Raw genomic sequence first — 45,523 nt, 5'->3', positions numbered from 1 at the left:
CAACTCAGGAGCCACCTTCAGAATCGATTTCTGCCCAATTCGCAATGCCTTACAGAGAACGCTCACATGCGATTCCCCTGCCCTGGAGGGGGAGGGTCGCTGCGCATGCAGCGAAGCGGAATGCGTAGCGGGGTGGGGTGACAGTCTCTCCGCCGCGAACACTGCCCGAGTGGAGAGATCACCCCACCCCGCTCGCGCTACGCGCGATAGCCCTGCCCTCCAGGGGAGGGTAAGAGAGGTCGCGCCACCTTTTTTCGAAACGATGGAGGAAGAAGAGAACGCTCAGCTCGCCGCTTCCAGCCGCATTTCCGTCAGCAGCCGCATCGCGGCATCGGCATCCATCGGCTCCCCGAAGGCAAAGCCCTGCGCGTATTCGCAGCCCATCTGGTAGAGCTCGACCGCGTCGGAATCGGTCTCGGCGCCTTCGGCCACCACGTCCATGCCGAGGTCATGCGCGAGCGCGATGATCGATTTCAGGATCACCGGGCGCGTGCCGCGGTTGGTGGTGCGCACGAAGGACTGGTCGATCTTGATGGTGTCGAACGGGAAGCGCTGGAGATAGGCCAGCGAGGAATGGCCGGTGCCGAAATCGTCGAGCGACAGCCCGGTGCCGAGCTCGCGGATGCGCGTCAGCATCTGCGCCGCATGCTCCGGATTCTCCATCACCAGCGATTCCGTCAATTCCAGCTTCAGCGTGCCGCGCGCGACCGAGGAGCGCGACAGCACGGTACGGATGTCGTGGATCAGATCGTGGCGCAGCAGCTGCCGCGACGACACGTTGACGGAGGCGAAGATCGGCTCGCGCGAGCGCATCGCGCGCTGCCACACCGCGAGCTGCTTTGCGGTCTGGTCGAGCACGAACATGCCGAGGTCGACGATCAGCCCGGTCTCTTCCGCGATGGTGATGAATTCCGAAGGCGCCATGCGCCCGAGCTTCGGGTGGTCCCAGCGCGCCAACGCCTCGAAGCCGGCGATCGAACGATCCTCCAGCCGCACGATCGGCTGGTACAGGATCGTGATCTCCTGCCGCTCGATGGCGCGGCGCAATTCGCTCTCCAGCGTCAGCCGGTCGGTCTTCCGCGCACGCATTGCCGGCTTGTAGACGTCGATGCGGTCGCCGCCGATGCGCTTGGAGTGATACATCGCGAGCTCGGCGTCCTTGATGATCTCGTCCGTCAATTGGGTCTGCGGATCAGACAAAGCGAGGCCGATCGAGGCCGTGAGGAAGATCTCGCGATCGTTGAAGGCGATCGGGGCGCGGATGGTCTTGCGGATGGTCTCGGCGAAGGCGGTGATGCGGGCGGGGTCCTGCTCCGAGAGCAGGATCAGGCCGAACTGGTCGCCGGCCATCCGTGCCAGCGTGTCTTGCGGCTTCAGGATGCGGGTGAGGCGGCGGGCGAGCGTCAGCAGGATGGAATCGCCGACCGCGATGCCGACGGAATCGTTGACCTGCTTGAAGCGGTCGAGGTCGATCACCATCAGCGTCGGTCGCAGCGTCGGCATGGTCTTGGCGAAATGCGCCACCGCACCCAGCCGGTCCATGAACAGTTTTCGGTTGGGCAGGCCGGTGAGGTTGTCATGCACGGAATCGTGCAGCAGGCGCTCTTCGGCGTTGCGCAGCTCGGTGACGTCGGTGAGCGTGCCGACCACGCGCGAGACCTCGCCGTCGGAGCCGACCACCGGGCGCGCCTTCAGCGCGAACCACATGAAGTGGCCGTCCGGCGTACGCAGGCGGAAATCCTGCACCAGGCGGCCGCGGCGCTGGTCGAGCACGCTGTCCAGCGCGGCGCGGAAGCGATCCTGATCGAGCGGGTGCAGCACTTCGAGCCACGAGGCAGCGGGGCCTTCCAGCGTGCCGCGCTTGAGGCCGAGCAGGGCCTCGGTCTCGGGACTGGTGAAGACCTTGTCGGCGGAGACGTCCCAGTCCCAGATCAGATCGCCGGAGCCGGCCAGCGCCAGCGCCCTCCGTTCGATGTCGGAGACGACACCGGTCGAGGCGCCGCCGCCGGCGAAGGCGTGCTGCATCACCGTGAAGCCGATCAGCATCACGATCAGCACGAGGCCGCCGAGCAGGGCCGGGCCGACGATGTCGTTGGTAACGGAGCCGGCGACCGTCATACCGGCCGCCACGACCCAGACCACCAGGAGGAACCAGGTCGGGATCAGCAGCACCGCGCGGTCGAAGCCGTGGGTGGAGAGATAGACGATCAGCGCGAAGCCGGCGAAGGCGATCAGCACCAGCGAGATACGCGCGATGCCGGAGGCGACCGCCGGATCGAATAACGCAAGCGCCACCAGCGATCCCAGGAAGGCGAGCCAGCCCACCGTGATGTGCGAATAGCGCACATGCCAGCGACTGAGGTTGAGATAGGCAAACAGGAACACCAGCAGCGTCGCCGCCAGGATCGCTTCGCCCGCTGCGCGCCAGATGCGCTCGGCGTTGTTCGACATGTCGAGCACCTTGCCCCAGAAGCCGAAATCGACGCCGATATAGACCAGCACCGCCCATGCTAGCGCCGCGGCGGCCGGGAACATGATGCTGCCCTTCACCACGAACAGAATGGTCAGCACTAAGGCGAGCAAGCCGGAGATGCCGATCACGATGCCCTGGTAGAGCGTGAACGAGTTGACCTTGTCCTTGTAAGCTTCCGGCTCCCACAGATAGAGCTGCGGCAGCTTGTCGGTGCGCAGCTCGGCAACGAAGGTGATGACGGCGCCGGGGTCGAGCGTGATGCGGAAGACATCGGCGGTCGGACTTTCCTGCCGCTCGGGCCGGTCACCGGTCGAAGGCGTGATGGTGGCGATGCGCGACAGACCGAGGTCGGGCCAGAGCAGCCCTGACGAGACGATGCGGTAATGCGGAGCGACGATCAGGCGGTCGAGCTGGTCGTCGGTGTTGTTGGCGAGGGCGAACACCACCCAGTTCTGGCCGCCTTCGCGGGCGCGCACCTCGATGCGGCGGACGATGCCGTCGGTGCCGGGCGCGGTCGAAACCTGGATGCGATCAGCATCGCTGCGCTGATGCTCGAGCACACCGGTGAGATCGATCGCGGGCGCGTCACTGCGAACGCTGACAGCGTCGAGCGCGCGTGCAGGGGACGCGGCAACGAGCATCATGAGGCCCAGCGCGATGGGCGCGAGGCACCTGATCAGACGCAAGGTCAGTTCTCCGCGTTCGACGCAAACTTCGAGTGCAAGGCGATTTCAGACCGGACAGAATTGGTTCGGTGCGTCGCGATAGATGCCACGAAAGCGAGGAAAATCAAAGGGTTTCCGCCTTGCCCTGTGGGCCGGCGGCCTACACCTCCAACACAATTTTGCCAATATGTGCGCTCGTCTCCATGCGCCGGTGCGCATCGGCTGCCTTTTCCAGCGGGAAAGTGCTGTCCATCAGCGGCTTGATGCGCCCTTCACGCAAAAGCGGCATCACTTTCGCCTCGATCGCGGCCACCATCGCCGCCTTGTCCGCATTACTACGGGGGCGCAGCGTCGAGCCGGTATGGGTGAGGCGCTTCACCATCACCTTGGCAACGTTGACGTTGACCTTGGGGCCGTTGAGGGTCGCGATCTGGACGATGCGGCCGTCAACTGCGGCGGCGTCATAGTTGCGATCGACATAATCGCCGGCGACCATGTCGAGGATCAGGTTGACGCCGGCCTTGTTGGTCTCTTCCTTGATCACGGCGACGAAGTCTTCAGTTTTGTAATTGATGGCGCGGTCGGCACCCAGCTTGAGGCAGGCATCGATCTTGTCCTGCGACCCCACGGTGACGAACACTTTTGCGCCGAACGCTTTGGCGAGCTGGATCGCCATGGTGCCGATGCCGGAGGAGCCGCCATGGATCAGCAGCGTCTCGCCGGCCTTGAGGCCGCCGCGTTCGAACACGTTGTGCCAGACCGTCATCAGAGTTTCCGGCAGTGCGCCGGCTTCCTTGATCGACAGCGACGGCGGCACGCTCATGGCATGGGCGTCCTGCGCGATGCAGTACTGCGCATAACCACCGCCGGCGACGAGCGACATCACCTTGTCACCAACCTTGTGCCGCTTGGCATTGCTGCCGACCGCCACCACTTCGCCCGCGATCTCCAGGCCCGGCAAGTCGCTGGCGCCGGGCGGCGGCGGATAGGCGCCGGAGCGCTGCGCGACGTCGGGCCGGTTGACGCCGGCGGCCTCGACCTTGACCAGGATCTCGTCAGGACCGGGCTGCGGCACGGCCCGTTGTTCCGGCACCAGCACCTCCGGTCCGCCGGGCTGGGAGATAGCGACCACGGTCATTTGCGCGGGCAGCTTGTCCATGATGTGTCCTTGAGCAAAGGTGCGGAAATGGGAACGAGGCCATTGCTTAGCCAGCGCGCTCCAAGCTGGCAACCGCCTCAGCCGCGAACGCAGGAGGAACGACGATGCCGATGGAAGACGACGACCGGCCGCGCAAGAAGATCAGCCATGAAATCGGACAGGATCTCTCACTCTTGTCGGTCGAGGAACTAACCGAGCGCGTCATCCTGCTCAAGACCGAGATCGCAAGGCTGGAAGAAGCCGCCACCAAGAAGCGCGCCTCGCGCGATGCGGCGAACAGTGTTTTCAAGTCGTAATCTCTTCATCTCTTCGCCGTCATTCCGGGGCGGCGCGTCAGCGCCGAGCCCGGAATCCATAACCCCAGGAAATCGAAGCGGGCACTCTGATAGAGGCGGGCCGCTCCATCCGTCCGCGCTTATGGATTCTCAGATGCGCAATTGCGCATCATAGCTCGCGACTTCGTCGCGTCCGGAATGACGGGTGAGGGCGTTCGTGCGGCACAGCGTCCGGGGCACGAGACCCCACTCAGCCATTGGCCGACATGGCTAACGAACTCTCAAAAAATTAGCTCGTTTACTTCAGATTAAGCTTTCGGGTTTATGACTGGAACTGTCCTCGTTTGGACACCGAGTGGCTCCTGTCCACTCTGTTTGACGCCTCCCTGTTATCAACTTTCAAAGCCGCCGGTCTCCGGCGGCTCTTTTTTTGCCTCCACTCCGCCTTTTTGCGTCTCGTTACGGTTGAATCCCTGGGAAAGACCCGCGGAAACCATATCCGCGCTTGTGGCTGGACTCGGCGTCCTGCCCGGGCAATGATTTGTTCATCATAAGCCGGCGCCAAGCCGGACAGTCAGACAGTTGCGTAAGGGGCGTTAACCATGGAACGTTTGCAAGCCGACGGCGCTCTCGTTCAACTCAGCGAGCGGTTCACCAATTCTGCGGCGTTCGGCGTCCTGTTCCGCGAGGGCATGGACCTCGTCGAGGAAACCGCCGCCTATCTCGACGGCGCCGGGCGCACGGAGGCCAAGGCGCTCGACCGTGCCGTTAGCCTGACTTATGCAACCGAGAGCATGCGTCTCACGACCCGCCTGATGCAGCTCGCCTCGTGGCTGCTGCTGCACCGCGCGGTGAAAGAAGGCGAGATGACGCTGAGCCAGGCCAATCGCGAGAAGACCAAGGTGAAGCTGACCGCCGCCGATCCGGGCCCCGCCGACACCATCGAGAAGCTGCCCGCGCAGCTCCAGGACCTGATCCACCGCTCGATGAGCCTTCAGACCCGCGTGCGCCGCCTCGACACCACCATCCACACCCCGCCCGCCGACCACGTCGCGATCGGCAACCCGCTGGTGCCGCACCTCAACGCGCTGAAGGCTGCGTTCGAGCGGTAGGGGTCTCAGCGTCATTCCGGGGCGATGCGTGAGCATCGTGCCCGGAATCTCGAAATTCCAGGTTCGGCTCTCCGAGCCGCCCCGGAACGACAGCGTGATAGAAAACAAAAACGCCCCCGGTCTCCCAGGGGCGTTTTTCGTCTCCAGCCTGCAGCCGGATCAATCCTTTTTGAGAAAGCCCGAAAACTTCTTCTGGAAGCGCGAGACGCGGCCGCCGCGGTCCATGAGCTGGGCGTTGCCGCCGGTCCAGGCCGGGTGCGATTTCGGGTCGATGTCGAGGTTCAGCGTGTCGCCTTCCTTGCCCCAGGTCGAGCGGGTCAGGTACTCGGTTCCGTCGGTCATAACGACCTTAATCGTATGATAGTTCGGGTGAATTTCGGCTTTCATGGCAATTCCTCGGCGCCCCGGCGCCTTCTTGGGTGGCTAGCGAATGACGGATTTGGCCGGCTCTATACCTCACCACCCCCTGCAAAACAAGCCATCGCGGGCGGTGAACCGGGCTTCCCCTAAGGGACATCCCGGATTTGCCAGTACCCTTGCTCCGGCCTATTGGGAGCAAACGAATGCAATGGGTCGGATCTCATGAGCGCAGTGGAACGGCTTGATGACCAATATGTCGATCAGCCTGAAATGAATTCCCAGGTGAATTCCCAAGTGAATTCCCAACTGAATTCCGCCGACACCTCATCGATCGAGGCCGATCTGATCGAGCAGCCCGCCAAGGGCCGCGCCAAGCTGCGGCCGCTGCTCGCGCTCGCGCCCTATATCAGCCGCTATCGCGGCCGCGCGGCACTGGCCTTCCTCGCGCTGACTGTCGCCGCACTGACCATGCTGCTGGTGCCGGTCGCGGTGCGCCGGATGATCGATTTCGGCCTGACGCCCGAGGGCATCGAGCTGATCAACAGCTACTTCTCGGTGATGCTTGCGGTGGTTGCCGTGCTCGCGCTGGCGAGCGCGGCGCGCTACTACCTCGTGATGACGATCGGCGAGCGCATCGTCGCCGACCTCAGGCGCGACGTGTTCGGGCATCTGCTGTCGCTTTCGCCGACCTTCTTCGACTCCGCGCGCAGCGGCGAGCTGATCTCGCGGCTCACCGCCGACACCACCCAGATCAAATCCGCCGTCGGCGCCTCGGTGTCGATCGCGCTGCGCAATCTGATGATGTTTCTCGGCGCCGCCGCGATGATGGTGATCACCAGCCCGAAATTGTCAGGCTTCGTGCTGTTGGCCATACCTTTGATCGTGCTGCCGCTGGTGGCTTTCGGGCGCTGGGTACGGCGGCTGTCGCGCAATGCGCAGGACACGCTCGCCGATGCCTCCGCCTATGCCGGCGAGCTGATCGGGGCGATCCGCACCGTGCAGGCCTATACCAGCGAGCAGTTCGCCGAGAAGCGCTTCGGCGGCAATGTCGAGCAGGCTTATGAGGCGGCGCGCACCTCGACCCAGGCCCGCGCCGTGCTCACCGCCATCATCATTTTCATCGTGTTCGCAAGCGTTGTCGCGATCCTCTGGATCGGCTCGCATGACGTGCTCACCGGTGCGATCACGCCCGGTCGGCTCGGCCAGTTCGTGCTCTATGCCGTGTTCGCCGCGGCGGGACTCGGCCAGCTCAGCGAGGTTTGGGGCGAAGTGTCGGCGGCATCCGGTGCTGCCGAGCGCCTGTTCGAGATCTTGCATGTAAGACCCGAGATCACCGCGCCCGCCGCGCCTCGCGCCTTGCCAATGCCGGCGCGCGGCGAGGTCGGCTTCGATCGGGTCAGCTTCGCCTATCCTGCGCGGCGCGACGTTAACGTGCTCGATGCGGTGTCGTTCACCGTGCATCCGGGCGAGAAGGTCGCGATCGTCGGTCCGTCCGGCGCCGGCAAGAGCACGATCTTTCATCTGCTGCTGCGCTTCTACGATCCGCGCAGCGGCGCGATCTCGCTCGACGGCGTGCCGGTCAGATCCGCCGACCCGCGCGATGTTCGCGCCCGCATCGCGCTGGTGCCGCAAGACTCGGTGGTGTTTGCGGCAAGCGCTCGCGAGAACATCCGCTTCGGCCGGCCGGATGCGACCGATGCCGAGGTCGAGCGCGCCGCCGAGCTCGCGCATGCCGCCGAGTTCATCCGCCGGCTGCCCGAAGGCTTCGAGACGGCGCTCGGCGAGCGCGGCGTGACGCTCTCCGGCGGCCAGCGCCAGCGCATCGCCATCGCGCGCGCCATCCTGCGCGATGCGCCGCTGCTGCTGCTGGATGAAGCCACCTCCGCGCTCGATGCTGAAAGCGAAACGCTGGTGCAGACCGCGCTGGAAGAGCTGATGCGCCACCGCACCACGCTGGTGATCGCCCATCGCCTCGCCACCGTCTTGTCCTGCGACCGCATCCTGGTGATGGACCAGGGCAGGGTCGTCGAGCAGGGCACGCATGCCGAACTCGTGGCAGCGAACGGGCTTTACGCGAGGCTGGCGCGGTTGCAGTTCGAGGGGGCGTGAGAGCCTGAGCGATCGACGTGAGGCGCAGCGATCGCTGCCCCCACCCACAGTGTCATCGCCCGCGAAAGCGGGCGATCCAGTACGCCGCGGCGTCTCGGTTCAAGTGCTGTCTCTGGAATACTGGATCACACGCCTGCGCGGGTAATGACAGCGGTGAAGGAGCCGTCTTTACCGGCACTTCGGCGAGAGCGCCGGCACGTTCGGCCACGGCCAGTTCTTCCAGCTGCCGTCATTATCGACGCAGGCCGATGGCGCAGGGCTGCTCGCCGGAGAACTCGTTGTGTTGACCTGCGTCGCAAAGCGCTGGTCGACATAGGCCGTCGACACATATCCGGCGACGATGACGGCCAGAAAAACCGAGCAACCCTTGGCCAGATCGCGCAGCTTCATCGATCGTCTTCATCCGCTTGTCATCGCTGCTCTGACTACAACGACTAACGAACGTCGCGGGATCCCGGCGTGACGGGCCTCACGCCCGCCACGCCATCTTCAGCACCGGCCGCCCCGAGGTCGGGTTCACATCGTCGCCGGCATGGGCAAAGCCGTTGCGCTCGTAGAAGCGGATGGCGCGGGCGTTGTCCTTGTTGACGAGCAGCGTAACGCCTGAGGGCGACAGCCGCTTGGCTTCTTCCACCAGCAGCCTGGCTGCATCCGAGCCCCAGTGCGCGGGATCGACCACGAGCTGGTCGAGATAGCCGTCATCGTCGATGGTGACGAAGCCGCTGAGCGCGCCATCCTGCTCGGCGACGACGATAGAGGCTTTCGGCACCAGGTCCTTGCGCCAGCGCTCCCGCCACCAGTCCAGCCGCGCCGCGAAATCGATCTGCGGATAGGCCTGCTGCCAGGTGCGATGCCAGAGGTCGATCGTGGCCGCCTCGTCCTCGGGTCGGTAGGGGCGGAGGCGGAGGGCGCTCACTACCGCTCCGTCAGCTTCAACTCGATGCGGCGGTTGCGCTTATAGGCCTCCTCGGTGTTGCCGGGATCGAGCGGCTGGAATTCGCCGAAGCCGGCGGCGACGAGGCGCTGGGCCGGCACGCCGAGCGAGACCAGGTACTGCACCACCGAAATGGAGCGGGCGGCCGACAGTTCCCAGTTCGACTTGAAGTTCGGGCCATTGACCGGACGCACATCGGTGTGGCCGTCGACGCGCAGCACCCACGGGATCTCGCTCGGGATCTTCTTGTCGAGCTCGATCAGCGCTGCCGCCAAGGTGTCGAGCTCGGCGCGGCCTTCGGGCAGCAAGGTCGCCTGTCCGGTATCGAAGAACACTTCGGACTGGAACACGAAGCGGTCGCCGACGATCCGGATGTCGGGGCGGTTGCCGAGGATGGCGCGCAGGCGCCCGAAGAATTCCGAGCGGTAGCGCGACAATTCCTGCACGCGCTGCGCCAAAGCAACATTCAAGCGAGAACCGAGGTCAGCGATCCGGTTCTGCGATTCCTTGTCGCGCTTCTCGGAGGCATCCAGCGCCTCTTCAAGTGCCGCCAATTGCCGCCTGAGCGCGCTGATCTGCTGGTTCAGCACCTCGATCTGCGCCAGCGCCCGCGCCGAGACCGCTTTCTCGGAGTCCAGTGCCTTGCCGAGCTCGGCGGTCTTGCCTTGCGCGTCGTTGCCGGCATTGGCGAGCCCCTCATAGAGGCCCTTGATGCGGTCGCGCTCGGATTCGGCCGAGGCAAGTCCCGCCTTCAGTTGCGAGACCTGGTCGTCGAGCGTGAGCTTGCCGAGCTTCTCCAGCGACAGGAGCTCGTTGAGCTGCGCGATCTTGGCGTTGAGCTGCTCCAGCGCCTTGTCCTTGCCGGTGACCTCCTGCGACAGGAAGAACTGCACAACCAGGAAGACCGACAGCAGGAACACGATCGACAGCACCAGGGTCGACAAGGCGTCGACGAATCCGGGCCAGTAGTTGAAGGTGCCTTCGCTGCGGCGGGCGCGGGCAAGAGCCATGATCGCCTTTCCGTATTAGCTGCTCAACTCTTCTCGGGCTGGCGGGCGAGGCGCTCGAGCAGGCGCCGGATCTCGCGGTTCTGCTCGCCCTGGCCGTCGGCCCATTCGCGGATCATCTGCTGCTCGGTGCGCATGTGCGAGACCAGCGCCTGGATCGCTTCGGCAAGGCTCGCCATCGCCGCGGTAGTGCCGCGGCTGGCGCTGCCTTCCTCGAACACGGAGCGCAGCCGCTCGACCGCGGCCTGGAGCTCGCCGCTGGCGACGCCACCGCCGCCGGAAGCGACCGCCACTTCGCCATTGCCATATTCGCGCACGGTGCTGGCGAGCCAGTCTTCCAGGTCGGTGTAGAAGCGGTTCTGCGCCTGGCTCGATTGCAGGTCGAGGAAGCCGAGGATCAGCGAGCCGGCGAGGCCAAACAGCGAACTGGAGAACGAGATGCCCATGCCGCCGAGCGGGGCGGCGAGGCCTTCCTTCAAGGTGTCGAACAGCGCGCCGGCATCGCCACCGACCTTGAGGCCGTCGATCACCTTGCCGACCGAGCCGACCGTCTCGATCAGGCCCCAGAAGGTGCCGAGCAGGCCGAGAAAGACGAGCAGGCCGGTCATGTAGCGGGAGATGTCCCGGGCTTCGTCCAGGCGGGTCGCGATCGAATCGAGCAGATGCCGCATCGTGGTCTGGGTGATCGTCATCCGCCCCGAGCGCTCGCCGCCGAGGATCGCCGCCATCGGCGCCAGCAGCTTCGGGTGCCGGGCCGGCGCCAGGCCGGGATCGGCGATGCGGAAATTGTTGACCCAGGAGACTTCGGGATAGAGCCGAATGACCTGACGAAAGGCCAGCACGATGCCGATGAACAGCACCGCCCCGATCAGGGCATTAAGGCCGGGATTGGCGAAGAAGGCTTGGATGATCTGCTTGTAGAGCACCACGCCGACCAGCGTACACAGAACCAGGAAGACCAGCATCCGCACCAGGAAGACGCTGGGCGAGGACAGTTTTGTGTACTCGATATCCATGGTGGAGCGGGAAGTGCCAGACGGCATGGCCGATATCATCCGTTACGAAGCTTGCTTGCGGCGCACACTATGGCACAGCGCCAGCCCAAAAAAAGCGCCGGATGCGCCGATTTCGGGGAGAGCTTGGGGAACCTGGGCCGGAAGCCGCGCTTTGATAGGCAGGTGTCTGCAAGAGCTCGCCATTCGGGGGCCGCATGAGCGTCGTTTCCGCGATCATCGGGACTGCCGAACGTGTGCCGTTACCGGACGTCGTGATTCGTGCCGCGATCCAGCGCCTGTGCTCGCGCACGGCGACGCGCCTGTCCACGCTGGGGGCGGTCGACGATGCCGCCTTCGCCGGGCGGATGATGCTGCGGCCGATCGCCGAGGACGCCGATGCTGCCGGCGGCCGGCACGACCAGGTGCCTGCTTCGTTCTTCGCGCAAGTGCTCGGCCCCAACCGCAAATTTTCCTGCTGTTTCTACAAAACCGACGCGACCTCCTTGCAGGAGGCGGAGGAGGAGGCTCTACGCCAGACCGTCGAGCATGCCGGTCTTGCCGACGGGCAGACCATCCTCGAGCTCGGCTGCGGCTGGGGCTCGCTATCGCTGCGGATCGCGCGGCAGTTTCCGCACGCGAAGGTGACGGCCGTGTCGGCCTCGCAGGCGGAGCGCGCTTATGTCGAGGATGAGGCGCGGCGGCGCGGGCTGTCGAACCTGCGGGTCGTGATCGCCGACATGAACGTGTTCGCGCCCGAGGGGCAGTTCGACCGCATCATCTCGGTCGAGACGTTCGAGCACATGATGAACTGGCGCAAGCTGATGACACGCCTGCGCGCATGGCTCGCGCCCGACGGACGCTTCTTCATGCATGTGGTCACTCATCGCTCCGGCTCCCATCTGTTCAACCCAGCGAATCGCGAGGATTGGATCGCGCAGCACGCCTTCACGGGGCGGATTGATGCCGAGCCATCACCTCGTCAGGCAATTCGACGACATCTTCGCAATCGAGAAGGAATGGTGCTGGAGCGGCGCGCATTACCAACACACCGCGAATGACTGGCTCGCCAATTTCGATGCGCATCGCGACACCATCGAGGCCGCGTTGCGCAAGGTCTATGGCGAGGAGACCGCACTCTGGATGCGGCGCTGGCGCTGGTTTCTCCTCGCGACGTCGGGCCTGTTCGGCTACGCTGATGGAACCGAATGGGGCGTCAGCCACTACCGGATGAAGGCCGCCGAGTAATTGCGATGTTCCGTCGCAGCACGCGGCGGTGGACCCCGACTCACAATCAAGTGACAGGGCAAAAAGCGCCTCAACTCAACACCATACGCTGTGTGACAATGAGCCGCCCGCGCCATGCGTTGCATCGCAGCAGATGCATTCTATTTTGGCGGCATCAGCCGCGTGTAAAAGGCCCAGAACGGGCCTCGCGCGAGCATGATCAGTTTCAACAACATCGGGGCACCCCACTTCATGTCAGGACTTCGTGCGCGATCGGCATGCGTTGCAATGATGCTCGCGGCCTTAGCGCCGCTGCTGGCGGGCTGCGAGGAGTCCAGCTCCGCCGTGTCCGCCGCCCCGCCGGCCGATCCTGACGTCAGCATCGTCGTCGTCAAGCCGCAGCCCCGTGCGGTGGTGCGTGAGCTGCCGGGCCGCATCGCGCCGACCCGCGTCTCCGACGTGCGGCCGCGCGTCTCCGGCATCGTGGTCGAGCGCCTGTTCCGGCAAGGCAGCGAAGTGAAGGCGGGCGATCCGCTCTACCGCATCGATCCGCGCCCATTCGAGGTCGAGGTGATGGCCAACGAGGCCGCGGTCGCCAAGGCCGAGGCTGCTGCGATGCAAGCGCACCAGCAGGCACGCCGCGTCGCTGCGCTCACCAAGGATCGCGCCGCGCCGGAGGCCGAGAACGAAAAGGCAATCGCCGCCGAGCGGCAGGCCCAGGCCGAGGTCGAAGGCCGCAAGGCCGAACTCGCGCGCGCAAAACTCAACCTCGATTACGCCACCGTGCGCGCGCCGATCGACGGCGTCGTCGGTGCGGCGCTGGTCAGCGAGGGCGCGCTCGTCGTGCAGAACGAGACCAATCTCGCCAGCATCCAGCAGCTCGATCCGATTTATGCCGATTTCACCCAGTCGGTGACCGAGCTCAACCAGCTCCGGCGCGCCTTCGAAAGCGGCGATCTCGAGCGTATTGCGGCCGACGCCGCCAAGGTGCGCCTCGTGCTCGATGACAACACCATCTATTCGCTCGACGGCAAGCTGCTGTTTTCCGACGCCAAGGTCGATGCCCATACCGGCCAGGTGACGCTGCGCGGCGAGTTCCCCAATCCCAAGCGCGAGCTCCTGCCGGGCATGTATGTCCGCGTTCGCATCGATCAGGGTCTCGATAGCGACGCGATCGCGGTGCCGCAGCAGGCGATCCAGCGCAATGGCGGCGGCGGCAGCGAGGTCTTCGTCGTCAAGGACGACAACCACATCGCGGTGCAGGCGGTGCGCACCGGCTCGGTGCAGGACGGACTCTGGTTCGTCACCGAAGGCCTGAAGGCCGGAGACAAGGTCGTGGTCGAAGGCTTCCAGAAATTCGCGGCCGGCGACAAGGTCAAACCGCAATCCTGGTCGGAGGCGGACGCGACTGCGGACAACCGGCACGCCCAGAAGCTCACGCGGTAACGCGCCATGCCGAGTTTCTTCATCGACAGGCCGATTTTCGCCTGGGTGGTTGCGCTATTCATCTGCTTGATCGGTGCGATTGCGGTTCCGCTGCTGCCGATCGCGCAATATCCGATCATCGCGCCGCCCTCGATCTCGGTTTCGACCAGCTATCCCGGCGCCTCCCCGGAGAACCTCTACAACAGCGTCACGCGGCTGATCGAGGAGGAGCTCAACGGCGCGGCCAACATCCTCAACTTCGAATCGACCAGCGACTCGCTCGGCCAGGTCGAGATCATCGCGAATTTCCAGCCGGGCACCGATACCAGCGCGGCCTCGGTCGAGGTGCAGAACCGCATCAAGCGCGTCGAGGCGCGCCTGCCGCGCGCCGTGATGCAGCAGGGCATCTTGATCGAGGAAGCCTCCAGCGCGGTGCTTCAGATCATCACACTGAACTCGACCGACGGCAGCCTCGATGAGGTCGGCCTCGGCGACTTCATGATCCGCAACGTGCTCGGTGAGATCCGCCGCATTCCCGGCGTCGGCCGCGCCACGCTCTACTCGACCGAGCGCAGCTTGCGCGTCTGGGTCGATCCGGCCAAGCTCGTCGGTTATGGGCTGACCGCCGACGACGTCAACAAGGCCATCGCCGCGCAGAACGCGCAGGTCGCCTCGGGCAGCATCGGCGCGGAGCCGTCGACGTCGAGCCAGCGCACCTCCGCGCTGGTGCTGGTCAAAGGCCAGCTCTCGTCCCCGGACGAGTTCGGCGCCATCATCCTGCGCGCCAATGCCGACGGGTCGACCGTGCGCCTGCGCGACGTCGCACGTATCGAGGTCGGCGGCCTCAGCTACCAGTTCAACACGCGCCTCGACGGCAAGCCGACCGCCGGCCTGTCGGTGCTGATGTCGCCGACCGGCAACGCGCTGGCAACCGCGAGCGCGGTCGAAGCGAAGATGAAGGAGCTGTCGCGCTTCTTTCCGGCGAACATCACCTACGAGATTCCCTACAACATCACGCCGGTGGTCGAAGCCTCGATCAAGAAGGTGCTGTCGACGCTGGTCGAGGCCGTGGTGCTGGTCTTCGTGGTGATGTTCTTGTTTCTCCAGAACATCCGCTACACCATCATTCCGACCATCGTGGTGCCGGTGGCGTTGCTCGGGGCCTGCTCCACGCTGCTGCTTGCCGGCTACTCCATCAACATGCTTTCGATGTTCGGCATGGTGCTCGCGGTCGGCATCCTCGTCGACGACGCCATCGTCGTGGTCGAGAACGTCGAACGCATCATGGCCGAGGAAGGCCTGCCGCCGAAGGAAGCGACGCGGAAAGCCATGTCGCAGATCACCGGCGCCATCATCGGCATCACGTTGGTGTTGATGGCGGTGTTCGTGCCGATGGCATTCTTCCCGGGCTCGGTCGGCATCATCTATCGCCAGTTCTCGGTGACCATGGTCGCAGCGATCGGCTTCTCCGCCTTCCTGGCGCTGTCGCTGACGCCGGCGCTGTGCGCGACCCTGCTCAAGCCCGTCGAGGCCGGCCACGGTCACGCGAAGAGGGGCGTGTTCGGCTGGTTCAACCGCATGCTCGAAGGCGGCAAGGAGCGCTATTCCCGAACCGTCGGATTCTCGCTGAAGCGGACCGGCCGTCTGATGCTGGTCTACGCCGCGCTGCTGGTCGGCTTGTCCTGGGCCTTCATCAACCTGCCCGGCGGCTTCCTGCCCGTCGACGATCAGGGCTTCGTCACCACCGACGTGCAGACGCCGTCGGATTCGTCCTACGCGCGCACCGAAGCCGTGATCGAAAAGGTGGAAAAATATCTGGCACAGCGGCCGGGCGTCGACAACGTCACCTTCCTCACCGGCTTCAGCTTCTCCGGCCAGGGCATGAACACCGCGCAGGCGTTCATCACCTTGAAGGACTGGTCGGAACGCGGGCCAAAGGACTCCGCCGCCGCGATCGTCAACGACATCAACCGCGACCTGTCGTCTTCCGTTCGCGATGCAAAGATCTCAGCGCTCCAGCCGCCGCCGATCGACAATCTCGGCAATTCCTCGGGCTTCTCGTTCCGTCTCCAGGACCGCGGCCAGAAGGGCTATCAGCAATTGATGCGCGCCGCGGATCAACTGATCGCCGAAGCCAATGCGAGCCCCGTGCTGCAGAAGGTCTATATCGAAGGCCTGCCCGAGGCCGGCGTGGTCAATCTCGTGATCGACCGCGAGAAGGCCGGCGCCTTCGGCGTCACCTTCGAGGACATCAACAACACGATCTCGACCAATCTCGGCTCGAACTACATCAACGACTTCCCGAACCGCGGCCGCATGCAGCGCGTCGTGGTGCAGGCCGACGCCCGCGACCGCATGCGGACCGAGGACATCCTCAACTACAACGTCAAGAACAGCCGCGGCCAGCTGGTGCCGTTCTCCTCGTTCGCCACGGTGGAATGGGCGCGGGGGCCGACGCAGATCGCCGGCTTCAACTACTACCCGGCTGTGCGCATCTCCGGCGAGGCGAAACCCGGCTTCACCTCGGGCGATGCGATCGCCGAGATGGAGCGGCTCGCCGGCAGGTTGCCGCGCGGCTTTGGTTATGAATGGACGGGGCAGTCACTCCAGGAGAAGCTCTCGGGCTCGCAGGCGCCGTTCCTGCTGGCGCTGTCGGTGTTCGTGGTGTTCCTGTGCCTTGCCGCACTCTATGAAAGCTGGACCATTCCGCTCGCGGTGCTGCTCACCGTGCCGCTGGGCATCGTCGGCGCGGTCGTCGCAGCGACGCTGCGGAGCTTGCCCAACGACGTCTACTTCACCGTCGGCCTGATCACCATCATTGGCCTTGCCGCAAAGGACGCGATCCTGATCATCGAGTTCGCGAAAGATCTGCGCAAGGAGGGCAAGCCGCTGGTGGAGGCCACCATCGAGGCTTGCCGCCTGCGCTTCCGCCCGATCCTGATGACCGGCCTCGCCTTCATCTGCGGCGTGCTGCCGATGGCGATCGCCCACGGCGCCGGCGGCGCCAGCCAGCAAGCGCTCGGCTCCGTCGTGATGGGCGGCATGATCGCGGTGGTGATCCTGGCGCTCTTGATGGTGCCGGTGTTCTTCGTCTCGGTGCAGCGCGTGTTGGGCGGGGATCGGGAGCCGGTGGCGGCGAAGGAAGGCGAGGCCTACGGGCCGCCGGCGCCGGTTCGACACTAAGCAGGTCGCGTCACATCCCTTACCTCGCCCGGTTGCGGGGCGAGGGAGCGCAGCGTCGCTGTGGCGGCACCTTACGCCGACTTCCGCAAGATCTTCACAAGCTCCCCGTGCACGAACTCGTTCCCGCACACGAGATGTCCGGTCACCAGCGCATCGCCGGGCGTGTCGATATCGCTCACCGTGCCGCCGGCTTCCCGCACCATGATCTGGCCGGCCGCGATGTCCCAGGGTGACAGATTCCGTTCCCAATAGCCGTCGAGACGGCCGGCGGCGACGAAGGCGAGGTCGAGCGAGGCGGCGCCGAAGCGGCGCAGGCCAGCGACGCGGTCCTGGATCGCGGTCATCTCGCGGCGGAATTCCTCGTGGTCGCCGCGGCCGAGATGGGGCAGGCCGCAGGCCACCACGCATTCGTTGAGCTGGCGGCGGCCGGCCACGCGCAGCCGCTGGTCATTGAGGAAGGCGCCCTTGCCGCGCTCGGCGATGTAGAGCTCGTCGTTAGCGGGGTTGTAGATCACGCCCGCGATGACCGTGCCCTCGCGTGCAAGGCCGATCGAGATCGCGAATTGCGGGATGCCGTGCAGGAAGTTGGTGGTGCCGTCCAAGGGATCGACGATCCAGGTATGGCTCTTGTCACTGCCTTCGCGAGTGCCGCCCTCTTCGCCGATGAAACCGTAGCCGGGCCGCGCCTTGGCGAGGTCCTGGTAGAGGATCTCCTCGGCCCGCTTGTCGGCGAGCGAGACGAAATTCGCCGGGCCCTTCAGCGAGACCTGAAGATGCTCGATCTCGCCGAGATCGCGCTTGAGGCTGCGGCCGGCGCGACGCGCAGCCTTCACCATGACATTGATCGTTGCGGAGTACAGCATGAGCTCTGGTCTTGATCGGGGGGAAATGGCGCGAAATCGCGCCTGTTAAGGGATGGGGTGCCCTGCGAGGGCGCCAAGGTCAAGTCATTTGGTCCCAAGCCATTTCTTGGCCGCGGCCTCGGCCTTGGCCCGGTCTTCGGCCGGCAGATCGGACAATTGCTTGTCGAGCTCCGGGTCACCCTTGCCGGCGGTCTTGGCCACCAGGTGCCATTTGAAGCCTTCGATCTTGTCCACGGACGTGCCCATGCCGTTGATCAGCACCCAGGCCAGCCGGTTCTGCGCGATCGCGCTGCCCTGGCGGGATGCCTTGCGGAGCAACGCGACAGCCCCCGGCTGGTTCTGCGGCGTGCCGGTGCCGTTGAACATGGCGATGGCATATTCGACTTCGGCATCGACATTGTCGGCGAGCGAAGCGGCTTGGAGCAGCCGCACGGCCCGTTCGGGGTCCTTCGGCACACCGGTGCCTTCCTTGTAGAAGGTCGCGAGCGCGTATTGCGCCTCGGGAAGGCCGGCATCGGCGGCTTGGCGCAGCAGCTCGGCGGACCGCTTGACGTCCTGCGGTAGCGTCTGGCCGTCGAGATACAGCAAAGCGAGGTTATAGGCCGCCTTCGGCTCGCCGAGCTTGGCGGCGGACGCCATCAGCTTGACCGCTTCGGCCTTGTCGACCGGGCCGCCGCGGCCGGAGATGCGCAGCATGGCGAGCGCGAACATCGCCTCGCGGTCGCCGGCGTCCGCAGCGCGCTTGTACCATTCCTGCGCCTTGGCGTAGTCGCGGCGGATGCCCATGGCGTTGGAATAGAGCTCGCCGAGCATGGTCATCGCCTTGGGATCGCCTCCTTGCGCGCGGGCGGTGGCGAGCTCGAACGCCGTCTTGTACTGCCCGCGCTGGTAGGCGCCGAACACCAGATCGACATTGGAATTGTCGGTCGGCGGCGCGGGGATCACGGTCGCGGCCGGGGCCGGCTTGGAGGAGGGGGCCGGCTTCGGGGAGGCTGAAGGCTTCGGCGCCGGTGCAGCCTCCTTCTTGTTGGTGAGCGCGTGCGGCTTCGGCTTCGGTTTCTCAGGTGCCGCGCTCGGCGTTGTGGCCGGCGGGGTGATCTGGAGCTGCGCGGCCGCAGGCACTGTGAGCAGCAGCGTGGCCAAAATGGTGATGCGCGGGAGCTTCATGTCCGGTGCTAGCCGTGCTCCTGGCGAGCCGGCGCCGTCGCATGGGCCTTCTTGATGGCAGCATCGGCCTCGATCAACGCGGCCTTGGGCCCGCGCGGATCGGCCCAGATGAACTCGCCGGCCAGCACGAAATCAGCGCCGCTGGCGGCGAAGTCGTAAGCCTCTTCCAGCGAGGTGGCAAAGCCGACGCAAGGCGGCTCGAACAGCTCGGCCCACCAGTCCAGCCGCTCGGCGATCGCCTGTGACGACGGACGCTGCCCCTTGGCGTCAGGCTCGCCGAACAGCACGTAATCGGCGCCTATTTCGCCCGCGCTCATGGAATCGTGGCGCGTGGCAAGCCCGCCGACGCCGGCGATGCGATCCGGTTTGAGCGAGGGCGCCGCCTCTTCCAGCGCGGCAAGGCCGGTAAGGTGCGCACCATCGGCGCCGCCCCGCGCGACCAGCTCGGCATGACCGTCGACCAGCAACGCGGCCCCTGCCTTCTGCACCGGCGGCGCCAAGGCCTTGATGCGCGAGATCATGGTGCGCTGGTCGGTCTCCTTCAGCCGCAGCAGCACGGCGGCGACATCGGCAGAGGCGAGCAGGGCAGGCAGCTCGGCGACGAGCGATGCCGGATTGTCGACAACAGGCGTCGCGAGATAGAGACGCGGCGCCGGGCGCGGCGGAGGCGGCTTGTTCGACAAGGTCTAGGCTGCCTTCTGTTCCAGGCTGCTTTGCCATTCGCCCTTGGACGCAAGGCCGTTCATCCGCGCGCGGTGGCTGAAGGCACGCTGTCCGGCCGCGACGTTCTCCGCCTTGCCGGACCAGGCCTTCTGCGGCGCGGCCTGGAGCGCGCGGCCGTAGGAGAAAGTCAGGCTCCAGGGCAGCGGGCCAAGCTTGTGCATGGCGTTGAGATGCGCGGTCGCCTCCTCGTCGGACTGGCCGCCGGAGAGGAAGGCGATGCCCGGCACCGCCGCCGGCACGCAGGCCTTCAGCAGCCGCACTGTCTTCTCCGCGACTTCCTCGACGGAAGCCTGTTTCGCGCACTTCTTGCCTGAGATCGCCATGTTCGGTTTCAGCACCATGCCCTCGAGCGCGACGCGTTGCACGCGCAACTCCTGAAATGTCGTGTTGAGCACGCGTTGCGTCACCTCATAGCACTGATCGATGTCGTGATCGCCATCCATCAGCACCTCCGGCTCGACGATCGGCACGATCTGCGCGGCCTGGCACAGCGCGGCATAGCGCGCCAGCGCATGGGCGTTGACACTGATCGCGGTCATCGAGGGAATGGCGCTGCCGATGTCGATCACCGCGCGCCATTTGGCAAAGCGCGCGCCGCGCTCGTAATATTTCTGCAGGCGCTCGGCGAGCTTATCGAGGCCGACGGTAACGAGTTCGCCCGGGCACATCGGCAAGGCTTGCGTACCTTCGTCGACCTTGATGCCGGGGATGGCGCCGGTCTCCTCGATCAGCCTGATCAGCGGCGTGCCATCCTTCGCGTCCTGCCAGATCGTCTCGTCATAGAGGATCACGCCGGAGATGTACTGGCTCATGGCCTCCTTCGAGCGGAACAGCATCTCGCGATAGTCGCGGCGGTTGGTTTCCGTGGATTCCACGCCGATTGCGTCAAAACGCTTCTTGATGGTGCCGGAGGATTCGTCGGCGGCAAGGATGCCCTTGCCGGGCGCGACCATGGCGGTCGCAATCCTGTTGAGCTCAGTCAGATTCATCGAGAGGTCCTCCCAAAACGATTCTGCCCTTGCCCGTGAAAATAGACCGTTCTCGGGCAATTGCCGAGTTAACGTTCGTCGCAGGGTGAAGGGCCTTCTGTCATTCCGGGATGGCCGAAAGGCGCAGGCCCGGAATCCATAACCCCCGGCTGTGGTTATGGATTCCGGGCCCACGCTTCGCGTGTCCCGGAATGACGGGAGGTATGCCTAAGGGCGTTACGCCAGCGCGATCGCTATGCGACGCGGGGATCGAGCTCGCCCTTGGCGTAGCGCTTGGCCATCTCGGCGGTGGTCAGCACCTTCTTGATCTTCGAGGCCTGGCCGGCGGTATTGAACTCCTGGAGGCGCTGCTTGCACAGCTTGGTCATCGCCTCCATTGCCGGCTTCAGGTACTTGCGCGGATCGAACTCCTCCGGATTGTCCTTGAGCACTTTCCGGATCTGGCCGGTCATCGCCATGCGGTTGTCAGTGTCGATGTTGATCTTGCGCACGCCGTTCTTGATGCCGCGCTGGATCTCGGCCACCGGCACGCCCCAGGTCGGCTTCATCTTGCCGCCATAGGCGTTGATGATGTCCTGGAGGTCCTGCGGCACCGATGAGGAGCCGTGCATCACGAGATGCGTATTCGGCAGCTTGCGGTGGATCTCCTCGATCACGTTCATGGCGAGGATGTCGCCGTCCGGCTTGCGGGTGAACTTGTAGGCGCCGTGGGAGGTGCCCATCGCGATCGCGAGCGCGTCGACCTTGGTCTCCTTCACGAACTTCACGGCCTCGTCGGGATTGGTCAGGAGCTGGTCGTGGCTGAGCTTGCCTTCGGCGCCGTGGCCGTCCTCCTTGTCGCCCATGCCTGTCTCGAGCGAGCCGAGCACGCCGAGTTCGCCTTCGACCGAGATGCCGCCGAGATGGGCCATGTCGGTCACGGTCTTGGTGACGCCGACATTGTAGGCCCAGTCGCCGGGGGTCTTGCCGTCGGCCTTGAGCGAGCCGTCCATCATCACCGAGGTGAAGCCGGCCTGGATCGCGGTCATGCAGGTCGCCGGCTCGTTGCCGTGGTCGAGATGCACGCAGACCGGAATGTGCGGATAGATCTCGGTCACCGCGTCCATCATGTGCTTGAGCATGACGTCGTTGGCGTAGGAGCGCGCGCCGCGCGAGGCCTGGATGATGACAGGCGCGTCGACCTGGTTGGCCGCGTCCATGATCGCCAGCGCCTGCTCCATGTTGTTGATGTTGAAGGCCGGTACGCCGTAATCGTTTTCCGCCGCATGGTCGAGCAGTTGACGTAACGTGATCCGAGCCATCTGTCTTTTTCTCCGGTTTGGGCCTGCAAGGCCACTCAATGTTTGCCGACTTAAAGCTTACTTGATGCGCAGCACCTCGACGCCGGGCAGGGGCTTGCCTTCCATCCATTCAAGGAACGCGCCACCGGCGGTCGAGACATAGGTGAAACTGCCGGCGACGCCGGCCTGGTTGAGCGCGGCAACGGTGTCGCCGCCGCCCGCGATCGAGATCAGCTTCTTCGCCTTGGTGCGTTCGGCGGCGTGCCTGGCGGCCGCGACCGTGCCGCGGTCGAACGGCTGCATCTCGAAGGCGCCGAGCGGTCCGTTCCAGACCAGCGTCGCCGCATCGTCGATCGCGGCGTGAACGCGCACGATGGATTGCGGGCCGACGTCGAGGATCATGCCGTCGGCAGGGATCGCATCAAGCCCATAGGCATGCGACGGCGCGTTGGCGGCGAAATGGTAAGCCACGGTGGCGTCCACGGGGAGAATGATGGCGCAATTGGCGGCTTCCGCCTTCTCCATGATGCGCAGCGCAGTGGCGGCGAGATCCTTCTCGGCCAGCGACTTGCCGACCGCGACGCCCTGGGCGTGCAGGAAGGTGTTGGCCATGCCGCCGCCAATCACGAGCGCATCGACCTTGGTGACGAGGTTTTCGAGCAGGTCGATTTTGGTCGAAACTTTCGCGCCGCCGATGATCGCGATGACCGGCTTGGTCGGCGAGCCCAGCGCCTTCTCTAGCGCGTCGAGCTCGGCCTGCATGGTGCGGCCGGCATAGGCCGGCAGCTTGTGGCCGAGGCCTTCGGTCGAGGCGTGGGCGCGGTGCGCCGCCGAGAACGCGTCATTGACCCAGATGTCGCCGAGCTTTGCCAGTTCCGCGACGAAGGCGGAATCGTTCTTTTCCTCTTCTTTGTGGAAGCGGGTGTTTTCCAGGCAGAGAATGTCGCCGTCCTTCAAGCTGGCGACGGCCTTGGCCGCCGGCTCGCCGATGCAGTCGTCGGCGAAGGCAACGGGCTTCTTCACGACCTTGGACAGGGCTTCGGCAACCGGCTTGAGCGATTCCTTGGGATCGCGGCCCTTCGGCCGGCCGAAATGCGCGAGCAGGATGACCTTGCCGCCTTTGTCGGAGATCTCGCTGATGGTCGGGGCGACGCGCTCGAGCCGCGTTGCGTCGCTGACGCGCCCATTCTCCATGGGTACGTTCAGATCGACGCGCAGCAATACGCGTTTGCCCTTCACGTCGACGTCGTCGAGGGTGCGGAATGATTTCGTCATTGGAGGCCCCTTGTCCCGGGCGCTACTAGCGGCGCGTAGTGCCGCTGTGCAGAACCGGGACCGCACGTTGCGGCGAGTCCCGCGGTTGAATGGGTCCCGGATCTGCGAAGCAGCATTTCACGCTGCATCGCGTCCGGGACGAGAGCGGCCTTAGATCACCTTCGCGATCGCGACGGCGGTGTCCGCCATACGGTTCGAGAAGCCCCACTCGTTGTCGTACCAGGACATCACGCGCACCAGCGTGCCGTTCTGCACCTTGGTCTGGTCCTCGTGGAAGGTCGAGGAGTGCGGGTCATGATTGAAGTCGATCGAGACGTTCGGCGCGGTGGTGTAGCCGAGGATGCCCTTGAGCTGCTGCTCGGAGGCGCGCTTCATCGCCGCGTTGACCTCCTTGGCGTCGGTGGCGCGCTTGGCGACGATCTTGAGGTCGACGACCGAGACGTTCGGGGTCGGCACGCGGATCGCGACGCCGTCGAGCTTGCCCTTCAGCTCGGGCAGCACGAGGCCGATCGCCTTGGCGGCGCCGGTCGAGGTTGGGATCATCGACATCGCGGCGGCGCGGCCGCGGTAGAGATCCTTGTGCAGCGTGTCCAGCGTCGGTTGGTCGCCGGTATAGGCGTGGATCGTGGTCATGAAGCCGGTCTCGATGCCGACGAGATCGTTCAGCACCTTGGCGACCGGCGCGAGGCAGTTCGTGGTGCAGGAGCCGTTGGAGACGACCAGATGATCCCTGGTCAGCGTGTCGTGGTTGACGCCGTAGACGATGGTGGCATCGGCGCCGTCGGCGGGCGCGGAGACCAGCACGCGCTTGGCGCCGGCGGTCAGATGCGCAGACGCCTTGTCCTTCGAGGTGAAGATGCCGGTGCACTCCAGCGCAACATCGACGCCGAGATCTTTCCAGGGCAGCTTCGAGGGATCGCGCTCGGCGGTCACCTTGATCTTGCCATTGCCCAGGTTGATCGAGTCACCGTCGACGGTGACCGTGCCGGGGAAACGGCCATGGACGCTATCGAAACGGAGCAGATGGGCGTTGGTCTCGACCGGGCCGAGGTCGTTGATGCCGACCACCTCGATGTCCTTGCGGCCTGACTCCGCGATAGCCCGCAGGACGTTGCGGCCAATGCGGCCAAAACCGTTAATTCCGACGCGGACTGCCATGTTTCGTCTCCTTCAATGACCGTTGTCATCCCGCACAACGCGCTTTCGTGCGCCTGCGAGGGTTTTTTAGGGGCGGGCGCCCGGTTCGGCCGGGCGGTGCTTGATCATATGGGAGATTAGGTAGTCCTTTTTTGCGGCAAGCTCAACTCTCAGGAAACGCGCTTCAGCACAGCGTTAACCGCGGCCTCGGCGGTGATGCCGAAATGCTTGTAGAGCTCCTTGACAGGACCGCTTTCGCCGAAGGAATGCATGCCGATGAATTCGCCGTCCTGGCCGATCACGGCGTCCCAGCCCCAGCGCACGGCGGCCTCGATCGCAATCTTGACCGGCGCGTTCCCGATGATCGCGGCGCGTTTGGCCTCTGGTTGCGCTAACAACAGCTCGAGCGAAGGAACAGAGACCACCCGTGACGCGATGCCGCGTTTGGCGAGCTGCTTCTGGGCGGCGACCGCGATCTCCACCTCTGAGCCGGAGGCGAACAGCGTCACCTTGGCTTCGCCCTGAGCTGCGACCAGCTCATAGGCGCCGGCCGCGCAGGGATTGTCGTTCGGTGCGCTGGTACGGAGCTGCGGCAGGTTCTGGCGCGTCAGCGCCAGCACGGTCGGGCCGTCGACGCGGTTGAGCGCGAGCTCCCAGCACTCGGCGACCTCGATCGAATCGCAAGGACGGAACACGCGCATGTTGGGAATGGCGCGTAATGCGGCGAGATGCTCGACCGGTTGATGAGTCGGACCGTCTTCGCCGAGGCCGATTGAATCGTGCGTCATCACATAGACGACGCCGGCGCCCATCAGCGCGGCAAGGCGCATCGCGGGACGTGCGTAGTCGGTGAACACCAGGAAGGTCGCGCCGTTCGGCGCGAAGCCGCCGTGCAGGAAGATGCCGTTCATCGCGGCGGCCATGCCGTGCTCGCGAATGCCGTAATGGATGAAGCGGCCCTTCGGCGTCTTGGCGGAGAAGGCGGTCGCCGACTTGGCCTTGTTGTTGTTGGAGCCGGTGAGGTCGGCGGAGCCCGCCAGGAATTCCATCGGCATCGCGGCCGCGATCGCCTCGATCGCCGCCTCCGACGATTTGCGGGTCGCCGCCGTCAGCGGCTTTTCCAACAGCTCCTTCTTGTGCGCCCGCAGCGCCTTTGCCAGCGAGGCCGGGCGCTCATGGCGCAGGCGGCGCTCGAACTCGGCGCGCTTTCGGCTGCCGAGCTCACCGAGCCGTGCTTCCCATTCCTGGCGCGCTGCTGCGCCGCGACGGCCGGCGTCACGCCACGCCTTCAGCACGTCCTCGGCGACCGCGAATGGCTCGAGCGAGATGCCGAGATTTTCCTTGGCGGCCTTGAGCTCGTCGGCGCCGAGCGCCTCGCCATGCACTTTCGACGTGCCGGCCTTGTGCGGCGCGCCGAAGCCAATGGTGGTGCGGCAGGCGATCAGCGTCGGCCTGTTCGATTTCTTGGCGCGCGTGATCGCGTCGGTGATCGCGGCCTGGTTCTGGCCGTCGATCTTCTCGGCCGCCCAGCCTGCCGACTTGAAGCGCTTCACCTGGTCGACGGAATCGGAGAGCGTGGTCGGGCCGTCGATGGAGATGCCGTTGTCGTCGTAGAGCACGATCAGCTTGTTCAGCTTCCAGTGCCCGGCCATCGCGATCGCTTCCTGCGACACGCCCTCCATCAGGTCGCCGTCGGAGGCGAGCACGTAAGTGTGGTGGTCGACGATCTTCTTACCGAACTCGGCTGCCAGCATCTTCTCGGCGAGCGCCATGCCGACCGCGGTGGAGATGCCCTGGCCGAGCGGGCCGGTGGTGGTCTCGATACCCCTGGTGCGGAAATTCTCGGGGTGTCCTGGGGTGAGCGAATCGACCTGGCGGAACTGCTTGATCTGGTCCAGCGTCATCTCGGAATTGCCGGTTAGGTACAGCAGCGAATAGAGCAGCATCGAGCCGTGACCGGCCGAGAGCACGAAGCGGTCGCGATCCGGCCAGGCCGGCGCGGAGGCGTCGAATTTCAGGAACTGGGTGAACAGCACGGTGGCGATGTCGGCAGCGCCCATCGGCAGGCCCGGATGGCCCGATTTGGCCTTCTCGACGGCGTCCATCGAGAGGCCGCGGATCGCGTTGGCCATACGGGTGTGATCGACCTGCGTCATGTCTGAAATCCGTCTGAAATGAAGCGCTTGGAGGCGATGTACGCCCGCGCGGGAAGGAGCCTGGCGGCCACTGAAGGTCCGGGCTGGGATAGCACCTCGGTTCCGGGAGTCCAAGGCAATCAAACGCCGGTTTGGCCGCAAAAGTTGCCTGTGTGGAAATCGGTTTTCCGCCCGGATCGGGCCCAGGAGAACTGACGGATCAGCACGACCTTCTCCCGATCTATCGGTGCATAGTTTCGCGGCGGCGTTGCGCTTGGCTAGCTTGCCACGTAAATTTCTGCTTCTAACCGCTTGCCGAACCGAGTCTTTTGCCGGACGGCGAGCCCCAGTAACAAGGCCACTGGGCAAAGGCCGGTAGGTTCCGCCGCTGACTGCATGAACGATCGCGTATCCAACAGCTCTGCCATGACGGAATCATCCGCCGTCGAGATCGAGATCGCGACCCGCAGGCTCACGGCGGCGCTCGACGCACTCGAAAGCGCGGTGGAGCGGCGGCGCGATGCCGATCGCGACGAGAACGAGCTCGCGGCGCGAATCCAGGCGCTCGGCGCGGACCGCTCGCGGCTCGCCGACGAGCTCGATGGTGCGCTGGTGAAGGCGCGCAAGCTCGAGCGCACCAATCGCGAGATCTCCGACCGGCTGGATTCCGCGATCGTCACGATACGTTCGGTGCTCGATACCGGAGAGGACGGATGAGCCACATCAATGTCACCATCAATGGCCGGCAATACCGCATGGCTTGCGAGGAGGGCCAGGAGGTGCGGCTGCTGAAGCTCGCCGAAAGCCTGGAGACCCGCATCCAGTCCCTGCGCGGAAAGTTCGGCGAGATCGGCGATGCGCGCCTCACGGTGATGGCAGCGCTGACCGTGTGCGACGAGCTGGTCGACGCCGGCAACCGGATCCGCACCATGGAGCAGGAGCTGATCGAGCTCAGGGATTTCCGCAACGCCGCCGTCGAGCGCGCCCGGATGACGCAGACCGCGGTGGTGAATGCGCTGAACGCCGCCGCCGAACGCATCGAGAAGTCGACCCAGGTCCTGAACCGGACCGTCGGCAACGGCATCGCAATCGGTTAGAGCCGCGATAGATGAGACGCGCTGAGCTGTCGTTCTCGATGTGGCGGCGGGCTCAACCTCTCCCGCTTGCGGGAGAGGTCGCGCCGGAGGCGCGGGTGAGGGCTCTCACCTCTTGGGGAGTCTCGCCTGTGGAGACACCCTCTCCCCAACCCTCCCCCGCAAGCGGGGGAGGGAGCGCACTTCCGCCGTGGCTGCACCGAAGCTCCGCACTCTCGCCGGGCTGGCGGTTCGTCAATATCGTTGTTACATTGCGCAAGCGAGGCTGCGACGTGCGTCAGGAGCCATATATCCCCGGGGCCTTATCGATCCTTTAGGGAACTGTCCCTGGCCGGGCCCGTGGGCCCGGACATATGGTGCCCACCTACTTTCGTAGGGAACTCCGGGATCGAGTGCTTCAACGGCGTCCGCGGCTTCGCACTGTTTCTTCTGGTCGTGTTTGTCGAATTGCGTCCCCGACGCGCTTGCGGTTCAGTCATTCTCGGTATCATGCCCCGCGCAGGCCGGGCATCCAGTACGCCGCGGCGTTGAGGTTCAAGCACTGGCGTCTCTGGAATACTGGATCGCCCGCCTGCGCGGGCGATGACGGCGGAGCAAGACTTCGCCCTCGGGGGAAAACGCGCATGTCCAGCTCCAAAGCCGAACTCCGCGCCAAAGCGCTCAGCAAGCGCGACGCGCTGAGCGAGAAGAAGCGCACCAACGCCGCCGCGAAGCTCGCGGAGCGCGGACTGCCGTTCAAGCTGCTGCCCGGCAGCATTGTCTCCGGCTATTCGCCGATCCGCAGCGAGATCGATCCGATGCCGCTCATGCGAAAGCTCGCCGAGCAAGGCGCGAAGCTGGCGCTGCCTTGCGTCACCGCGCGCGGCCAGTCGTTGATCTTCCGTCTCTTTCATCCGAGCGACCGCCTCATGCTCGGCCCGCTCGGCATTCCCGAGCCGTCGCCGGCCGCCAGCGAAGTCATCCCCGACATCATGCTGACGCCGCTCGCCGCCTTCGACCGTCTTGGCCATCGCATCGGCTATGGTGCGGGGCATTACGATTTCACCTTCGCGCATTTGCGGAAAGCCAAGAATATCGTCGGGATCGGGCTTGCCTTTGCGGCGCAGGAGATCGAGGCGGTTCCTGCACTATCGCACGACGTCGCGCTGGATTATGTGCTAACGGAATCGGACGTGTTCGATTTCCGGAGTTCTGAAGTTGCGCATTCTCTTCGTGGGTGACGTCGTCGGCCGCGCCGGACGCACGGCGATTGCTGATCATCTGCCTGGCATGGTCAAGGACTGGTCGCTCGACTTGGTCGTCGTCAACGGCGAGAATGCCGCCGGCGGCTTCGGCATCACGGAAGCGATCTACCAGGAATTCCTCGATGCCGGCGCCGACGCGGTAACGCTCGGCAATCATTCCTGGGACCAGCGTGAAGCCTTGGTTTTCATCGAGCGCGCCGAGCGCCTGGTGCGGCCGGCGAACTATCCGCGCGGCACGCCGGGCCGCGGCGCTGCGCTGGTCGAGGCCAAGAACGGCAAGCATGCGCTCGTCGTCAACGCTTTGGGGCGCGTCTTCATGACCCCGTTCGACGATCCGTTCGCGGCGCTGGAGCGCGAGCTCGGCGCCTGCCCGCTCGGCGTCGCGGCCGATGCCATCATCGTCGACTTCCATTGCGAGGCGAGCAGCGAGAAGCAGGGCATCGGCTTCTTTTGTGACGGCCGCGCCAGCCTCGTCGTCGGCACGCATACGCATGTGCCGACCGCCGACCATCAGATCCTGTCAGGCGGCACCGCCTACATGACCGATGCCGGCATGACCGGGGATTACGATTCGATCATCGGCATGCAGAAGGAAGAGCCGCTGCGCCGGTTCACCTCGGGGATTCCGTCGGGCCGGTTCGAGCCCGCCGCTGGAATGGCGACGCTCAGCGGCGTAGCAGTGGAGACCGATGATGCAACGGGGCTCGCGCTGCGGATCTCGCCGGTGCGGCTAGGAGGCAGGCTGGAGCCGACGACGCCGAAGTTCTGGTTGAGCTAGGGCGTGTACACTTAAACTTGCGCTCCATTTCGTATTAGCCTGCTCTGCTCGTGATGGCGGCGCGTTGGCGCACCTCACCCTAGGTCCCCCGGTGGGACTTCAAGATCAAGTGACATCGCTACTTTGAGGTTGATCACGAACTCGAAGCTGGTGGGCTGCCAGATTGGCAGATCGCCCGGGAAATGGTTGAGGAGTTTGGCTCAGCCGCAGCGTGACTCCGCAGTGACCAGGCCTCAGCGCGTGGATCGTCGAGGAGCGTCTGCCAATATTCCGGCGGCAGATCGGCGTCCGTGAAATGGCGGCTACGCTTCGCCATCCGCCTTACGATTTCGATCACGGAGCCTGACAGGCGTGCTTCCCTAATGCAAATTTGTCCGCTCCTATTGACACGCCTCGCGAATGGGCAAATCCTTACAACGCAATTGCCATCGCCAATTTCAGCACTGCGAACTTCGGCGCCTCGGACTTTATCGGCGCTATCCGACTCAATTTTCTGAATAGAAACGGAGGGGCCGATGCGCGCGCTCGCCTTGAGAACCGTCTCTCTTCTTACCCTCACTATCCTGGGCTCGATCTCTGCCACGCCTGCCGCACGCGCGGAGGACGGGACCGACGAGCAGTTTGGCAAGGTTCACTTCCAGACGTCCTGCAACGAATTGGCGCAGCGCCGCTTTGACCGCGGGATGCGCTATCAGCACTCGTTCTGGTACCGGCCCGCGAAAGAGATTTTCGAGGAGACGTTGCAGGCCGATCCGGAATGCGCGATCGCCTATTGGGGCATTGCCCTCAGCCTGCTGTATAATCCGCATTTTCCCGCGCCGAAGGAAAACCTCACCGAGGGCCTCGCCGCGCTGCAGAAGGCCAAGGCACTCGGCGCCAAGAGCGAACGCGAACGCGACTATATCGATGCGCTGCTGGCCTTCTATTCGGGCGACGAAAAGACGACGTTTGGTCAACGCGCGCAGGCCTATCTCAAGGCAACCGAAGCCGTCGCCGCGCGCTATCCCGATGATGACGAGGCGCAGATCGCCTACGCCATTACGCTGAATGTGACGGCGTCACCAAACGACAAGACCTATGCTAACCAGCTCAAGGGCGCGGCCATCCTGGAGCCGATCTTCAAGCGGCAACCGCGGCATCCCGGCGTCGCGCATTACCTGATCCACCTCTACGACTATCCGGCGATCGCCGAGCAAGGTCTCGACGCTGCCAAGCGCTATTCCGAGATCGCGCCGGCGGCGCCGCACGCTTTGCATATGCCGTCGCACATCTTCACACGCGTCGGCTACTGGAACGAATCCATCGAGGCCAACAGCCGTTCCGCCAAGGCTGCCAAGGAGGGCAAGGACCCCAGCGAGCAGCTGCATGCCGACGACTATATGGTCTACGCCCTGCTCCAGCTTGCGCAGGACAGCCGAGCTCGCGACGTCATTGCGGACATGGTTGCGACCACGGGCTATGCGCCGGCCGTCCGCGCCGGTCCCTACGCGATAGCGGCCAGCCAGGCGCGCTATATGGTCGAGCGCGGCGATTGGCAGGGCGCCGCCGCGCTGAAGGTTGAGCCGAGCCGGTTTGGCTATGTCGATGCGATCACCCATTTCGCCCGCGCCCTTGGCGCCGCGCGCTCCGGCAATGCAGACGCAGCAACGGCGGACATCGCCAAGCTGGCGGAGCTGCGGGACAAGCTGCAGCAGGACAAGGATGCGTATTGGGCCGAGATCGTCGACATTCAGCGGCAGGTCGCCACAGCCTGGCAGCTCAATGCCCAGGGAAAACAGGCAGACGCGTTGGAGGCGATGCGCCTTGCCGCCGACGCCGAAGACAAGACCGAAAAATCCATCGTGACGCCGGGACCGCTTGCCCCGGCACGCGAGCTTTACGGGACCATGCTGCTCGAGCGCGGCATGGCGACGGACGCATTGGCCGCATTCGAAAGCACCATGCGCAAGGAGCCGAACCGCTTTGGTGCGACGATCGGCGCCGCTCACGCCGCCGAGAAAGCGGGCGACGCCGTGAAGGCGCGCCAGTACTACGGGAAAGTCGTGGACATGGCGCGCGATGGCGACACATCGCGGGAGGACCTCGCGGCTGCACGAAAGTTCTTGGCTCAGAATTAGCAAAAGTGCCGTGGCAGCTTCCATGCGCCTGACAGGCAAATTCATGGCGATCGGCGCAGCCGCAGCACTGCTCTGCGCAGTCGCTGCGCTCTGGACATTGCGATCCGGCGAACCGGCACGTGCTACAGCGGCACTCGGCGAGGTCCGCCCGGTGTGGTCAGAAACCGACTGGCCTTTCGGCGCAGATCCCTGGGGGAAAGGAAAGGCATTCCGCTGCAAGGCCGAGGATTGCGGCGGCGAGGTCCAGCTCTACGTTCGCGCCAAGCTCGGGTTTTGCAATTGCGCCACCGGCGTCGCCGACGATGACGACCTCGAAAAAATGGGCGACCTGGCGCTGATTGGCAAGGCAACGCCGATCGGTGCCGGTCGAGAGATCATCGTCGGTCCGATGCGCGGCCGCAGCCGGCCCTATCGCGTCGAGGGAAATCGCAACGCGCTCTCACTCGCCTTCAATCAGCGGTGCGACATGGTGGCCGCCACGGCTTTGGTTGGATCGGGCGCGCCCGCGTCACTGGAACCGGCGGTGCTGGCGTTCCTCAATAGCGACCGCATGTTGAAATGGGCCGAGATCGCGCTCGGCTTGTAACTCAGAGCAATTCGGCTTCCGCCTGACTGCAGGATCTTCTCCGCTTGCCCTGCGCAACGTTAGCATTAACGTCATGTGCGAGCGTGTCAGGGCTCTCCGCGCGAGACGAATGGGGTCGCAGCCGGCTACGCGGCCCGCTCCCACGAGGCAGCATAAGCGCAAATGCGCGATTTCGGAATAATCGCATTATGCCCCTGTTTTGCCCGACGCGTCAACCGCGTCGCGGCTTCTTCGGGCCTGCCCGCGTAAGCCTTTGATTTCGCTGGCCCCGGCTACTGTGCATGGGTTGTTTTTCAATTTTTGTTTTGAGGGCACCGGAGTGCCGTCGCGCAAGGCGCCTTGCGGGCCCTCAGCTCTGGCGAAAACCCATCCGGAAGGCGCCCCAGTGCTCGCCGCGGACCATGATCGGCGAGGACAGATCCTTCATCAGCACGAACTGCCCGCCGCCCATGTCGCGGCGGTAGGTCTGGAGCAGGAACGGTTTGGTGTTGGCCGCGACCTTCTTCACCGCGCGATCGGTGAACAGGCGGCGGTTGCGGCAATTGGCGTTATTCCAGACCGGGTCCTTGCCCTGCGGCAGACGGTAGTTCGGATTGTGGGTCGGCAGATAGCCGCCCCTCGCCCAGGCGACGCAGAACACGATACGGGGATCGGATTTCTGAATCGGATCCTGGATCGCGGGCAGGACGCGGTCGGTGAACTCGACGTAATTGGTGAGGAATTGTTTCGGATCGGTGCCGGGAATTTCGCGGTACTTCTCGTCCATGAGCTGGTCGAGCGTGATATCGCCGCGATCGACCGCGGCTTCGAACTCGGCGGAGATTCGCTTGGCGGTTTCGATGACCACGCGGATCAGCGGCGCGTCCGACGTCGCCACGCCGCTGTCGGCGATCAGCGCGATCAGGCCTTCCGAGGTGTCGAGCAGTTTTGCGATCCGTTGGTCGGCACTCCTGAGATCGCGCGAGGACAGATCGACGCCCTTGGCAAGCTCGTTGAGCTCGCCGATCACGGTGTCGCAATGCCCGAGGTTGGAGGTCGCAGCTCGCGTGACGCTGCCGATCTCCGCCTCCACTGAGGCGAAACCCTGCTGGACGCGCGAGATGATGCTGGAGATCTGCTGGGCGCCTTCGCCGGCAGTCTTGGCACGCTGCGAAGCGTCGCTGCTCTCGCCGATTAGGCCTTCGATCTGGCCGTCGAGATCGCGCACGGTGTCGGAGATCTGATGTGTGGCCTGGCGAGTGGCTTCGGCGAGGTTCTTCACCTCGCTCGCGACCACGGCGAAGCCGCGGCCGGCATTGCCGGCGCGCGCGGCTTCGATCGTTGCGTTCAGCGCGAGCAGATTGGTCTGCTTGGCGATCGCCTCGATCGAGCCGGAGACCTTTGCGACCTGGGCCAGCGCCGAGCCGACGGCGCTCAATCGCGCCTCGATCCGCTCCACCGCGGCGACGAGCTCGGAGATGTGGCTGACGGCGGTATCGACTGCGCTGCGCGACTGCGCGATCTCGTCGGCCGCGGCGGACGACGTCGTTTGCACTGCCTGAGATGCGTTGGCGATTTCGTGGTTGGCCGAGACCATCGTCTCGGCCGTCTTCTGGAGGTGGTGAAACCGTTCCGACTGGTTGGCGACGCGGCTTGCGACTTCCTGGACATTGCCGGCGATGTCGGCGAGTTCCACGCCGAGGCCGCCGATGCGATCGGCGAGTTGGTCGATGAGCCGTTCGGCCAGCGTCCGGTTGGAGCCGGTGTCCATGACTGCAAGTTGTACGGCGGACATGTGCGATGAGTCCTCAAGGAGAGCCGTTCGCCGGCTCACGGCGGCATTCCCATTCCAGCTTCAGCTTTAAAGGATGATTCGCGCCTGCCGTCTTGCCTGAGTGTGCACTACAATTTGTAGGCCGTCCTGAATCCGCCCCAGTGCCGGCCCTGCACCCGGATGGGGACGTCGATCTCCCGCATCATCACGGTGTTTCCGTTGCCCATGTCGCGCGCATAGCTCTGGACCAGGTACGAGCGCAGGTTGCGCGCGGCGGCGAGCCCCGCCGGATCGTTGAATATCCGCCGGTTGCGGCTGTTGGCAGTGTTCCAGGCCACCTCGCCCGGCCGCTGCGGATGCGAATAGATCTTGTTGTGCACCGGCAGGAAGCCGTTGCGATCAACCATGGCGCAGAACGCCATGCGCTGGTCCTTTGCCAGGAATGCCTCCTGGAACGGCGGTAGCGCGCGGTCGGCCCAGTCCAGATAACTTGTGCGATATTGCTGCGGATCGGTGCCCGCAATTTCTACATAGTCGGTGTCGAAAAGGTCGTCGATCTTGACCTCGCCGCGCGCGACCGCCTGCTCGAATATCTTCGTCAGGGCGTTGCCGGCTTCCATGGCACGGGTGACGAACTCCGTGTTCTCCTCATGGATCGACCACAGCCTGTCCTCGATCTTCTCGCGGAGCTCGGCATTGGGGCCGACGAATTGCGCGCGGGCGCCGGCTTTGGATTGCTCGACCACGCGCAGGCGGCAGGCGCCGACGTTCTCGAGGGTGCCTTCGACCAGCGCTTGCGGCGCAAGCCGGCCTGCGTCCGCGCCGCCGATCAGCACGCCGTCCATCGCGATCTCGTAGACTGGCATCACGCCGCGCGCGGTTTCGAACTTGAGATGGCAGGGCAAGCGCTCGGTCTTGCGGCGGTCATCGTGCTCGCTCTGGCGGAGCAGCACGGCGCAACGCGACTTCAGCTTTTGCGCGAAGGTAGTAACGGCGCGGCCGGCGCTGGCGACGTTCTCGCCATGGGTCTCGGCCGCTTTGGTGGCTGCATCGATCTCGGCCGCGCTCTCGCCGACCGAGACGATGAAGTCTGAGGCGCTGGCAGCGTTGCCGGAGACTTCGCTGGTGGTGGCGTTCTGCTCGGCGACGGCGCCGTTGACGGTCTCGAACACCGGGCGGATCGCCTCGATCGCCTGCGAGATGCGGTGCACGGCATCCGCAGAGCCGGCGGCGTCGCGCTGGAGTGCATCGATCTTTTTGGTGATCTCTTCGGTCGCGCCCTGGGTCTGCACTGCGAGCGCCTTCACTTCCGTCGCGACAACTGCAAAGCCTTTGCCGGCCGCGCCGGCGCGCGCGGCCTCGATGGTCGAGTTGAGCGCGAGCAGCGTCGTCTGCCGTGCGATCTGCGCGATCAGATTGACGACATTGCCGATGGCGGCGGAGGACTCGCGCAGGCGATCGACATTGGCGCGGGCTTCCTGCGCGGCGGCGCTGGCCTCGTCGGCGAGCTTGCCTGCCTCGCGAACCTGCGCTCCGATTCCCAGTGCGGACTGCGTGAACTTGTCGGCGGCATGGGCGAAGGTCGAGGCGGTCGATTGCGCCGCGTTGGTGCGGCCGGTCAGGGCGTCGGTGCGGTCGCGAATGGCGGCAAGGGTTGCCGCGGTCGCCTCGGCGCCGCCGGCCACCGAATTGGCGGCGCGCTCGAGCTGCCGGATCATCGCGCCGAGCTCGAGTTCCAGCAGTTCCAGGATCTCGCGGGCCGAGTCGCCATCGGCGGTCCCGGCGGGCTCGGAATGAGCCACCGGTTGCGCAGCCTGCGGGGCTGCCGCAGGCGCAGCCATGTCCGGCAGACGCTTCCGAAATAGTCCGAACGCCATCGGGTCTCTCTGGTCGGGGGACGGTCGGACGCTATTTTCGCAGGCTGAAATGAAGTCAGGGTTAACGATGCCTGAGACCTAGGCAGAGGCCATTACGGCGGCTACCTTTACAGTGCTACCTTAGAGCAGCAGATCCCTTTGATTCCGGTGGGTTGGCGGCCTATAAGGCCGCGCCTCCCACCCATCGGCGAACGATCCCAAGACCCTTCAAGAGACCACGCATGGCCGGACATTCCCAATTCAAGAACATCATGCACCGCAAGGGGCGGCAGGATGCCCAGAAGTCGAAGCTGTTCGGCAAGCTGGCGCGGGAAATCACCGTCGCGGCCAAGCTGGGTACACCCGACCCCGCCATGAACCCGCGCCTGCGCGCCGCCGTGATCGCCGCGCGCCAGGAGAACATGCCGAAGGACAATATCGAGCGCGCCATCAAGAAGGCGCTCGGCAGCGAGGGCGAGAATTATGACGAGATCCGCTACGAGGGCTACGGCCCCGGCGGCGTCGCCGTCATCGTCGAGGCGCTGACTGACAACCGCAACCGCGCCGCGTCCGATATCCGCTCCTTCTTCACCAAGTCCGGCGGCAATCTCGGCGAAACCGGCTCGGTCTCCTTCATGTTCGACCGTACCGGCATCATCGAATACGATCGCAGCGTCGCGTCTGACGATGCCGTGCTGGACGCGGCAATCGAGGCCGGCGCCGACGACGTGATCTCCGGCGAGGGCGGACACGAGATCTACGCCTCGACCGAAAGCTATCGCGACGTCGCCAAGGCGCTGGAAGCCAAGTTCGGTGAGCCGCGCAAGGCCGCGCTGATCTGGAAGCCGCAGAACACGGTGTCGGTCGACGACGAGACCGGCGAGAAGCTGCTCAAATTGATGGACATGCTGAATGAGCACGACGACGTCCAGAACGTCTACGCCAATTTCGAGGTGTCGGACGCGCTGATGGCGAAGATGGGCGGCTAGGCCCTCAACCCTCCGCTGTCGTCGCCCGGCTTGACCGGGCGACCCAGTATTCCAGAGACGTTCGAACAATACCGATAAGCCGCGGCATACTGGATACCCGCCTTCGCGGGTATGACACCGGAATGTGTGCTGAGCGGCGGTGCGCCCCGCGGTATCCCACTTCCCCTGTTACTTCCGTTCTGTTTCTGTTTCGCTTCGGGCGGCCAGCCGCTATCACTGGCCCATGACTGCGCTCCCGATTCGCGGCCCCGTTCGCATCATCGGCATCGACCCCGGCCTGCGCCGCACCGGCTGGGGCGTGATCGAGGCTGAGGGCAACCGTCTGATCTACGTCGCCTGCGGCTCGGTGGAACCGCCGGACGACTTGCCGTTGGCGAGCCGGCTGCTTGCGATCCATGAGGGGCTCGCGGCCGTTCTGTCCGATCACCGGCCGATGGAAGCCGCGGTCGAGCAGACCTTTGTCAACAAGGACGGCGTTGCGACACTGAAGCTCGGCCAGGCCCGCGGCGTTGCCATGCTGGCGCCCGCAATGTTCGGCATCGTTGTCGCCGAATATGCGCCGAACCAGGTCAAGAAGACGGTGGTCGGCGCCGGTCACGCCGACAAGCAACAGATCGCGATGATGCTCAAGATTTTGCTGCCCAAGGCCGAGCCGCCGTCGGCGGATGCCGCCGACGCGCTCGCCATCGCCATCACCCACGCTCATCACCGCCAGAGCACCGCGCTCAGGCTGAAGGTCGTGGGGATATGATCGGCAAGCTCAAGGGGCTGATCGATACTTACGGCGAGGATTTCGTCATCCTCGACGTCGGCGGCGTTGGCTATCAGGTGCATTGCTCGTCACGCACGTTGCAGCATCTGCCGTCGCCGGGCGAAGCGGCCGTGCTGTCGATCGAGACTTATGTCCGCGAGGACCAGATCAAACTGTTCGGCTTTCGCACTGACCAGGAGCGTGAATGGTTTCGCCTGCTCCAGACCGTGCAGGGCGTCGGCGCCAAGGTCGCGCTCGCCGTGCTCGGCACCTTGTCGCCGGCTGACCTCGCCAATGCCATCGCGCTCCGCGACAAGGCGGCGGTCGCGCGCACGCCCGGCGTCGGCCCCAAGGTCGCCGAGCGCATCGTCACCGAACTGAAGGACAAGGCGCCGGCCTTTGCCAATGTCGATCCGGCCGTGGTGCATCTCGCCGGCGCCGTCGACGACCAGCGCGCGCCGCGCCCCGTGGCGGATGCGATCTCCGCACTGGTCAATCTCGGCTACGGCCAACCGCAGGCCGCCGCGGCGATTGCGTCGGCTTCGCGTAGTGCGGGCGAGAATGCCGAGACCGCGCAGCTCATCCGCCTCGGCCTGAAGGAACTCGCGAAGTGAGCGATCCCAAGGCCAATCGCATGGTCTCGCCCGAGCGCCGCAGCGATGATGTCGGCGACACCGCGCTGCGCCCGCAATCGCTGTCCGACTTCGTCGGCCAGCAGCAGGCGCGCAAGAACCTCTCGATCTTCATCGAGGCGGCGCGCAAGCGCGGCGAGGCGCTGGATCACGTGCTGTTCGTGGGTCCCCCGGGTCTCGGCAAGACCACGCTGGCGCAGATCGTGGCGAAGGAGCTGGGCGTCGGCTTTCGTGCCACATCGGGGCCGGTGATCGCCAAGGCCGGCGATCTCGCCGCTCTCCTCACCAACCTCGAAGAGCGCGACGTGCTCTTCATCGACGAAATCCATCGCCTCAGTCCGGCGGTGGAAGAGGTGCTCTATCCCGCGATGGAGGACTTTCAGCTCGACCTCATCATCGGCGAGGGCCCGGCGGCGCGCTCGGTGAAGATCGAGCTGTCGAAATTCACCCTCGTCGGCGCTACCACGCGCGCTGGCCTGCTGACCAATCCGCTGCGCGACCGCTTCGGCATTCCGGTGCGGCTCAATTTCTACACCATTGAAGAACTGGAAAGCATCGTCAGCCGCGGCGCGCGCGTGCTCAATGTCGGCATGACCGCCGATGGCGCCAACGAGATCGCGCGCCGCGCCCGCGGCACACCGCGCATCGCGGGCCGTCTGCTCCGCCGGGTCCGCGACTTCGCCTCGGCGGCCGATGCCGACAAGATCGACCGCAAGATCGCCGACCACGCACTCAGCGCGCTCGAGGTCGATGCCGCAGGCCTCGATGCCATGGACCGCCGCTACCTCACGACCATCGCGCAGAACTATGGCGGCGGCCCGGTCGGCGTCGAGACCATGGCCGCCGCTTTGTCCGAGCCGCGCGATGCGATCGAGGACATCATCGAGCCCTATCTGATCCAGTGCGGCTATCTCCAGCGCACCCCGCGCGGCCGCCTGCTCACCTCGCACGCCTTCCGTCATCTCGGTCTCGCCGAGCCCTCGCGCGACGCGGCCCAGTTCGGCCTGTTCGGCTCGGACGAGAGCGACGACTGATTTGCGCAAGTGCAAAGTGCTCCAGTTCTCATGAATTTCCGGTAATCTTGTGCAGGTCCCTGCACGGAGATGCAGACGGTCTGCACGAGCGCACCCCAATTCCGCTCCAATCGGGTCGCATCGAGAACCAGCATCACCATCGAGCGTCCATGATCACTCGCCGTCATTTCATCCGTTCCATCGGCGCCCTGTCCGCCCTCGGCGCCTCGACCGCGGCCTACGGTGTCGGCGTCGAGCCGATGCTGCGGCTCCGCGTTACCCGCTATCATCCGACGCCGCGGCAATGGCCGACGGATCTTCCGCTGAAAATCGCCGTCATCGCCGACATCCATGCCTGCGATCCCTGGATGCCGCTGGAGCGGATCGAGGCCATCGTCGACCGCACCAACGCGCTGAATGCCGACCTCATCGTGCTGCTCGGCGACTATGTCGCCGGCCTGCACCAGGTCACCCGTACCATCCCGTCGAGCGAATGGGCCAGAGTGCTGGGCGGCCTCAGGGCGCCGCTCGGCGTTCACGCCGTCATGGGCAACCACGATTATTGGGACGACAAGACCGTGCAACGGGCCGGGTATGGCCCAACCATCGCGCATCGGGCGCTGGAAGCGGCCGGTATACCCGTCTACGAGAACGATGTCGTGCGTCTCACCAAGGACGGCCGCCCGTTCTGGCTTGCGGGTCTCGGCGATCAGCTCGCCTTCCTGCCGGCGCGACGCTTCCGCAGCATGGTGCACTTCGGTGCCGACGATCTCAACGCCACGCTCGCCAAGGTCACGGATGACGCGCCGATCATCCTGCTCGCGCATGAGCCTAACATCGCGCCGCGCGTCCCGGCGCGCGTCGCGCTGCAACTGTCCGGCCATACCCATGGCGGTCAGGTGCGCCTGCTTGGCTGGTCGCCGGCGGTCCCGCCGCAGCATGGCATACGGCTCGCCTATGGCCATGTCCGACTGAAATGCGACGTGATCATCTCCGGCGGCCTCGGTTGCAGCATCATGCCGCTCCGCGTCGGCGTGCCGCCTGAGATCGTCGAGGTGACGCTGGGTGGGACGAGGCGGCCGGTTGTATCCTAGCTCGGCTTGCGCGGCCGGCGGTTTTTGCGCAAAACGGGCTGGTTATCGACAAGCCAAGAGGCTCGCGACGTGACAGCTCATCTCGACGGCGAGATCCGCGACGGCCGCCACCACATGCAGGTCCGCGTCTATTACGAGGACACGGATTTCCCTGACTTGCCATTGTCGTAGTAGGCAAACGTGCTGATTTCTCGCTCCTTGCTACGGTTTTCAGGGAAAAGCTTCTTGCCGTAAAGCGCGGAGCTGTTCAGGTAGGGGGTATATTCGTAGGGCATCCGCTTGGGAACCGGATGCACTACTATGCATTCAATCAAGTTGCGGAACGCGACGCGAGTTTCGATCGCCTTCGGATTCGTCTTGAGCGCGGTGACCAGCCTTCTAACCTCCGAACGGTATCCGTCACTGAATTTCGAGTGATCGAAGCCGATGACATTTTCGCCGCCACCGCCCAGCAGCCGCAAGCGCTCTTCAACGCTTTCCCGCTCCACGTCGCACTCATCGATCCGCTTGAGCAACTCGTCCGGCTTCCGACGGCTATTTGCGATGGCATATGACAGGCGTTCGATCTCGGTAGTCAACACGCGGCGTCGACGCTCTAGCTTAGCGTGTTCGCTGCCCTTGTTCCGATCGTTTTTGCGCTCCTCCTTCCAGGCACACATCGCCTCTTCAATGGCTTTCGGCGAAAGCAATTTCAGTTGGATTTTGTCGGAGGCATCCTCGAGCAGAACGTCCATGTCGAAGCTGCGGGTGTGCTCGCAGGTGCCCCGCTGATGCGCGCTCGCGCATGCCGCGCGCGGTGCACCGTTACGCGAGGATTGAGCGATTCGCATGTGGCCATTGCAGACGCCGCACCGGAGCACACCGGCAAGCGGGTGCTCATTGTTGCGCGGGATCACGGCGCGACGCCGCGGCTTGCCAGTCGGTCCGAACATAGATACGGCGCGCGCGCTACGAACCTCCTGCGCTCGATTCCAGAGCACTTGCGGAACGATCCGTAGCTCCGGCTTTTTGACTATGATGTGGCGCTCTTCTGGATTGCGGCGCTTCTGTTTCTTCTGGGTCTCCGGGTTGAGAATTGTCGAGCGAACGTTCCAATGTATCTCGCCGATATATAGATCGTTGCCGATAATGCCGCGACCATGCCGACCGCCTGTGATGCACTGATGATTCCAGGTGGTACGACCAGCCTTGTTCTTGTGACGAGTTGCACCGGGTGAGGGCACGCCTTCGCGGGTGAGATCAGCGGCGATAGTTCGGGTCGAGCGGCCCGCTGCATATTCGGTGAAGATGCGGAGCACAATCTTTGCTTCGTTCTCATCGATCACGCGTTCGCCCGGCGCGCCCGGCCTCGGTCGATAACCATAGGCGTATGAGCCAGGAATTCTTCCGTTGGCAACAGCGTTGTCATGGCCGCGCCGAACCTTTTCGGCGAGCTGCGGCTTGTAAATCGTGTTGTAGAGACTTGCAATGCTGATGTCAGTGGCGGTCGCATAGACCCCTTTCTGATCCATCAGCTCGACGCCATTGAACTCGAAAACCTGCTTGAGACGCTGGATGGTTGCGGGATCACGCGACAAGCGGTCGAAATGTTCAACCACGACCACGTCAAAGTCCTGGTTTCGCACCCCGTTGAGCAAACGTTGATAGCCGTCCCTCGCACCTTCGGTAAGACCAGATTTTGCGGCATCCACAAACTCGCCGATGACATCGAGGTTGTTGCGCAATGCGACCTTCCGGCAGAGCAATAGCTGACCGTCAATCGAGGTCGCCTTTTGCATGTCGCTGGAATAACGGGCGTATAGTACGGCCGTTTTCTTCGATGACGCTGTCGTCATGCCGGTCCTCTATCGGCTGCCCCGAACCGTGATGTTCATCCCGTGCGAGCTGACGTCCGATAGCACGCGCCAACTCAAACCAGATTTCGTCATTGTCCGGATTATCCCAGCTCTGACGATGGGAGGGGGCAAGCGGTCGAATGGTCGCTCGTTGTCTTCGGAGAGATCGGATGCGGGCACGCATTTGCAAACTCGCAAGCAGAAGCTAGCGTAAATTTCTGCGCCGCGCTACAGCCAAGCCGCAGCGATTACTCGCAACGCTTCGCTCATGCTGACCTCGGCAGCGTCGAATGAAAATGAATTTCTTGAAGTGCCGCGGCGCGCGTGAGGGCATTCCTGGCGATGAGGCGCGTAGTCGAGAGCAGATGTGCTAAGCAAAGCGGAGTAAAAATACTTACGGGTGACGGCGGCGTAAGTCTGTTGCTGGGGCCGGTGCATAGCGGACCCGTTCTCGGTTCACGCGGCTTCTCGTGCAGATGTGTAGTGGCTGCCGCGGAGCGCCGGCTCGTCCATCAATAAAATTTGGCCGCTGGCGGCGAATTGTAGCGCACAGCCCAGACGCGGTGGTCCGCCCCCAAGGAGCCGTCGCTGATTGGGTCTTTCTTATTCCGCTGGTTCGATCACCCCCCTTGCGTCGAGCCTCCCAGAGCAAGCATTCGCGTCTGCGTGAGCTCCGTAATCGCGCGTCGAAAAGCACTGTCAGAGAAACGCATAGTTCTGATAGAGTGCTCCCGCTCCGATATCCAAGGAGTTCAAAATTGAACCCGCTGCCCAGGTCCGTCCGGCGTCTGGATCCTCATGGATTTCCTCCATGTCGGCTGGCGAGACACCGTCGGATGATGCCCAGTGGCGCCTCACCAGCGCTGGCGAGATACGCGAACCGCTGGCCTGTGGTGGGAGGTGCACGCCGCCGAGTCTGCCGTCTCGGCTAAGATCGGGTTGGGCAGATACGGTTCGCCGTTTTCCACGAGGAATCAGCCAGCCCGCAACGGGAACCTCGCTCCGTCCAGGCGTTAGCATAGCCGCCCCGGTGCGTCGGAGCGGTGTAAATTATGTTTCTTCCTATTTTTAATGAATGTTGTCGGGCTTATGCGTCCATGTTTTGCGGGAACGGAGACCGCGATGCCAAAGCATCAGACCTCGCTTGAAAAGATCGATCGGCGAGCGCGTGGCGGTGACGGTTGCGGCCGGCGACGTGCGCATCCGCCACGGCATGCGCGAGGTTGCGGTCCATAAGCAATCGGAAGGTCGCCGGCTGCGGATCATCGATTCCGCCCACCTCGACGGGGTTGCCGGTCGCACTGGCGCCTTCTGCCGACCGGCAATCGCGACACCGACAGTGCCGGCGCCTTCACTGCCCTCGTTGTTGCGTCCTCTTGCCGAATACGAAGCAGCGATCGGAGGGAGCTTCTGATGGCGCGTACAAAGAAAGCTACCGAAGCGCCAATCGATCGGCTCGAGGCCATGCTGGTGTTGCAGCTCTCCGGCATCCGCGACCAGCTCGACAACCTGCTCGAGGAGGCGGCGCGCGCGAACCTGTCGGCGCGTGAGACGCTGATCCTGCTGTGCGAGCGTGACATCGCGCGCAAGGATCATCACGTCTACGAGGATGAGCCCTACAAGTTCACGCTGCTCGAAGGCGTCAAACGTGTGCAGCTCGCCGAATCCGCACTCAAGAGCTGGAAGGAGCGGCGCTGGATCGACGTCGCCCCGATCAAGGCCTGAGGTCTATTGCACAAGTGTCGATGTCTGTTGAGCCGTCATTGCGAGCGAAGCGAAGCAATCCAGAATGCCTCCGCGGAGACAGTCTGGATTGCTTGGTCGCGGAGTTTAGGTCCGGCCGGCCGAAGGCCGGACCGGGTGGCTCCTCGCAATGACGGGGAGAGGTCCGAAATCATGAACAGGCCCGTCCAGCCGATGTCCTCATTGTCGCTCAAGCTGCCGAAAGCCGATCGTTCGACCGAGAATTCCCCGCAAAGCTCGAAGGTCCGCTCAACTGCATCGCGTTCTCGGCCGTGCACATTGTCGCCGATGCCTTTGCGACAACGATCCCTGGCTCTCGGTCGCGGTCGATTGGGACAAGACCATCGCGTTCCGCGAGCACGTCTGGGATCTCGGGCTTGGTGTCGCCGAGGCCATGGACAGCGCGCAGCGCGGCATGGGCCTGGACTGGCCGACCTCGCTGGAGCTGATCACGCGCTCGGTGTCTGCCGCGAAGCGGCGCAATGCGCTGGTGTTTTCGGGCGCCGGCACCGATCGTCTTGCCTGGAGGATGCCAAGACCATCGACGACGTGATCCGCGCCTATGAGGAGCAGATCTCCGCGGTCGAGAAGGTCGGCGGCCGCATCATTCTGATGGCATCGCGCGCTCGCAAAAACTCGGCCGGACGCCGACGACTACGCCAAGGTATATGACCTCGTGCTGCCGCAGGTTCGAGAGCGCGTGATCATCCACTGGCTCGGCGGCATGTTCGATCCCGCATTGACGGGATACTGGGCACAAGATCTCGACGAGGCGATGGACACCGCCGTTGCCATCATCAACGGCAACGCCGCCAAGGTCGATGGTGTCAAGGTCTCGCTGCTTGACAAGCAGCGCGAGATCGACATGCGACGGCGCCTCGACAGGCGCATCAAGATGTACACCGGCGACGACCTCAATATGCGGAGCTGATCGCCGGGATGAGCGGGGTTTCTCGCACGCGCTGCTCGGCATCTTCGACGCTATTGCACCGGCGGCGTCCTACGCGCTGTCGCGATTGGCCGCCGGCGACGAGGTCGGCACGACGTGCTCGGGCCGACGGTGCCGCTGTCGCGCCACATCTTCAAGGCGCCGACGCGCTTCTACAAGACCGGCGTCGTATTCATGGCCTATCTCAAGGGCCACCAGGACCATTTCACCACGGTCGGGGGCCAGGAGAGCGCGCGCTCAGGTTTGCCAATGTTCAGGTTTGCCAATGTTCAGATTGACAGCGCTAGCCTTGAGCGGAGCCCAGCCGGGACGGGACTTACATCATCAACCGGATTCGCGGCGATCTCGGCTTCCGGCCGATTTAGAACCCCAGGATACCTTTTGATAGTCTCAAAGGTTGCGTCGCACCAATTAGCTTGACTTTAGCGCGGGTGAGTGCTTGCTCACTCACATGAGCTCATTGCGTATGACGAGCGACCTGAGGCGTCAATTGATCCTCCGTGCCGCGAAACGTTGCTTTGCCCGACACGGCTATAACGGCACCACGACCAAGAGCGTGGCGGCCGCCGCTGCTATTTCCGAGGCGCTGCTGTTCAAGC

General features: G+C 64.6%; 36 protein-coding genes, 1 other RNA gene and 4 pseudogenes. 23 read left to right on the top strand and 18 right to left on the bottom strand.

Going from position 1 to position 45,523, the window contains the following annotated elements; all coding sequences use genetic code 11:
- Positions 1-282: 282 nt before the first annotated feature.
- Positions 283-3,159, bottom strand: a complete 2,877-nt coding sequence (locus IVA91_RS03895) for an EAL domain-containing protein (protein ID WP_247278079.1) — start codon at positions 3,157-3,159, stop codon at positions 283-285.
- A 139-nt stretch (positions 3,160-3,298) separates the two neighbouring features.
- A complete protein-coding gene (locus IVA91_RS03890; protein WP_247278080.1) occupies positions 3,299-4,297 on the bottom strand; it encodes an NAD(P)H-quinone oxidoreductase in 999 nt (332 codons plus the stop codon).
- 104 nt (positions 4,298-4,401) lie between these two features.
- Here IVA91_RS03890 and IVA91_RS03885 point away from each other — a divergent pair, with 104 nt between their 5' ends.
- Together IVA91_RS03885 and IVA91_RS03880 are read left to right on the top strand one after the other, a co-directional pair.
- The gene (locus IVA91_RS03885) at positions 4,402-4,593 is read left to right on the top strand and encodes a DUF1192 domain-containing protein (protein ID WP_247278081.1); all 192 of its coding nucleotides are present in this window, start codon (positions 4,402-4,404) and stop codon (positions 4,591-4,593) included.
- 581 nt (positions 4,594-5,174) lie between these two features.
- The gene (locus IVA91_RS03880; RefSeq protein ID WP_247278082.1) at positions 5,175-5,684 is read left to right on the top strand and encodes a DUF1465 family protein; all 510 of its coding nucleotides are present in this window, start codon (positions 5,175-5,177) and stop codon (positions 5,682-5,684) included.
- 159 nt (positions 5,685-5,843) lie between these two features.
- On the opposite strand, the gene rpmE is transcribed toward IVA91_RS03880, so the two are convergent.
- Positions 5,844-6,071 carry a 50S ribosomal protein L31 gene (gene rpmE / locus IVA91_RS03875; protein WP_007599895.1) on the bottom strand — a complete coding sequence of 76 codons (228 nt, stop codon included), beginning with the start codon at positions 6,069-6,071 and terminating at the stop codon, positions 5,844-5,846.
- Between the two features lie 243 nt (positions 6,072-6,314).
- Between rpmE and IVA91_RS03870 the strand changes: the two genes are divergently transcribed.
- Complete coding sequence (locus IVA91_RS03870) at positions 6,315-8,153, top strand: ABC transporter ATP-binding protein/permease (RefSeq protein WP_247458341.1); 1,839 nt, start codon at positions 6,315-6,317, stop codon at positions 8,151-8,153.
- A gap of 168 nt (positions 8,154-8,321) precedes the next feature.
- Here the strand turns inward: IVA91_RS03870 and IVA91_RS03865 are convergent, their stop codons facing one another.
- From IVA91_RS03865 to IVA91_RS03850, 4 genes are all read right to left on the bottom strand, one after another.
- Entirely contained in the window at positions 8,322-8,543 is a 222-nt protein-coding gene (locus IVA91_RS03865) for a hypothetical protein (RefSeq protein WP_247278083.1), read from the bottom strand.
- 79 nt (positions 8,544-8,622) lie between these two features.
- Entirely contained in the window at positions 8,623-9,069 is a 447-nt protein-coding gene (locus IVA91_RS03860) for a GNAT family N-acetyltransferase (protein WP_247278084.1), read from the bottom strand.
- On the bottom strand, positions 9,069-10,097 hold the full coding sequence (locus IVA91_RS03855) for a peptidoglycan -binding protein (protein WP_247278085.1): 1,029 nt from the start codon (positions 10,095-10,097) through the stop codon (positions 9,069-9,071). Before IVA91_RS03855 ends, IVA91_RS03860 begins: the two co-directional genes overlap by 1 nt.
- A gap of 23 nt (positions 10,098-10,120) precedes the next feature.
- Positions 10,121-11,137 (bottom strand): flagellar motor protein MotA, encoded by a 1,017-nt coding sequence (locus IVA91_RS03850; RefSeq protein WP_247278086.1) that lies wholly within the window; start codon positions 11,135-11,137, stop codon positions 10,121-10,123.
- Positions 11,138-11,304: 167 nt separating this feature from the next.
- On the opposite strand from IVA91_RS03850, the pseudogene IVA91_RS03845 reads away from it, so the two are divergent.
- From IVA91_RS03845 to IVA91_RS03835, 3 genes and pseudogenes are all read left to right on the top strand, one after another.
- Positions 11,305-12,334: pseudogene (locus IVA91_RS03845) on the top strand (cyclopropane-fatty-acyl-phospholipid synthase family protein).
- Positions 12,335-12,565: 231 nt separating this feature from the next.
- Positions 12,566-13,759 carry an efflux RND transporter periplasmic adaptor subunit gene (locus tag IVA91_RS03840; RefSeq protein WP_247278087.1) on the top strand — a complete coding sequence of 398 codons (1,194 nt, stop codon included), beginning with the start codon at positions 12,566-12,568 and terminating at the stop codon, positions 13,757-13,759.
- Between the two features lie 6 nt (positions 13,760-13,765).
- Positions 13,766-16,921 carry a multidrug efflux RND transporter permease subunit gene (locus IVA91_RS03835; protein ID WP_247278088.1) on the top strand — a complete coding sequence of 1,052 codons (3,156 nt, stop codon included), beginning with the start codon at positions 13,766-13,768 and terminating at the stop codon, positions 16,919-16,921.
- A 71-nt stretch (positions 16,922-16,992) separates the two neighbouring features.
- On the opposite strand, the gene IVA91_RS03830 is transcribed toward IVA91_RS03835, so the two are convergent.
- The 8 genes from IVA91_RS03830 to tkt form a co-directional block, all read right to left on the bottom strand.
- On the bottom strand, positions 16,993-17,784 hold the full coding sequence (locus IVA91_RS03830; protein WP_247278089.1) for an inositol monophosphatase family protein: 792 nt from the start codon (positions 17,782-17,784) through the stop codon (positions 16,993-16,995).
- Between the two features lie 84 nt (positions 17,785-17,868).
- Complete coding sequence (locus IVA91_RS03825; RefSeq protein WP_247278090.1) at positions 17,869-18,951, bottom strand: tetratricopeptide repeat protein; 1,083 nt, start codon at positions 18,949-18,951, stop codon at positions 17,869-17,871.
- Between the two features lie 8 nt (positions 18,952-18,959).
- A complete protein-coding gene (locus IVA91_RS03820) occupies positions 18,960-19,634 on the bottom strand; it encodes a thiamine phosphate synthase (RefSeq protein ID WP_247278091.1) in 675 nt (224 codons plus the stop codon).
- A 3-nt stretch (positions 19,635-19,637) separates the two neighbouring features.
- On the bottom strand, positions 19,638-20,663 hold the full coding sequence (locus tag IVA91_RS03815; RefSeq protein ID WP_247278092.1) for a class I fructose-bisphosphate aldolase: 1,026 nt from the start codon (positions 20,661-20,663) through the stop codon (positions 19,638-19,640).
- 233 nt (positions 20,664-20,896) lie between these two features.
- Positions 20,897-21,964 (bottom strand): class II fructose-bisphosphate aldolase, encoded by a 1,068-nt coding sequence (gene fba / locus IVA91_RS03810; RefSeq protein ID WP_247278093.1) that lies wholly within the window; start codon positions 21,962-21,964, stop codon positions 20,897-20,899.
- 57 nt (positions 21,965-22,021) lie between these two features.
- Positions 22,022-23,218 carry a phosphoglycerate kinase gene (locus IVA91_RS03805; protein WP_247278094.1) on the bottom strand — a complete coding sequence of 399 codons (1,197 nt, stop codon included), beginning with the start codon at positions 23,216-23,218 and terminating at the stop codon, positions 22,022-22,024.
- A gap of 150 nt (positions 23,219-23,368) precedes the next feature.
- A complete protein-coding gene (gene gap, locus IVA91_RS03800) occupies positions 23,369-24,376 on the bottom strand; it encodes a type I glyceraldehyde-3-phosphate dehydrogenase (RefSeq protein WP_247278095.1) in 1,008 nt (335 codons plus the stop codon).
- A 149-nt stretch (positions 24,377-24,525) separates the two neighbouring features.
- Complete coding sequence (gene tkt, locus IVA91_RS03795) at positions 24,526-26,511, bottom strand: transketolase (protein WP_247278096.1); 1,986 nt, start codon at positions 26,509-26,511, stop codon at positions 24,526-24,528.
- A gap of 405 nt (positions 26,512-26,916) precedes the next feature.
- Between tkt and IVA91_RS03790 the strand changes: the two genes are divergently transcribed.
- The 7 genes from IVA91_RS03790 (at position 26,917) to IVA91_RS03760 (ending at position 32,309) form a co-directional block, all read left to right on the top strand.
- Entirely contained in the window at positions 26,917-27,207 is a 291-nt protein-coding gene (locus tag IVA91_RS03790; protein WP_008546526.1) for a DUF4164 domain-containing protein, read from the top strand.
- The gene (locus tag IVA91_RS03785; protein ID WP_247278097.1) at positions 27,204-27,587 is read left to right on the top strand and encodes a cell division protein ZapA; all 384 of its coding nucleotides are present in this window, start codon (positions 27,204-27,206) and stop codon (positions 27,585-27,587) included. Before IVA91_RS03790 ends, IVA91_RS03785 begins: the two co-directional genes overlap by 4 nt.
- 256 nt (positions 27,588-27,843) lie before the next feature.
- A non-coding RNA gene (gene ssrS / locus IVA91_RS03780) (6S RNA) lies at positions 27,844-28,004 on the top strand.
- A gap of 203 nt (positions 28,005-28,207) precedes the next feature.
- Positions 28,208-28,804: a 5-formyltetrahydrofolate cyclo-ligase gene (locus IVA91_RS03775; protein ID WP_247278098.1), complete on the top strand. Its 597-nt coding sequence runs from the start codon at positions 28,208-28,210 to the stop codon at positions 28,802-28,804.
- On the top strand, positions 28,782-29,606 hold the full coding sequence (locus IVA91_RS03770; protein WP_247278099.1) for a TIGR00282 family metallophosphoesterase: 825 nt from the start codon (positions 28,782-28,784) through the stop codon (positions 29,604-29,606). The genes IVA91_RS03775 and IVA91_RS03770 overlap by 23 nt, the downstream gene beginning before the upstream one ends.
- A 515-nt stretch (positions 29,607-30,121) precedes the next feature.
- Entirely contained in the window at positions 30,122-31,723 is a 1,602-nt protein-coding gene (locus tag IVA91_RS03765; RefSeq protein ID WP_247278100.1) for a hypothetical protein, read from the top strand.
- A gap of 22 nt (positions 31,724-31,745) precedes the next feature.
- On the top strand, positions 31,746-32,309 hold the full coding sequence (locus IVA91_RS03760) for a hypothetical protein (protein ID WP_247278101.1): 564 nt from the start codon (positions 31,746-31,748) through the stop codon (positions 32,307-32,309).
- Positions 32,310-32,658: 349 nt separating this feature from the next.
- Here IVA91_RS03760 and IVA91_RS03755 read toward each other — a convergent pair whose 3' ends face one another.
- A complete protein-coding gene (locus IVA91_RS03755) occupies positions 32,659-34,083 on the bottom strand; it encodes a methyl-accepting chemotaxis protein (protein ID WP_247278102.1) in 1,425 nt (474 codons plus the stop codon).
- A 107-nt stretch (positions 34,084-34,190) separates the two neighbouring features.
- Positions 34,191-35,939: a methyl-accepting chemotaxis protein gene (locus IVA91_RS03750; RefSeq protein WP_247278103.1), complete on the bottom strand. Its 1,749-nt coding sequence runs from the start codon at positions 35,937-35,939 to the stop codon at positions 34,191-34,193.
- Positions 35,940-36,160: 221 nt separating this feature from the next.
- Between IVA91_RS03750 and IVA91_RS03745 the strand changes: the two genes are divergently transcribed.
- From IVA91_RS03745 to IVA91_RS37065, 6 genes and pseudogenes are all read left to right on the top strand, one after another.
- Entirely contained in the window at positions 36,161-36,907 is a 747-nt protein-coding gene (locus IVA91_RS03745) for a YebC/PmpR family DNA-binding transcriptional regulator (protein ID WP_247278104.1), read from the top strand.
- Positions 36,908-37,130: 223 nt separating this feature from the next.
- Positions 37,131-37,658, top strand: a complete 528-nt coding sequence (gene ruvC / locus IVA91_RS03740) for a crossover junction endodeoxyribonuclease RuvC (protein WP_247278105.1) — start codon at positions 37,131-37,133, stop codon at positions 37,656-37,658.
- Positions 37,655-38,272, top strand: coding sequence for a Holliday junction branch migration protein RuvA (ruvA, locus tag IVA91_RS03735; protein ID WP_247278106.1), 618 nt, complete (start codon positions 37,655-37,657; stop codon positions 38,270-38,272). Before ruvC ends, ruvA begins: the two co-directional genes overlap by 4 nt.
- 20 nt (positions 38,273-38,292) lie before the next feature.
- Positions 38,293-39,324 carry a Holliday junction branch migration DNA helicase RuvB gene (gene ruvB / locus IVA91_RS03730; RefSeq protein WP_247278114.1) on the top strand — a complete coding sequence of 344 codons (1,032 nt, stop codon included), beginning with the start codon at positions 38,293-38,295 and terminating at the stop codon, positions 39,322-39,324.
- Positions 39,325-39,473: 149 nt separating this feature from the next.
- A complete protein-coding gene (locus IVA91_RS03725; protein WP_247278107.1) occupies positions 39,474-40,397 on the top strand; it encodes a metallophosphoesterase in 924 nt (307 codons plus the stop codon).
- A 69-nt stretch (positions 40,398-40,466) separates the two neighbouring features.
- Positions 40,467-40,547 (top strand): annotated as a pseudogene (locus tag IVA91_RS37065) (acyl-CoA thioester hydrolase); the annotation flags it as partial.
- Here the strand turns inward: IVA91_RS37065 and IVA91_RS03715 are convergent.
- Entirely contained in the window at positions 40,529-42,232 is a 1,704-nt protein-coding gene (locus tag IVA91_RS03715) for a recombinase family protein (RefSeq protein ID WP_247278108.1), read from the bottom strand. The pseudogene IVA91_RS37065 and the gene IVA91_RS03715 sit on opposite strands and share 19 nt — an antisense overlap.
- A gap of 1,144 nt (positions 42,233-43,376) precedes the next feature.
- On the opposite strand from IVA91_RS03715, the gene IVA91_RS03710 reads away from it, so the two are divergent.
- The 4 genes and pseudogenes from IVA91_RS03710 to IVA91_RS03695 form a co-directional block, all read left to right on the top strand.
- Positions 43,377-43,646: a hypothetical protein gene (locus IVA91_RS03710; RefSeq protein WP_247278109.1), complete on the top strand. Its 270-nt coding sequence runs from the start codon at positions 43,377-43,379 to the stop codon at positions 43,644-43,646.
- 182 nt (positions 43,647-43,828) lie between these two features.
- Positions 43,829-43,957: pseudogene (locus IVA91_RS03705) on the top strand (gfo/Idh/MocA family oxidoreductase); the annotation flags it as partial.
- A 226-nt stretch (positions 43,958-44,183) separates the two neighbouring features.
- Positions 44,184-45,344, top strand: a pseudogene (locus tag IVA91_RS03700) (DUF993 family protein).
- 46 nt (positions 45,345-45,390) lie between these two features.
- The coding region (locus tag IVA91_RS03695; protein WP_247458339.1) for a TetR family transcriptional regulator at positions 45,391-45,523 on the top strand (133 nt) is incomplete at its 3' end.

The sequence above is a fragment of the Bradyrhizobium sp. 153 genome (assembly GCF_023073835.1).
Classification (GTDB): Bacteria; Pseudomonadota; Alphaproteobacteria; order Rhizobiales; family Xanthobacteraceae; genus Bradyrhizobium.
The sequence above is the reverse complement of the archived record's forward strand: the minus strand, read 5'-3'. Positions and strand labels throughout refer to the sequence as shown.

Bases quoted from the DNA above. Each gene is read 5' to 3' on its own strand.
- IVA91_RS03890 (WP_247278080.1), bottom strand. From the start codon at position 4,297: ATGGACAAGCTGCCCGCGCAAATGACCGTGGTCGCTATCTCCCAGCCC.
- IVA91_RS03885 (WP_247278081.1), top strand. From the start codon at position 4,402: ATGCCGATGGAAGACGACGACCGGCCGCGCAAGAAGATCAGCCATGAA.
- IVA91_RS03880 (WP_247278082.1), top strand. From the start codon at position 5,175: ATGGAACGTTTGCAAGCCGACGGCGCTCTCGTTCAACTCAGCGAGCGG.
- rpmE (WP_007599895.1), bottom strand. From the start codon at position 6,071: ATGAAAGCCGAAATTCACCCGAACTATCATACGATTAAGGTCGTTATG.
- IVA91_RS03870 (WP_247458341.1), top strand. From the start codon at position 6,315: ATGAATTCCCAGGTGAATTCCCAAGTGAATTCCCAACTGAATTCCGCC.
- IVA91_RS03865 (WP_247278083.1), bottom strand. From the start codon at position 8,543: ATGAAGCTGCGCGATCTGGCCAAGGGTTGCTCGGTTTTTCTGGCCGTC.
- IVA91_RS03855 (WP_247278085.1), bottom strand. From the start codon at position 10,097: ATGGCTCTTGCCCGCGCCCGCCGCAGCGAAGGCACCTTCAACTACTGG.
- IVA91_RS03850 (WP_247278086.1), bottom strand. From the start codon at position 11,137: ATGCCGTCTGGCACTTCCCGCTCCACCATGGATATCGAGTACACAAAA.
- IVA91_RS03840 (WP_247278087.1), top strand. From the start codon at position 12,566: ATGTCAGGACTTCGTGCGCGATCGGCATGCGTTGCAATGATGCTCGCG.
- IVA91_RS03835 (WP_247278088.1), top strand. From the start codon at position 13,766: ATGCCGAGTTTCTTCATCGACAGGCCGATTTTCGCCTGGGTGGTTGCG.
- IVA91_RS03830 (WP_247278089.1), bottom strand. From the start codon at position 17,784: ATGCTGTACTCCGCAACGATCAATGTCATGGTGAAGGCTGCGCGTCGC.
- IVA91_RS03825 (WP_247278090.1), bottom strand. From the start codon at position 18,951: ATGAAGCTCCCGCGCATCACCATTTTGGCCACGCTGCTGCTCACAGTG.
- IVA91_RS03815 (WP_247278092.1), bottom strand. From the start codon at position 20,663: ATGAATCTGACTGAGCTCAACAGGATTGCGACCGCCATGGTCGCGCCC.
- fba (WP_247278093.1), bottom strand. From the start codon at position 21,964: ATGGCTCGGATCACGTTACGTCAACTGCTCGACCATGCGGCGGAAAAC.
- IVA91_RS03805 (WP_247278094.1), bottom strand. From the start codon at position 23,218: ATGACGAAATCATTCCGCACCCTCGACGACGTCGACGTGAAGGGCAAA.
- gap (WP_247278095.1), bottom strand. From the start codon at position 24,376: ATGGCAGTCCGCGTCGGAATTAACGGTTTTGGCCGCATTGGCCGCAAC.
- tkt (WP_247278096.1), bottom strand. From the start codon at position 26,511: ATGACGCAGGTCGATCACACCCGTATGGCCAACGCGATCCGCGGCCTC.
- IVA91_RS03790 (WP_008546526.1), top strand. From the start codon at position 26,917: ATGACGGAATCATCCGCCGTCGAGATCGAGATCGCGACCCGCAGGCTC.
- IVA91_RS03785 (WP_247278097.1), top strand. From the start codon at position 27,204: ATGAGCCACATCAATGTCACCATCAATGGCCGGCAATACCGCATGGCT.
- IVA91_RS03775 (WP_247278098.1), top strand. From the start codon at position 28,208: ATGTCCAGCTCCAAAGCCGAACTCCGCGCCAAAGCGCTCAGCAAGCGC.
- IVA91_RS03765 (WP_247278100.1), top strand. From the start codon at position 30,122: ATGCGCGCGCTCGCCTTGAGAACCGTCTCTCTTCTTACCCTCACTATC.
- IVA91_RS03760 (WP_247278101.1), top strand. From the start codon at position 31,746: ATGCGCCTGACAGGCAAATTCATGGCGATCGGCGCAGCCGCAGCACTG.
- IVA91_RS03755 (WP_247278102.1), bottom strand. From the start codon at position 34,083: ATGTCCGCCGTACAACTTGCAGTCATGGACACCGGCTCCAACCGGACG.
- IVA91_RS03750 (WP_247278103.1), bottom strand. From the start codon at position 35,939: ATGGCGTTCGGACTATTTCGGAAGCGTCTGCCGGACATGGCTGCGCCT.
- IVA91_RS03745 (WP_247278104.1), top strand. From the start codon at position 36,161: ATGGCCGGACATTCCCAATTCAAGAACATCATGCACCGCAAGGGGCGG.
- ruvC (WP_247278105.1), top strand. From the start codon at position 37,131: ATGACTGCGCTCCCGATTCGCGGCCCCGTTCGCATCATCGGCATCGAC.
- ruvA (WP_247278106.1), top strand. From the start codon at position 37,655: ATGATCGGCAAGCTCAAGGGGCTGATCGATACTTACGGCGAGGATTTC.
- ruvB (WP_247278114.1), top strand. From the start codon at position 38,293: ATGGTCTCGCCCGAGCGCCGCAGCGATGATGTCGGCGACACCGCGCTG.
- IVA91_RS03725 (WP_247278107.1), top strand. From the start codon at position 39,474: ATGATCACTCGCCGTCATTTCATCCGTTCCATCGGCGCCCTGTCCGCC.
- IVA91_RS03715 (WP_247278108.1), bottom strand. From the start codon at position 42,232: ATGACGACAGCGTCATCGAAGAAAACGGCCGTACTATACGCCCGTTAT.